Below are 54,486 nucleotides of genomic sequence, written 5' to 3' on the forward strand. Positions count from 1 at the left end.
CCCACCCTTCTCACTGTGGCGCGTCGTCTCCCTGTTCACCTCCTAGTGTGTGGTGGGTCGTTTTTGTGGCTGCGGTGTGCCTCCTCCAACCGCCCTGACCACTCACGACGGCTCGGTCAGGGGGCCGCGTTCATCAGGTCCAGCGCGGTCTGCTGGCGGGCCGCGTCGGCCTGGTCGAACGGGCCCGCCCACAGCAGGCCGTACGCCTCCGCGCTGTTCCGGTCGTTCGCATACGCCGAGTTCGCCTGGCGCTGCAGGTAACCCGTGTACGGGTGGTCCGAGAGGGCCGCGTTCAGCACCGCCAGATCCCGCACGTACACGCCCTTGAACGTCGGGCCGTCGGCACCGCCGCCGCCCGCCGACTCGCCCGGGTCGCGGAGGATGCCGCCGGGGTTCAGCGTTCCGCTCGTCGTCGACGCGTTCGCCATCGCGCGGGCCTTCGTCAGCAGGCTCGCGTCGTTCGTCGCGCGGTACAGCTCGGTCAGCGCCGCCAGCGGCACGCCTTGGTTGTACGTCCACGTCGTCTGGCCGTTGTTGGCGCACGTCGAGGAGTTCAGTCCGTCGTTGACCAGGTTCGAGCCGTTGATCATCCCGCTGCCGGCGAACCAGGTCCAGCCCGCGCGCGCCCGGGCGAGGTACGCCGTGTCGCCCGCGATGCGGTTGTGCAGGGCGGCGTTCAGCTGGATGTAGAGCGAGTTCGGGATCGCGTTCTTGTAGGTGCGGCTCGTGCTCCACCAGACCCCGCCGCCGCAGACGCCGTCCCAGTACGCGTACATGTGGTCGGCGTCCGCGCGGGCCGTGGTCAGGTAGCGGCTGTCGCCGGTCAGGTCGTACGCGTCGACCCACGCCAGGCCCCACCAGCCGGTGTCGTCGAGGTAGTCGTTGCGGAAGTTCCCGCCCTGGGCGGCGAGGTTCTTCGTGTACGTCGTGTCGATCGCGTACCGGTAGCTGCCCATGCCGCTGATCCGGGCGTTGTCGACGATCGCGGTCAGCGCGTTCGCCGAGTTCCACCAGCCGGTGGTGTCGAACAGGCCGGTGCCCTGGTCGTACCGCTCCATCAGCGCCGTGGCGGCCGCGGTGCGGCGGTCCCAGGCGTTCCAGGTCGTGCGGGCCCCGCCGGTGCAGGCGATCGTGGCCGAACCGGCGGGCTGACCGCAGGCGCGCAGCAGACCGACGCCCCGGTTGTTCCAGTCGTCGACGTTGTACATCAGGGTCCGCCAGCCGGTCTGCCCCGACGGCGTCGCGGTGTCGCCGAGCTTGCTGCCCGACGCCCAGGTGCGCCCGGCGTCGAACGAGCGGTCCAGCCAGACGTGGTCACCCGGCGCGCCGCCGGTGATCGCCGCCCAGCCCATGTCGTCGCCGTCGTCGAGGTGCAGGGAGAGCCGTCGTCCGCTGACGCCGGCCGTAGCGCCTTCGCGATCGCCGGGGGAGAGGGCGGGATCCCTTGCGTCGCAGTACTTGTCGCAGATCGCCGCCAGTGGCGCGGCGGCAGGGCTCGGGGACGGACTCGGAGTGGGGGTGGCCGCCAGGACGACCGTGAGCAGGGGAACGAGGAGGTTCATCGCACAGCTGCCTTCCACGCTGAAGGGGCGATACCTCCATTTTTCCGAGCTAATATTATTGGTCCAGTCCTTTGGCGGGACAGGTTTCGGACAGGAATTCCCGCGGTAACCGCGGTTCACGGCGGATCTCGACGGGCGACGTTCCGCCGGATCCGGCGCAGACTTACCCGAGCGGCGAACGGCGCGGAGGGAGCGGACATGGCCGGCCGGCAGGGAGTTTCACGGGTCTTCGCCGACCGCGAAGACGGTGGTCGCAGGCTCGCCGACGAGCTGGGGCGGCGCACCTGGGTCGCCCCGCTCGTGCTCGGACTCGCCCGCGGCGGGGTGCCGGTGGCCGCCGTCGTCGCCCGGCGGCTCGGGGCCGAACTGGACGTTGCGGTCGCGCGCAAGATCGGCGCCCCCGGGCGGCGCGAGTTCGGCGTCGGCGCGGTGACCGCGGACGGCGCCGCCATCTACGACGAAGCGAGCCTGCGCGCCCTGAAGCTGACGGCAGGCCGGATGGGCCGGGCGGAGGAGCGTGAGCGCGCGGAGGCCCGCCGCCGGCTCGAGCGCTACCGGGCGGGCCGGCCGGACGTCGTCCTCGCCGATCGCGACGTCCTCCTCGTCGACGACGGGCTCGCCACCGGCGTCACCGCGACCGCGGCCCTGCGCGACCTGCGGGCCGGCCACCCGCGGACCCTGGTGTTCGCCGCCCCCGTGGGCGCCCCGGCCGCGGCGGCGGAACTGCTGCACGAAGCCGACGACGTCGTGTGCGTCACCGAGCCGCCGGAGTTCCGCGCGGTCGGCCAGTGGTACGGGGATTTCCGTCAGACGAGTGACGAAGACGTCCTGGACCTGCTCGCCCGGCGACCCCCGGCGAACCGGCCGTGACCTGCTGCTCCATCCGGGGGACGGCCCCGGTTGACCCGTCGGGTGCCGGGGTATCACCCGGCGGGGCACCGACCGGGATGGGCAGGCGCGAGATGATCGAACGGGACGGGCTCGGCGCCGCGGCGCGCGGGCTGCGGCAGTACATGCTGGCTGTCGCGGGCAAGCTCGACGCGCCCGCGTGGTTCTGCGAAGTCGACGCGCCGGCCACGGCGTACATCGCGCTGGAACGACGGCTCACGCGCTTCCCCGACCACGAAGTCGCACTCCTGTGGGACGAACGCGACGGCTGGGCCGCCGCGGTGGAGTCGGCGAGCGGCGAGGACGTGGTCATCCTGGCCTACCTCGGCGAAGACGTGCTGCCCGCGCCGGACAAGGTCGTGGCGTTCGTGGACGGCCTCTACTCGAACGGCTACCCCGGCCGGCCCGACCCGCCGGACTTCCGCAACCCCGGCGCGTCCGACGGCTTCGACGAACGCCTCACGGCCTGCGCGGGCGACACCGTCTGCCTGCCGGAAGGCCAAGCCTGAGTCACCGCGGCGGAAGCACGCAGAACTCGTTGCCCTCCGGGTCGGCGAGCACGATCCACGGGTCGTCGGGCGGGTCCTCGAGGACCTTCGCGCCCAGCATCACCAGGCGTTCCACCTCGGCGCGCTGGTCGCCCTCCGCCGGGGCGAGGTCGAGGTGCAGCCGGTTCTTCACGGACTTGTCTTCGGGCACGGGCTGGAAGAGCAGCGCGGGTCCGCCGGCGAAGTCGAGCTGGCGGTAGGTCAGGCCGCGGGAGTCGGTCCAGGTGCGGGTCCTGCCCGGGGTCCTGAGCGCCTTCGCCCAGAACTCGGCGAGCAGGTCCGGTTGCCGGCAGTCGACGGCCACGGCCAGGATCCTCGTCACGCCGCCACCGCCCGGTCGATCGCCTCGGCGACCAGTTCGGGCTCCGAAACCGTCACGGTCAACCCGGGGTGGCGGACCAGCCCCCAGGGGTCGAGCCCGCGGACCGGCTCGTGGAACCGCAGGCACACGCCGCGGTCGGTCGTGGTGCCGAACGTCAGGCCTCGATCGGCCAGGGACAGCCGGACGCCGAGGCCACGCAGCGGGCTGGACGGCCCGCTCACCTCGGCACCGGCGATGTTGCTCAGAGGGGTCGTGACCACCCACGGCCCGAGCCGCACGCGCAGCCCGCCGGCGTCCAGCTCGAGCCCGCTGCGCGGACCCAGGACGCGGCGCAGGCGAACGGACTTCACGGCGAACTCCGCGTGCAAGCGGTAGTGCACGGCGACCCGTTCCCTCGACGCCGTCACGCTCCACCACCCACCGGCGGGACATCCGGGTCGTCGTCGGCCGGGCCCTCGGGGTCGCGCCACTCCTCGGCGCGGGACGGGCCGTTGCCCTGCAGGGTGCCGCGGAGCTCGGCCTTCAGCTCGTCGTCTTCGCGCGGCGAATGACTGTCGCTTTCGCGGTGCATCGGAACCTCCTCGATCACGTCGCGGCTCGCGTGGCCGCGCGGGTGGCGGCGATCCCGAGCACCAGCCCGGCCACGGCGGTCAGCCCGTGCAGGCAGTTGTCGGCCCAGTTCAGGTTGATCGGGTCCTCCGGTGGGCCGAACGCCGTGGCCAGGACGCCGTAGGCGGTCATGCCGAGGAACCCGACGAAGATCAGCCAGCAGTAGATGATCGAGCCGGTGCGCCGGGTCGCGGCGAGGAGCCCGAGCACGCCGACCAGCGTGTGGACGAGGTTCAGGAGGACGCTCACGCTGAACAGCCACACCACGTGGGTCGTCGCGTGGCCGACGGCCGCCGTCTCCGGTGTCAGCCAGCCCGCGATGCCCAGCGCGAGGTAGCACAGCCCGATCACGGCGACGACCGGGCGGATCACGGTGGTCATCGGTGCCTCCTTTGCCCGTTCGTGCCCGGATACCCGGCGCACCGGGCGGGAAACGGGGGAATGGAACGGGCCGGACGGCGGGCTGGGGGATCCGCCGTCCGGCCCGTGGCCGGGACCCGCGCCGGTCCCTGCAGCCACGACGCGGGCCCCTGGACTGGGGGTGAACAGATCGGCTACCACCTCCACCGGGGACTAAACACCGGGAGCGCGGAGCCGGGCAGCTAGGCCGCCGGGTACCGCCGTGCCCGCAGCAGGTCCGCGAGGTGGACGGCGTTGCGCACCAGGGTCGCGTTCGTCGACGCCACGGCTTCGGGCGTCTCGGCGAGGTCCTGGTAGTCGCCGCCCTTCATGGCTTCGCCGTTCCAGTACGTGCCACCCTGCGCGGGCACCGTGAAGCCGGTGTCGTTGAGCGCCTGGAAGAGGTCCGCGACGATCTTGTGGGCGCCGTCCTCGTTGCCGACCACAGCGGCCACCGCGACCTTGCCGAACATCGCCGGCCGGCCCTCGGCGTCCGTTTCGGACAGTTCCGCGTCCAGCCGTTCGAGCACCCGCTGCGCGACGCTGGACAGGTGACCCACCCACGTCGGGGTGGCGACCAGCAGAACGTCCGCGTCGGCGATCTTCCGCCGGATCCCGGGCCATTCGTCGCCGTCGCCCAGATCGGCCTCGACGCCCGGCCGGACGTCGAAGTCGACCACCCGCACCAGCTCGCCGGTGGCGCCCCGCTCGGCGAACAGGTCGAGGAGCTGGCGTGCGATGAGGTCGCTGCTGGACTTCGCCGGCGACGGCTTGAGCGTGCAGACGAGCGCGAGAACGCGCAGGGTCATGTCGGCCTCCGTCGATGGGTTGAACGGGCCGGGTTTCCCGGAGATCGCCGGTTAAACGGGCCGGCCCGCGGGAAGCCGGTGAGCCAGTCCCGTTCGCGGAAAGGAGAGCCATGAAGGCAGTGACCTGGCACGGCAAGCGCGACGTCCGCGTCGACGAGGTGCCGGATCCGAAGATCGAGGAGTCCACCGACGCGGTCATCCGCGTCACCTCCACCGGGATCTGCGGCTCCGATCTTCACCTGTACGAGGTCCTCGGCGCGTTCATGACCGAAGGCGACATCCTCGGGCACGAGCCGATGGGCGTCGTCGAGGAGGTGGGCGACGCGGTCAGCGGCCTCAAACCCGGCGACCGCGTCGTCATCCCCTTCAACATTTCCTGCGGCCATTGCTGGATGTGCGAACGCGGCCTGCAGTCGCAGTGCGAGACCACCCAGGTGAAGGACCAGGGCAAGGGCGCGGCCCTGCTCGGCTACACCAAGCTGTACGGCCAGGTCCCGGGTGGCCAGGCCGAATACCTGCGCGTCCCGCAGGCGCAGTACGGTCCGATCAAGGTCCCCGAGGGGCCGCCGGACGAGCGGTTCGTCTACCTCTCCGACGTCGTGCCCACGGCGTGGCAGGCCGTCGAGTACGCCGACATCCCCCGGGACGGCACGGTCGTCGTGTTCGGCCTCGGCCCGATCGGGCAGATGAGCTGCCGGATCGCGCGGCACCGCGGCGCGAACGTCATCGGGGTCGACCTGGTGCCCGAGCGGCTCGCGCGGGCCCGCGAGCACGGCGTCACCGCGCTCGACACCCGTGACCACAAGGACATCGGCGACGCCGTCCGGCAGCTGACGAGCGGCCGCGGCGCGGACTCGGTGATCGACGCCGTCGGCATGGAGGCCCACGGCGCGCCGGTCGGCAAGCTCGCGCACGACCTCGTCACCCTGCTCCCGCAGCCGATCGCCGCGAAGATCACCGAGAAGGCCGGGATCGACCGCTTGAGCGTGCTGTACGCGGCCATCGACGCCGTCCGCCGCGGCGGCACAATCTCCCTGTCCGGCGTGTACGGCGGCATGGTCGACCCGATCCCGATGATGGAACTGTTCGACAAGCAGGTCCAGCTGCGGATGGGGCAGGCCAACGTCCGGCGCTGGATCGACGACATCATGCCGGTGCTCACCGCCGACGGCGACCCGCTCGGCGTCGAGGGCTTCGCCACGCACAAGCTCCCGCTGGCCGACGCGCCCCGCGCGTACGAAATGTTCCAGAAGAAGCTGGAGGGCGCCCAGAAGATCCTGCTGCAGCCCGCCGTCTGAGCGATCCGGCAGCCGGCGCCGGTTCCGCTGTCCGTCCACAACGGACACCGCGGGCCGGGCTGCCGGTGACCTCCGGCGAACCCGCGCGACCTGGCCCGGGTTTCGGCTTCGCGGCACGGGGTAAGCGTGGCGGGTGCGGATCGTGATCACCGGGGCCACCGGCAACGTCGGAACAGCGCTGCTGGCCGCCCTCGACCCCGAACACGACGTCGTCGGCCTCGCGCGGCGGCTGCCCGACACCACGGCCGAGCCGTACCGCCGGGCGGGCTGGCGGGCCGTCGACATCGGCGTGCCGGGCGCCGAGGCGGAACTGACGCAGCTGTTCGAAGACGCCGACGCCGTCGTCCACCTCGCGTGGGCCATCTCGCCGGAGCGCGGTGACCCGCCCATGTGGCGCACCAACGACCACGGCACCCGGCACGTCCTGTCCGCGGTCGCGGCCGCCGGCGTGCCGCACCTGGTCGTCGCGTCGTCCGCGGCCGCGTACGGCCCGGCGCCGCGCTGGGTGCCGGTGCCCGAAGCCCGGCCGTGCACCGGGATCCCGCACAGCGCCTACAGCCGCGGCAAGGCCGCGCTCGAGACGCTGCTCGACCGGTTCGGGGAGCGCCACCCCGAAGTCCGGGTGGCCCGGCTGCGGCCGTGCGCGATCCTGCACCGCCGCGCGGCCGGCGAGTTCGCGCGCTGGCTCCTCGGCCCGGCCGTTCCCGCGCGGCTCGTCGGCGGCCGGGCGCTGCCGCTTCCGCTGTGGACGGACCTGCGCGCGCAGGCCGTGCACACCGCCGACGTCGCCGACGCGATCCGGCTGATCCTCGACGCCGGGCACCGCGGGCCGGTCAACCTCGCCGCGCCGGGCGTGCTCGACGCCCACGCGCTCGCCGAGGTGCTCGGCGGCGTGCGCGTCCCGGTGCCGAAGCCGTTGGTGCAGGTCACGGCCCGGGCGGCCTGGTGGGCCGGTGCGCTGCCGGTGCACCCCGGCTGGCTCGAGCTCGCCGACCGGGCGGCGCTCGTGGACGCGACGCTGGCGGAGACCGCGCTGGGCTGGCAACCTCGGTACGACGCCGCGTCCGCGCTCGCCGAGCTGGTCAACGGGCTCCGGGCGGGCGCGGGGGCGGCGAGCCCGCCCCTGGCCCCGCCGCGCCGCGACGGGGTGCTGTCCCGGCTCCGCTCGCTCGCGCGGGTCGGGCCGAGCCACCAGTCGCAAGGCTGACGATCCTGAGCCCCAGGAGGCCCGAGTGAGTACGGAAGCCGCCGACGCGGTCGTGATCGGCGCCGGCCACAACGGACTGGTGGCGGCGAACCTCCTGGCCGACGCGGGCTGGTCCGTGCTCGTGCTGGAGGCGACCGACCACCCGGGTGGCGCGGTGCGCACCGCCGAGGTCACCGAGCCGGGCTTCCGCAACGACCTGTTCAGCGCCTTCTACCCGATGACGGCGGTGTCACCGGTGCTGCGGGGCCTGCGGCTGGAAGAGCACGGCCTGCGCTGGCGGCACGCGCCCGACGTCCTCGCGCACGTGCTGCCGGACGACCGCTGCGCGGTGCTTTCGCGTGACCTCGACCGGACGGCGGCGTCGGTCGACGAGTTCGCACCCGGCGACGGTGATGCGTGGCGGCGGCTGGCCGAGCAGTGGCAGGAGCTGCGCGATCCGTTGCTGGACGCGCTGTTCACGCCGTTCCCGCCGGTGCGCCCGGCCCTGAAGCTGCTGCGCCGCACCGGGACGCCCGACGCGCTGCGCCTGGCCCGGATGCTGACGCTGCCCGCGCGCCGGTTCGCCGATGAGGTGTTCACCGGCGAGGGCGCGAAGCTGCTGGTGGCCGGGAACGCCGCGCACAGTGACCTTTCGGTGGACAACGCGGGCAGCGCGGTGTTCGGCTGGCTGCTCGCGATGATCGGGCAGGACAAGGGTTTCCCGGTGCCGGCGGGCGGCGCGGGCGAGCTGATCACGGCGCTGGTGCGGCGCCTGGAGTCGCGCGGCGGGAAAGTCCACTGTGGACGTCCGGTGCGCGAGGTGCTGGTCGGCGGCGGGCGGGCGCTGGGGGTGCGCGACGGCTCGGGCGACCCGGTACGGGCGCGCAAGGCCGTGCTCGCCGACGTGCCGGCGCCGGTGCTGTACACCGAGCTGGTCGGCACGGAGTGGCTGCCTTCGCGGCTGGTCGAGGACCTCGGCCGGTTCGAGTGGGACAGCGCGACGGTGAAAGTGGACTGGGCGCTGTCCGGGCCGGTGCCGTGGACGGCCGAAGGCGCCCGCGGCGCGGGCACCGTCCACCTCGGCACGGACCTGGACGGCCTCGCGGCGTTCGGCGGCGAGCTGACCCGCGGCCGGACGCCGCGGAAGCCGTTCCTGCTGTTCGGCCAGATGACGACGACCGACCCGGACCGCTCGCCCGCGGGCACGGAGGCGGCGTGGGCGTACACGCACGTCCCGCGCGGCACGATGGAGAGCCGGGCGGCGCTGGAGCGGCGGGCGAAGCGGATCGAGGAGGTCGTCGAGGCGAACGCGCCCGGGTTCGGCGGCCTGATCAAGGCCCGGTACGTCCAGGGGCCCGTCGAGCTGGCGGGCCACAACCCGGGCCTGGTCGGCGGCGCGATCAACGGCGGCACGACGGCGATCCACCAGCAGCTGTTCTTCCGCCCGGTGCCGGGCACGGGCCGGTCGGACACCCCGGTCGACCGGCTGTTCCTGGCCGGCGCCTCGGCCCACCCGGGCGGCGCGGTCCACGGCGGCCCGGGGGCCAACGCGGCCCGCGCGGCCCTGGCCCGGGCGGGCGCGCTGGGCGGCGGCTACGCGGCGGTCATCCGTGCGGCCCACCGCGCGATCTACGGCTGAGCCGGTCCCGCGCCGGTCAGGGGTGGCCGTGGCGGGTGCGGGCGTACTTGCCCGTCGCCAGGTCGGCCAGGCGGGCCAGGGACTCCGTGTTGCGGGGCTTGATCACCAGGGCCTGCAGGGCCGCCGGCAGGACTTTGGCCGGGCCGCTGACGACGTGCTCGGTCATCCGGACCAGCGTCCGGCCCTCGCCGTGCGGGACCAGCGTCAGCCCCACCGCCGCAGCGCCCAGGGGCCAGCCGTGGGCCTCCAGTGAGAGGGAGACGCCGGGCTCGGCCGCCGTCACCACCGTCTCGTCCTGGATGTGCAGCGGCCACGGGCCCACGCTGTGGTGGATCCGCGCGCCCACCGCGGGCCAGTCGTCGTCGACGTCGCGGATGTGCGAGCTGCCGACCACCCAGCCGGCGTAGAGCCAGCCGTCGGCCAGCACGTCGTACAGGGCGCCGGGCGGTACGTCGATGACGCGGCTGACCTCGGTCACGGTTTCCTCCTGTGGTTCGGCTCGAAGGCCGGATACCCGGTCACGGGCCGCGCATTCCTTGTATCGTGGCCGATCTCGAACGTCGCCGGACCCCGAACGGAGCTGAGGGATGGCCTGCCGGATCACCGAGCTCGTGCTGGAGTGCCGGGACCCGCAGCGGCTCGCGGAGTTCTGGTGCGCCGTGCTCGGCTACGAGGTCATCGGCCCCGAACCGGACGGCCTCGCGCTGGGCCCGCCCGGCACGCCCTTCGGCGAAGGGCCGCCGACGCTGATCCTGGCCCGTAGCGGCGACCCGCGCCGCGGCAAGCTGCCCCTGCACCTGGACGTGAGCCCGGCGGGAACCGACCAGGAAACGGAGCTGGCTCGCCTGCTGGCCCTCGGTGCGCGGCCGGCGGACGTCGGCCAGGACGGCACCGAGTCGTGGGAAGTGCTGCAGGACCCGGAGGGCAACGAGTTCTGCCTGCTGCGCACGGACGTCGGCTGACGGCCTAGCGTTCGTCGGGCCCGGCCGCGCAGCGGCGCCAGTGCACCCGGTCGCCGGCGCGGTCCGCGTGCCACACCGTCGTGCCCTCGGACTCCCAGGTCGGCAGCAGCCGGTCCGTCAGGACGCGGCCGCAGGCCACTTCGCCGAACAGTTCGACCCCCGCGGCCTGCCGCGCCGCCGGGATCCACGCCGGGAAGCGGGTGCGCGGCAGCTTCCGTTCGACCCACTCGCGGGCGGAGCCCTCGCTGACGTGGTCGGACTCGACGATGCTCGACACCGGGCCGTCGCCGCCGACGGCGAGGCCGATCGACGCGCGCCAGCGGACGGGGGAGGCTTCGGGATTCATCGCATTCAGGTTCCCGGACGACCGCGTCGGCGGGCCAGTACACGTCCGGGTGGATCGACGCTCACTCACCGTGCCTCCTCGCCGCGATCCGGCCGCCTGTGTTCCCGGGTTTCCCCGCCCGGGTGACGTTCAATCCCACACAGCTCGGGATTCACGGTGGCGGGTCCACAGTGGACCACACCGGCCCCGGACCGGGTACGACAACGGGACATTCGCCGTCGCACGCCGAGCTGGTCGAATTCGTGGGGGCGCCGGCCACGAGATCGTGGTGCGCCTCGGCTGGGGCCAGGATCCGGGCCGCCGGCCGCGGAAGGGGAATTACCAGATTGCCGGGAAGCGGACAGCGACGGTTTCGAGCCGTGCAGTTGGTCGCTGCCCACGCCGAGCAGGAAATGGTGCAGAAGTACCGCGCCCGCGTCGAAGCCCTGCCGTTCGGGTTCGCTTCCGGGTAACCATCGGGTTTCAGCCCGCCACGGGTGGGCTACCCGAGGTGCGGACTTGAGGACTACCTTGGTAGGCGGAGGTGGTGACCGTGCCCGCATTCCGGCGGGACGTCGTGGTCGTCGGCGCGTCGGCAGGCGGGGTCGAGGCCCTCCGAGCGCTGGCCCGGTCACTCCCGGCGGACTTCCCCGCGGCCGTCCTCGTCGTCATGCACCTCTCCCCGGGCGCGCGCAGCGCGCTCCCCCTGATCCTCGACCGCGCCGGCCCGCTGCCCGCCCGGCCCGCCACCCACGGCGCGCGGCTGCGGCCGGGCGTCATCCACGTCGGGCCGCCGGACCACCACCTCCTGACCGACGACGGCGCGGTCGTGCTCACCCACGGCCCCACCGAAAACGGGCACCGGCCGGCGATCAACGCCACCTTCCGCTCCGCCGCCGTGACGGCCGGGCCGAAGGCGATCGGCGTGATCCTGTCGGGCACCCTCGACGACGGGTCGCAGGGACTGCGCTCGATCGTCGACCGGTGCGGTCAGGCCGTGGTGCAGGACCCGGCCGACGCGCTGTACGCGGGCATGCCGCAGAAGGCGCTGGCCGCGGTCGACGCGGAGTACGTCCTGCCGGCGCACGAGATCGGCCCGGCCCTGGACAAGCTCGCCCGGACGCCGGTGGAGGTGGGGGACGTGCCGCCGCCGTCCGCCGCGCTGCTGCTGGAAGACCGGATCGCGCGGGACGACGTGCGGCTCGGGGCCGTCGTCCCCGGCGCCGGGCTCCCGGCCTCCGGCTTCACCTGCCCGGACTGCCACGGGGCGCTGATGGAGGTCGACGCGGCCGACCAGTTCCGCTGCCGGATCGGGCACGCGTGGTCGGCGGAGGCCCTGCTGGGGGCCCACGACATCGAGTTCCAGCGGGCCCTGTGGACCGCGCTGCGCTCGCTCGACGAGAAGGCCGCGCTGGCCAAGCGCCTGCGAGCGGAGTCGAAGCGCCGCAACCGCGGGCTGCTCGAGGACCGGTACGCGCGGTCGGCCGAGGAGTGCGCCGCGGCCGCGGAGACGCTGCGCAAGTTCCTGCTCTCCCTGCCGCCGGACCGACCGGTGGCGGAGACTGCGCCGTGAGCACCGCGGCCGGCCAGGTCCACCTGGAGCCCCAGTACCGGGCCGCGGCGACGACCGCCGTGGTCACCGGCGTCCTCGACCTGGAGTCCTACCCCGAGCTGCGCGACGGCCTGCTGAAGATCGCCGCGGAGGCGCCGGACGGGCTCATCGCGGACATCGACGGGCTGGCCATCCGCGACCCGGCGCTGGTCAGCTTGTTCTCCCTGGTCGCCATGCGGATCGGGGACTGGCCGGGCGTCCCCTTCACCGTGGTCACGGGCCAGTCCGACCACCGGGCGATGTTCGCGGCGCGGACCGTCGACAAGTTCGTCCCGGTGCACGACGACCGTGAGACCGCCGAAAGCCGGCTCGCCCGGCCTCCGCGCCGCCGGGCCGCGCAGCTGCTGGCGCGGTCGGCGAACTCGTCGGCCCTCGCCCGGGACTTCGTGCGGCGGGTGTGCGCCGAGTGGCGGGTCCCGGAGTTCGCCGACGACGCGCTGCTCGTCGCCACGGAGCTCGTCGAGAACGCGATCCGGCACACCGACTCGGTGCCGCGGTTGCGCCTCGAACTGCGGCGTGGCCTCCTGAGCGTCGCGGTGACCGACGACGACCCGCGCCCGGCCGTCCTGCGCGAGCGGCTCGGCGCCCTCGAACCGGGCCTCGGCCTCCGCATGGTCGCCCAGGTCGCCAAGGTCTGGGGCTGCAGCCGCTCGTGGTCGGACGGCAAGATCGTCTGGGCCGTGCTCACCAGGCGTGCCGTCGGAACCGGCGGGCGCGACGGCAGGTAGCGTGTCCGACCGTGACCGAGCCCAAGGAACCCAACGGCGAATTCGAGTCGGTGCTGGCCTACCTGAAGGAGTCGCGGGGCTTCGACTTCACCGGCTACAAGCGCAGCAGCCTGATGCGGCGCGTTCGCCGGCGGATGAGCCAGATCGGCATCGACAGCTACACGGAGTACATCGACCAGCTGCAGGTGAACTCCGAGGAGTTCGTGTCGCTGTTCAACACGATCCTGATCAACGTCACCGGGTTCTTCCGCGACCCCGAGGCCTGGGAGTACCTGCGTGAGCACGTGCTGCCCGCCCTGCTGGCCGAGCGCAGCCCCGAGGAGCCGATCCGGGTGTGGAGCGCCGGCTGCGCGGGCGGCCAGGAGGCCTACAGCCTCGCGATGCTCTTCGCCGACACCATCGGCATCGACGCGTTCCGCCAGCGGGTCAAGATCTACGCCACCGACGTCGACGACGAGGCCCTGGTCCAGGCCCGGCACGCGGCCTACACCCCGGCCGAGGTCGAGGGGCTCAGCGAAGGACAGCTGGAGCAGTACTTCGAGCTGCAGGGAAGCCGGTACTGCTTCCGGAAGGACCTGCGCCGCTCGGTGATCTTCGGCCGCAACGACCTCGTGCAGGACGCGCCGATCTCGCGCATCGACCTGCTGGTCTGCCGCAACACGCTGATGTACTTCAACGCCGAGACGCAGACGAAGATCCTCGAGCGGTTCCACTTCGCGCTGGCGCCCAAGGGCATGCTCTTCCTCGGCAAGGCGGAGATGCTCCTTTCCCACGCCCGGATCTTCGAGCCGCTCGACCTCAAGCGCCGCGTGTTCCGCAAGGCCGTCAACGCGCCGGTCAGCTACAACCACTTCGTGTCGCCGGGCTTCCCGCAGCGGCGCACCCACGACATCTCCGGGCTCGACGAGCTGCGCGAGCACGCCTTCTCGGCGAGCCCGGTGGCCCAGATAGTCGTGACCGAGGAAGAGGTCACCGCGCTGATCAACTCGCAGGCGGAGGTCGCGTTCGGACTGTCCGAACGCGACATCGGCCGGCCGCTGCGCGACCTCGACGTGTCGTACCGCCCGGTGGCGTTGCGCGCGTACGTCGAGCAGGCGCGCCTGGAGCGGCGGTCGCTGCGGATCAAGGACGTCGAATGGCGCCGGGCGGGGGAGACCGTCTGGTACGAGGTGCACGTCAACCCGTTGGTGGGCAAGGAGAAGAAGCTCCTCGGCGTGTCCGTGGTGTTCCACGACGTGAGCTGGGCGCGGCAGCTGCTGACCGAGCTGGAGCACACGAACCGCCAGCTCGAGTCGGCCTACGAAGAGCTCCAGTCGACGAACGAAGAGCTTGAGACCACCAACGAAGAGCTCCAGTCGACGGTGGAGGAACTGGAGACGACCAACGAAGAGCTCCAGTCCACCAACGAAGAGCTGGAGACGATGAACGAGGAGCTCCAGTCGACGAACGACGAGCTCCAGACGATCAACGACGCGCTGCGCGAGCGCAGCCTCGACCTCGACGAGGTCAACGAGTTCCTCGAGTCGGTGCTGACGTCGGTCCGGGCCGGCATCGTGGTCGTCGACCGCGAGATGCGAGTCAAGGCCTGGAACCGCGGCGCGGAGGACCTGTGGGGCGTCCGCCGCGAAGAGGCCGAAGGGACGCACCTGCTCAACCTGGACATCGGCCTGCCCCTCACGGAGCTGCGCCCGGCGGTGCGTGACGCGCTCTCGGACGCCACGTACCACTCGGAGATCGTGCTGGAGGCGATCAACCGCCGTGGCCGGGCGACGGTGGTCCACCTGCAGTGCAGCGCGCTGCGAGGGGCCAACGGGGAGAGCCAGGGGGCGCTCCTGATGATGGAGGAGAGCCCGACGGCGGCCTGAACCCGCGTCTGGCCAGGCGGTGTTTGGCCGTCGGGGCGACCGGGGTAGTTCCCTGGTCATGACGGCTTACCCCCAGCCGGGGGCAGCGGTTCTGGCCCCGGCCCATCACATGCCCTCGCCGCGCGCGCCGCCGACCTGCGGAGCGAGGTCCATTGGCGCAGTTCCGACGCGGTCGTCGTCGAGGTCGCCGGCGAAATCGACGGCTGCACCGCCGCACGCCTGCAGGACACGGTGTGCGCCCAGGTGCTCACGCGGCCCGCGGCCGTGCGGGTGGACCTGGGCGGGGTCGCGTTCCTCGGCGCGGCGGGCCTGCGCGCCCTGCAACGGGCGCAGCTGCTGGCCGACGACGCGGGTGTCCACCTGGTCGTCGATCCCGGCGCCTCACGCGCCGTGCGGCGGGCGTTCGCCGTGCTCGACCGCCTGGGCGCCGAACCCTTCACGACGGCCTAACCCTCGCCGGCCAGGAGGTCGACGACGGCTTCCGCCCGGTTCTCGACCGCGAAGGCGCGTCGCTGCCGGTCGGCGCCACCGCCTTCGGCGACCAGCCGGGCGATCCCCTCGCGAGCGAAGTCCAGGTCTCCCGCGGCTTCCAGCGCGGGCGCGGTGAGCGCGACCAGGTCGTCGAGCACCGCCTTGGCCGGCTGCGGGTCACCCGTTCGCGGATGCGGGCAGGAGCCCGTGACGCCCTCGCGCGACGCCCGCCACAGGCGGCCGCGCAGCACTTCGTTCGACAGCTCCGGCGCGGGCGCGTCGTCGGCCAGCGCGGTCGCGACGAGGCCGCGCGCCAGCACACCGAGCAACACCGCTTCCGACGGCGTCGCGGCGACGTCGGAGCAGCGGAACTCGATAGTGGGCTGCTTCTCCGACAGCCGGACGTCCCAGTAGATCATCCCGCGGTCCAGGATCGCCCCCGCGCGCAGCCAGCCGTCCACGACGCTCTCGTACTCGTCGAGGGAGGCGAACCGCGGCGGCGGCCCGGCCGAGGGCCACCGGCTCCACTGGTGGTACCGCCAGCTGGCGTAGCCGGTGTCGTAGCCGTCGCAGATCGCGGAGTTCGCGGTGACGGCGAGCAGGACGGGCAGCCACGGGCGGACGTGGCCCAGCACCCGGATCCCGCTCTCCCGGTCGGGGATCGCGACGTGCACGTGGCAGCCGCAGGTGAGCGAAGTCCACGCGGTGGCCCCGAAGTGCTCGGCCATCCGCTCGTAGCGCGGGTTCGGCGTGATGCGCGGCGGGTCCACTTCGGACAGCGGGGCCGCACCGGCGGGCAGCAGCCGGTAGCCGCGGGCGCGGGCGGCGCGGGCGAGGTTCTCGCGCAGCCCGCTCAGCTGGCGCACCGCTTCCCCGTGCGTGCGGCAGACGCCGGTGGCGGTCTCGGCCTGTGACAGGTTCAGCTCGTGCTGCAGCTCGCCCTGCACGTCGACGGCCGCTTCCGCGGCGTCGACGACGTCGTCGCCTGCCTGCGACAGGTGACCACGCCGGTCGACGACGAAGAACTCCTCTTCGACGCCGAAGGTCAGCACGTCTGGGTTCACCGGGGCACTCCTGGGGGTTCGGGAGCCCCGGAAATACCCGGACCGCTCGGCGCGCAAACCCGCCCTCGGTGGCGTGACGGTGGCCGGACAGGGTATGCCGGTACGCATGGAGTGGCACGAAGAGCTGCACGAGCGCGCCGACGAACGGATCCGGCACCTGGACGACCGGCTGTGGGCCGTCGCCACCGCGCTGCACGAGCGGCCGGAGCTGTCCTATGCGGAACACGCGGCCGCCGAACGCCTGACGAGCGAGCTGGCGGCGGACGGTTTCGAGGTGGAGACCGGGATCGCCGGGTTGCCCACCGCGTTCGCCGCCCGGGCGGGCAGCGGACGGCCGAGCGTCGCACTGCTGCTCGAGTACGACGCCCTGCCCGGCCTGGGGCACGCGTGCGGCCACAACCTCATCGCCGCGGCCGGGCTCGGCGCCGCTCTCGCCGCGAAGGACGTCCTGGGGGACAGCCCGGGATCGCTGCTCGCCCTGGGCACCCCGGCCGAGGAGCGCGGCGGCGGCAAGGTGGCGCTGGCCGAGGCCGGCGTGTTCGACGACGTCGACGCGGCCCTGGTGGTCCACCCCGGTGTCCACTCCTGGTCCTGGGCGCCGCTGACCGCGCACGTGGAGGTCAAGGTGACCTTCCACGGTCGCGCGGCCCACCCGACGGGCGATCCGGAGGCCGGCATCGACGCGCTCGCCGCGCTGATCCAGCTGTTCGGCGCGCTCTCGGCCCTGCGCCAGCGGCTGCCGCTCGGCTCGCACGTCCAGGGCATCATCACCGAGGGCGGCGAGGCGACGAACATCGTCCCGCACCGGGCCGAAGGCCGGTTCGGGCTGCGCGCGCTCACGACCGGCGCGCTGGACCGCCTGGTCGAGGACGTGACGACGGCCGCGCAGGGCACGGCGCTGGCGACGGGCGCGAAGGCCGACGTCGAACGCCTCGGCCGCGGCCACGCGCACTTCCGGGACAACCCGGTGCTGTCCGAGCGCTTCACCGAACACCTGGCGGCGTGCGGTATCCACGCGACCCCGCCCGAGCCCGGGGTGTTCCCGGGTTCGTCGGACATCGGCGACGTCAGCGTCCGCGTCCCGGCGATCCACCCGTTCGTGGCGATCGCGGCGGAGGAGTACTCGGACCACACCCCGGAGTTCGCCGAGGCGGCGGCGAGCCCGCGCGGGCGGGCGGCGATGCTGGCTTCGGCGGCGGCGCTGGCCCGCACCGCGATCGACCTGCGCACCCACCCGGCGCTGGTCAGCCGCGCCTGGGACTGCTTCCGCGACGCGGAGCGGAACGGGCGCTGAGCGCACCCGTTCCGCACCCGGTCACGCCACCGGGGTGTAGTGCGAGGCGTCGCCTTCGAGGGACTCGCTGGCCCGGCCGTCGATGCCCACCGGGACGTCGCCGGCCACCGTGACGCGGTTGAGGCGCCGCGGCAGGCCGTCGTAGTTGTCGATCGCGTAGTGCTGGGTGATCCGGTTGTCGAACAGCACCAGCTGGTTCGGCTCCCACACCACGCGCACGACGTTCTCCGGCCGCGTCACGTAGGACTGCAGCAGCCGCAGCAGGTCCCGCGACTCGTTCACCGACAGGCCTTCGATCCGCTGGGCGAAGCCGCCGATGAACAGGCCGCGCTCGCCGGTCACCGGGTGCACCCGCACCACCGGGTGGACGGTCCGGTACTTGCGCGAAACGAACTGGGCCCGTCGCGCCTGCTCCTTCTCGTCCACCGTCTCCGGCGGCTGGACGTAGTCGTAGTCGTTGGTGTGCACCGCCCGCAGCGTGTCGGCGAACGCCCGCAGCGGCCCCGGCAGATCGCGGTAGGCCGCTGCCGCGTTCGCGATCAGCGTCTCCCCGCCGTAGGGCGGCACCACCAGGCTGCGCAGCGTGCTGGCCTTCGGCGGGTTGAGCACGAACGTGACGTCGGTGTGCCAGTGGTTGGCCCGGCCCAGCTCGCTGTCGACGGGCAGGATCGTCGGCGCGCCGTCGACGGCGGGCACCGTCGGGTGGGCCTTGGTCAGCTCGCCGAAGCGCGCGGCGAACCGCTGCTGGCCTTCGTCGTCGAGCTCGGTGTTCCGGAACACCAGCGCCTTGTGCTCGTGCAGGGCGTCGGCGAGGAACGCCACCTGGGACGCGTCGAGCTCCCCGGCGGGGTCGAGGCCGACGATCTCGGCGCCGATGTTCCCGGTGATCTTGCGGACGTCGGTGCTGATCGCGGTCATGCGGGCTCCTTCACTCGGTTGCGGTTGACGGGACGCGCGAGGCCGTAGTGCTCGCGCAGGGTGGTGCCGGCGTACTCGGTGCGGAACAGGCCGCGCCGCCGCAGCTCGGGGACGACGAGGTCGACGAAGTCGTCGAGCCCGCCGGGCAGGGTGGGCGGCATGACGTTGAAGCCGTCGGCCGCGCCCCCGGTGAACCAGGCCTCCAGCTCGTCGGCGACCTGGACCGGCGTCCCGGCGAAGACGCGGTGCCCGCGCCCGCCCGCCAGCCGCTCGAGGAGCTGCCGGATCGTCAGGTCCTCGCGCCGGGCCAGGCCGACGACCAGTTCGAACCGGCTCTGGCCGCCTTCGGTGAAACTGCCGACGTCGGGCAGCGGGCCGTCGAGCGGGTAGCCGGTGACGTCGTGGTCGAGCATCTTCGACAGCTGCCGCAGCCCGTAGTCCGGCGTGATCAGCGCGTTCAGCTCGGCCTCGCGCTCGCGTGCCTCGGCTTCGGTGCGGCCGAGGATCGGCGAGATGCCGGGGAGGATCTTGATCTCGTCCGGCGTGCGGCCGTACTTGGCCAGGCGGCCCTTGACGTCGTCGTAGAACGCCTTGCCCTCGGCGAACGTCTGCTGCGCGGTGAACACGGCCTCGGCGTGCCGGGCGGCGTACTCCTTGCCGGTCTCCGACGACCCCGCCTGCACCAGCAGCGGGTGGCCCTGCGGTGGCCGCTCGATGTTCAGCGGGCCGCGCACCTGGAAGTGCTCGCCGTCGTGGGCGATCGGCCGGATCCGGTCGGTGTCGGCGTAGACGCCGGAGGCGCGGTCGACGAGCGCGGCGTCGTCGTCCCAGCTGTCCCACAGCTGCTTGACGACCTCGACGAACTCCTCGGCCCGGTCGTAGCGCGCGTCGTGCGACGGCCGCTTGGCCAGGTTGAAGTTGCGGGCCTCGTCGATGCCCGCCGACGTCACGATGTTCCAGCCCGCGCGGCCGCCGGAGAGGTGGTCGAGCGAGGCGAACTTGCGCGCCAGGTGGTAGGGCTCGTTGTACGTCGTCGACGCCGTCGCGATGAGTCCGATGTGGACCGTGGACGCCGCGAGCGCGGAAAGCAGCGTCAGCGGTTCGAAGTGGCTGTGGGAGTTGTGCTTCACGTTGCCCCACAACGCCACGCCGTCGGCGAGGAAGAGCGAGTCGAGCTTGCCGCGCTCGGCCGTGCGGGCGATGTCGACGTAGTGCTGCAGTGTCCGGGCCCGGTGCGGGTCGGTCGACGGGTGCCGCCAGGCGGCTTCGTGGTGACCGTTCGGCATCACGAACGCGTTGAGGTGCATCATGGTTTCTCCTTGGGACGCCAGGTCGAGAACCGCCGTTCGAGGACGACGAAGCCGGAGTTGACGAGCACGCCGAGCACCGAGACCGCGATGATCCCGGCGTACATCTGCTGGATCTGGAAGTTCACCTGGCTGGTGTTGATGAGGTAGCCGAGCCCGGCCTTCGCGCCGACCATCTCCGCGGCCACCAGCACCAGGATCGAGTAGGACGCCGCCATCCGGATGCCGGTGAACACCGTCGGCACGGCCGAGGGCAGGATCACCTTCCGGAACAGCCGCGGGCTGGACAGCCCCAGCGAGCGGGCCGCCTTCACGAGCAGCGGGTCGACGGTGTTGACGCCGGCGATCGTGTTGAGCAGCACCGGCCAGACGCAGGCGTACACCACGAGCGTGACCTTCGACAGCTCGCCGATGCCCAGCAGCAGGGTGAACACCGGCAGCAGCGCGAGCGCGGCGGTGTTGCGGGCGAGCTCCAGCAGCGGCTGCAGGAACCGCGCCACCGGCCGGTACCAGCCGATCAGCAGCCCGAGCGGCACGGCCACCGCGACGGCGATCGCGAACCCGGCGGCGGAGCGCCCGACGCTGGCGAGGAGGTGGTCGGCGAGCTGGCCGTCGAGGGTGAGCTCCCACAGCGCCCGCAGGTCTTCCGACAGCGGCGGCAGGAACGTCCGGGTGCTCTCGTCGAGGACGAACCGCGGGACGAACTCCCACAGCAGCACGAACAGGACGACCGCCGCGGACGCGTGGACCGCGCGGGTGAGCTTCGTGCGCAACCACCGCGGCTTCGGCGGCGAGAGCGCGGGGCCGATGGGGACCGGCGGCTTCGCGAGGGTGGTGGTCATCCGACCGCGCTCCGTTCGTGTTCGGCCGCCTTGCGGACCTCGTCGTGCAGCAGCTCCCACAGCCGGTGCCGCTGCCGGCCGAACGCCGGGTCGGAGCGGACGTCCCCGCCGCGGTCGCCGAGTTCGACGTCGACGACCGCCTTGAGCCGTCCAGGCCGCGACGTCAGCACGGCGACCTGCTGCCCGAGGTAGACGGCCTCGTCGATGCCGTGGGTGATGAACACGATCGTCTTGCCCGTGCGGGCCCAGATCCGCAGCAGCTCGTCCTGCAGCTGTTCGCGGGTCTGCGCGTCGAGGGCGGCGAACGGCTCGTCCATCAGCAGCACGGCCGGGTCGTAGGCGAGGCTGCGGGCGATCGCGACCCGCTGCTTCATGCCGCCGGACAGCTCGTGCGGGTAGCGGTCCTCGAAGCCGGAAAGCCCGACCAGGTCGAGGTATTCGCGGGCCCGCTCGGCCCGCCGCCGCTTGCCGAGCGGCCCGCCCTCCAGCCCGAACTCGACGTTGGCGCGGGCGGTGCGCCACGGGAACAGCGCGTACTGCTGGAAGACGATCCCGCGGTCGAGGCCCGGGCCGCGCACCGGCTCGCCGTCGATGAGGACCTCGCCGGACGTCGGCGCGGTGAGCCCGCCGAGCAGGTCGAGCAGGGTCGACTTGCCCGAGCCGCTCGGCCCGACCAGGGAGAGGAACGTGCCGTCGGCGACGTCGAGGGAAACGTCGTCCAGCACGGTGAGGGCGCCGAACGTCTTGGTGACCGACCGGATGCTGATCACGGGGTCACCGCCGGGGCGCCGTCGCGGTAGGGGTTGAACTCGTTGGTGTAGAGCTTCGAGGTGTCGATCTGCTCGCCCTTGATGTAGCCCTGCTGCTTCAGCCAGGGCTCCCAGAGCGTGTAGTCCTTGTCCGAGATCAGGCCGCCGTGGGTGATGCCGACGCTCTTCCAGTACTTCAGGGTGTCGGTGTTCTCGTTGCGGCCGCGGCTTTGGATGATCTTCGTGAAGCGGGCGATCACCTGGTCCCGCGGGGTGGTGCGCTCCCACTCGATCGCCTTCGCCACCCCGGAAACGAAGATCTTCGTGGTCTCCGGGTACTTCTTGATGAAGTCGGTGCGCAGCACGTACGGGCCGCCGTTGTAGGGGCCGAACGCGCCGACGTCGCTGAAGAGCCGGCGGACGCCCCCGGTCGCGACGGCGTGGTCCTGCAGGATGCCCTGCAGCGCGACGACGTCGAGCTGGCCGTTGCGCAGCGCCTGCTCGGCGTTCACCGGCGGGATGACGACGAGCTGCACCTGCTTGATCTCGTCGTCGGACAGGCCCTGGCCCTTCAGCCAGGTGTCGAGCGCGGCCTCCAGGTTGGCCCCGGCCGTGTTGATGCCGACCTTCTTGCCGATCAGGTCGCGGGCGGTCCGGATCGGACTGTCCTCTTTGGTGTAGTAGCCGATGAACGCCTTGTCGTCGGAGCCGTAGTAGTTGACGACGGCCTTGACCGGCGCGCCGGCCTCGACGAGCTTGACGACCGCGCCGGTGAAGGCGCCGCCGAAGTCGGTCTGGTCGGTGGCGGCGGACTGGATGTCCTGCGGGCCGCTGATCGTGTTGCCGACCCACTTCAGCTTGACCGGGCCGAAGTAGCCCAGGTCCTCGGCGATTTCGGGCAGGGTCACGGCGTTCGCGCTGCCCTGGTAGCGCAGCTCGAGCAGTTCCGGCTGCCCGGGGGCGCCGGTGGCCGTCGCCGACGCGCAGCCGGCCAGCAGCACCGCGGCGGCGGCGAGGAGAGGCAGGGTTTTCTTCACGGTTTCGTCCGTTCCGGGAGTCGGCGGGGATGCTCCGATTGTTCGGGGACGCCGAGCGGACGGTCAATTTTGCGAGTTCGTGAAATAACTCCGCCGATTCACGAAGCGCGCGACAACCCGGTGAGAAGCGGACCGAGCGGGTCGTCGTAGAGGACGTCGAGGAGCACCGCGCCGCCCGCCGTCGCCAGCTCGGTGCCCGGGAAGCTCGTCGGCACAACGGTTTCCGCCGCGTCGAGGCAGCGGGACCGCTCGCGGACCTCGTCCCGGATGGCGGGAAGGCAGCCGGGGACCTGGGCTACACTCCGGTCGACCACCACGAGCACCGCGGGGTTCAGCACGTCGAGCAGCAATGCCGCGGCCTGCCCGAGGAGCCGGGCGCGGTCGTGGAACAACCGCACCGCGGCGGAATCGCCCGCCGTGGCGAGCGCCAGCAGTTCCGGGAAATCGGGGCGCGCGAGCATTCCGTTTTCCACCGCTTTCCGCGCGAGCGTCGCTTCGGAAACGGTGGCCTCGAGACAGCCGGTGCGCCCGCAGCGGCACGCTTCGGCGCTGTCGTCCACGGGCAGGTGCGCCACGGCTCCCGCGGCCGAGCGCGGCCCGTGGTGCACGGTGCCGCCGGTGGCGAACGCGGCGTCGACGACGTTGCCGGCGAACAGCTGCACGACGCTCTCGCGAGCGCGCGGGTGCCCGAAGAGCCGTTCGGCGTGGGCCAGCGCCCGCGCGTGACCGTCCACTTCGACGGCCAGCCCGGTGCTGCCGGCCAGCAGCTCGCGCACCGGGACGTTCCGCCAGCCCAGCAGCGGGTGTTCCACCACCGTGCCGGACTCGCGGTCGACCCAGCCGCCGGTGGCGACGCCCAGGCCGAGCGGCTCGCGGTCGGGGGCGTGCCCGAGCAGGAGGTCGTCGAGGATCTCGGCGGCGCGGGCGAGCAGGTCTTCGGCGGCGAGCCCGTCGTGCGGTTCTTCGTGCTGCGCCAGGACTTTCCCGCGCAGGTCGAGCAGCGCGACGGTCGCGTGGTGCACGGCCAGGTGCAGCGCGCCGGCGACGTGCCGCCCGGTGTCGAGGTCGACCGGCACGTGCGGCCGTCCGACGCCACGACGCGGTTCGGCCTCCGGCAGCTCGTGCAGCAGCCCGCGCTCGATGAGCTCCGCGGTGTGCCCGGTGACGGCGGCCGCGGACAGCCCGGTCCGGCGCGCGACGGTGCTGCGCGCGATCGGCCCCTCGTCGAGGACGGCCCGCAGCACGGCACTCGCGCTGGCGCTCCGCCTCACCGTCCTCTGTGGACCGCCGGCCCGCGACGTCATGGCCCGATCGTGGCAGACGCGGGGGCGGGGGCCCAGCGTGCCCAGGATGTGGGTATTGACGCATACCCATATGGGCATATGATGGCGGCGTGGCACGAGCAGCGACGACGGCCGACACGTTCAACGCGGTCGCCGAACCCCGGCGGCGGCAGATCCTCGACGTCCTCATGGCGGGCGAGCGGTCGGTCGGCGATCTCGTCGGCGCGCTCGGCCTGGCCCAGCCGCAGGTGTCCAAGCACCTGCGGGTCCTGCGGGAGGTGGGGGCGGTGGACGTGCGCGGCGACGGCCGGCAGCGGCTCTACCGGCTCAACGGCGAGGCGCTCAAGCCCATCCACGACTGGGTGAAGCGCTACGAACGGACGTGGTCGGAGCGGTTCGAGCTGCTGGACGACGTCCTCGGCGAACTCAAGGAACAGGAGCGGTGACATGGAGATCACGACCCCGGCGGACGACCGGATCCTCATCACGCGCGAGTTCGACGCGCCCCGGCACCTCGTCTACCGCGCGTGGACCACCCCGGAGCTGGTGAAGCGCTGGTGGGCCGGACACCGCGGGACGACGACGAAGGTCGAGATGGACCTGCGGCCCGGCGGCCGCTGGCGCTTCGTGCTGGAGACGAACGACGGTGCCGAGGTCGGCTTCCACGGCGAGTACCGGGAAGTCGTGCCGGAGGAGAAGGTCGTCTACACCGAGGTCTTCGAGATGCCGGGCGTGGACCTCGACTCCGTGGACGGACCGCTCACCACCGCCACCTTCACCGCCCTCGGGGACCGCACGCGCCTCGAGCTGCTGACCGTGACCGGCAGCAAGGAGCTGCGGGACGTGATCCTCGGGTCCGGCATGGAGGTCGGCGTGCGGGAGCAGATGGTCCTCATCGAGGAGATCGCGAACTCCCTGCGCTAGCCCGCAGGAACCGCTCGCCCGTCTTCGCCAGCTCGGCGGCCAGCTCCGGCGCGTCGAGCACCTCGAAGTCCACTTCGAGCATCCCCAGGTACAGCGCGAGCATCTGCGCGTTGTCGGAGCCGACCTCCGCGACGCAGCGGTCCGGCCCGTCGGGCGTCACCCCGACCGCGAGCGGGAGCCGGGACCGCACGTGCTCCGCCGGGGCCTGCAGCCGCACCCTCGCGTGGAACCGCCACGTCGCCGCGCCCGCAGTGCGCTGGACGAACTGCGCGACGTCGCCCTCGGGCGGTTCGCGCGGGGTGAACCGCGGCCCGTTCGGCACCTTCGGCGTCATCCGGTCGACGCGGAACGTGCGCCAGTCGTCGCGGGCGGGATCCCACGCGACGAGGTACCAGCGCCGGTTCCAGCCGACCAGCCGGTGCGGCTCGACTTCACGGCGGCTCGCCGTCCGCTCGTGGCTGGTGTAGTCGAACCGCAGCCGCTCGCTCGCCCGGATCGCCGCCGCGATGGCCGTGAGCACGTCGGCGTCGACGGCCGGGCCGGTGCCGGGCACCGCGACGGTCGCGGCCTGCAGCGCGTGCACCCGGTGCCGCAGCCGCGACGGCAGCACCTGCTCCAGCTTGGCGAGCGCGCGCACCGACGTCTCGCCGATCCCGGCGACGCCCGTGGCGGTCCGCAGCCCGACCGCGACCGCCACGGCTTCGTCGTCGTCCAGCAGCAGCGGCGGGAGCTGCGCGCCCGCGCCGAGCCGGTAGCCGCCCCGGACGCCGGGCGACGCCTCGACCGGGTAGCCGAGCTCGCGCAGCTTCCCGATGTCGCTGCGGACGGTGCGCGCGGTGACGCCCAGCCGGGTGGCCAGGTCGGTGCCGGTCCAGTCGCGGTGCGTCTCGAGCAGGGAGAGCAGCCGCAGCAGCCGGGCGGAGGTCTGCAACATTTCCCGAGGGTCGCACGAAACGCGGAAGGAAGTCTTCCGCAATGGTCCATAGCGTGCTGCTCATGACGAACTCCTTCCGCATCGAGATCCCGCAAGCCGACCTCGACGACCTGCACCGGCGCCTCACCGAAGCCCGGTTCGCCGACCCCGTGCCCGGCGACGAGCCGGACTGGTCGCGCGGCATCCCCGCCGCCGTAGTCCGCGAGCTGGCCGAGTACTGGCGCGACGGCTACGACTGGCGGGCGCAGGAAGCCGCGCTCAACGCGTTCCCGCAGTACACGACGGTGATCGACGGCCAGACCATCCACTACCTGCTCGTCCGTTCGGCCGACCCGGACGCGGTCCCGCTGCTGCTCACCCACGGCTATCCCAGCACCTTCGCCGAGTTCCTCGACGTGATCGGGCCGCTGACCGAGCCGGGACCGGACGCGTTCCACGTCGTCATCCCGTCGCTGCCCGGCTTCGGGTTCTCGACGCCGCTGAGCGGGCCCGGCTGGGAGCTCGCCCGGACGACGGACGCCTTCGCCGAGCTGATGACCCGTCTCGGCTACGCCCGCTTCGCCGCACAGGGCGGCGACATCGGCTCCGGCGTCACCGGACGGCTCGCCGCGCTGTACCCGGACCGCGTCCTCGGCACGCACGTCACCAGCGACCGCGGCACGATCGCGCTGGCCGGCGAGCAGCTGCCGCTGCCCCCGGACCTCACCCCCGGCGAGCAGGCCGAACTGGACGCGGCCCGCGAGGCCTGGAAGGCCGGGCGCGGCTACCTCGACCTCCAGTCGCACACGCCGGAGACGATCGCGGCCGCGCTCACCGACTCCCCGGTCGGGCAGCTGGCCTGGATCGCCGAGAAGTTCCAGGCCTGGACGAACCCGGACGGCGCCATCGACCGCGACCGCCTCCTGACGACGGTCAGCCTGTACTGGTTCACCCGCACGGGCGCAACGGCGGCCCGGTTCCTGTACGAGGCCGCCCATTCGGGCCACGGCTGGCTGTCACCCTCGGCCGTACCGGCGGGCTGGGCGGTGTTCAACGCGTCCCCGCTGGTGCGCCGCATCATGGACCCGGACGAGAAGATCGCGCACTGGTCGGAGTTCGCCTCGGGTGGCCACTTCGCGGCGATGGAGGAGCCGGAACTGCTGGTGACCGACATCCGGACGTTCTTCCGCACCCTGCGGCCGTGACGTTGCCGGGCGGCGCGGTGCCGGGCAGCGCGCTCGAGGTGTAGCTCTACTCGAGCGTAGCCGTCAGCGGTCGGCCGCCGTTCTCGGCCTCCGCCATTCGCCGGCTGGACCGCCATTCTTGGGCTTCCGGTTCCTGCACGTAGTCGACGAGGTTGTCCCGCAGCCCCATCTGTTCGAGGATCTCGAGAATCTCGTCTGGAGCCGCGTAGAAGAACTCACGCCGAAGGTTGATCCGGTTGACCCGGCGGGCTGCCAGCCGCTGGTGCAGCCGGGTCTCCAGGCTGACCGCGTCGGCGTCGAAGATCTTGGCGTGGACGTCGAACCTGAACGGGACGGACGCATCGCCCAGCTCTCGCACGCGTTCGAGTGGGTCGAGACGTCTCGTCAGGCCGACCTTGACGACTCCGTCGCCGAAGGAGCCCACGTTGGAGATCACGTACACCCAACCGGTCCTGATGTTGGCTTCGCGTTCTTCCACGCCTCTGATCGCCTCGTCGAGTTCGCTGAGCTTGGCCTGGGCTGCGGCGGTCTTGGCTTGGTCGCCGGACTCGGCCCACTTGAGCATGGCGGTCTGCCAGTGTGCTTGTTCCTTGGCCAGGCGGGCCTTCTCGCGTTCGAACTCCCGCTGGGCCTGCTGTTCGTCTCGTTGGCGTTCCCGTTCCGCTCTGACCCGTTCCTTCTCTTCTTCGACCTTCGCCAAGTGGTCGGCGGTGAGGTCGAGTTCTTCCAACCGCAATCGGTGGTAGCTCGGGGCGATGTTGATGTTCATGGTCTTGCCCAGCCGGGAGATGACGTCCCGGGTCTTGGTGAGACGGTCCTTCGCCGAACCCAGCCGGTAGGGTCGCATCGATCGCACGCAGTTGTCCGCTTCGGCGTTGTACGCCCGCAGCATCAGCTTCGAGAAATCCCGAACCATCCGCTGCCCTTCGGCGGTCGAGCCGTTCACGGTCCAGTCGGTCGCGGCCGTGATAGCGTGGTTGTTCTTGGCGGACACCTTGATCGAGTCCCTCAATCGCTGCAGCGCGGCCTTGTACGCCACTGCGTCGTCGAGCCGATGGCGGAACTCGTAGATGCCCGCTTCCTGGAGCAGGGTGATTTCCTGGGTCTCGACGATCTCGGTGCGGATCTTCCTCAGCTTGTCGCCGGACTCTTCGATCTTGCCGCGGACCGTCGCGAGTTCGGTCTCGGCCGTCTTCAAGGCGCGCTCATGAGCGTCCCGCTGCGCCTGTGCGTCGAGTGCCAGCTGGGCGACCGTCCGGCGCATCTCGGTGATTTCCCGTTCGAGAGCCACTGCGTCCTTGCCCCGGAGGTCGTCGTACCGGGTCGTGAGTGTCTGCAGCTCACCGGCGAGCTTCCCGGCCCTGGCTTTTTCGGTGTGCAGGGACGCTGCCGTTTCCTGCGCCAACGCGCGTGCTGCGGCGAGTTCCGCTTCGGTCGCTCGGAGCTGTTTCCGCGCGCCGAACAGCCCGACACGCTTAGGTGCGGGCCGGCCGGTTTGCGGACCGGACTGGACCGGGAGAGCCTTCGGCATCTGCTCCTCGGGCGTCCACAACTGCCAGAACTTCGGAGGTGCCGGCCAGTCGGCCGGCGGCTGCCAGCCCGGTGGCGGGCTCCAGCCGGCAGGAAGGGCGGGCCAGTTCGGCGGGGGATTGAACCGGTAGCCCATGGTGCTTCCTCCTGCTCGTGATCACGGCGGACGTCTTCGTCGGCCTTGGTCGATCACGCGTCGACGCCTGTTACGACGGTGACGCCAATCGTTATCGGAACCGGGCCGTGATCGGCGCGGATCGGGGTAGCCGCCGGGGCATGGGCAACGATTTCCGCAAGGGCGACCGCGTCCGCTGGGACGCGGGCAACGAAAGTTCCGTCGGCACCGTCGAAGAGAAGATCACCGAGGACACCCGGGCCGGCAAGCGGGCGGTCAAGGCGTCGCCCGACGAACCGCAGTACCTGGTCCGGAGCGAGAAGTCCGGGAAGACCGCGGTGCACCACCCGGACAAGCTGCACAAGGCCTAGCGGGCCGCGCGGACCTTCGCCGTCGTCCGCGTGGCGGGGGATCACGTGCGGGTGGACGTGGGCGGCCGGCCGTGTCGGGTTCAGCCCGGCGTGGTGAGCCAGTGGTGCAGCGCCCACCACGACCGGACGGCGTCGAGCACCCGGCCGCCCGTGTTTTCCGCCAGGGCCAGCGGGGTCAGCTCGGCGAGCCGGTCCAGGCGGTACCGGACCGTGTTGGGGTGCAGGTGCAGGGTTTCGGCCGTGGAGCGCAGGCGCTGGCCGTGGTCGAGGTAGGCGAGCGCCGTGGCGGCCAGCTCGCGGTGGAACGGGTTCGCGGGGTCCAGTTCGCCCAGCAGCGCCGTGGTGAGCAGGTCGCCCAGCAACGGCTGGCCCGCCAGGGCGATCTCGCCCGCCAACGCCGTGAGGTCGTGGCGGCCGGGGCCGGCGATGCGCGCCGCCGCCGTGCAGAGCCGGTGGACCTCCCGCAGCTCGGGCAAGCCGGCCGGGGGAGCGACGACCAGCACGACGTCGCCGTCGAGCGGGACGCCGTCGGGCGGGCGCGCCGCCAAGCCGGTGAGGCGGCCCTCGACCAGCCCGTACACCCCGCCGGACTCCAGGAGCGCCTGCTCCAGCGTGCGTGCCCGGGCCGGGTCGCTGACGTCGGAGACCACGCAGGAGTACCGGCCGTCGGGTCGCAGCCCCGCCTGCCGGAGTTCCTCGGGCGTCGGCGGGTGCCCGGTGAGCAGCACCGTGCGCAGCAGCTGGGTCCGCGCGTCGCGCACCGTGCGCGAAAGCTGGATTTCGGCGGCGTGGTAGCCCTTGACGACGTGGTGCTCCAGCGCGCCCGTGTAGCGGTCGGCGTCGAGGACGGTTTCGAGGATGACGTCGTCGGGCACGCCCGCCGCCCGGCAGCGCTCGACCGCGACGCGCGCCGCGTGCGTCCGGCCGGCCTGGACCCCGCGCAGCAGGTCGGTGAGCGGGACACCCTGTGCGGCGCGGTCGGCACCCAGCGCCTCGGCCGTGGTGTAGTCCTCGCGCACGGCGCCGTCGGGGCTCGTCGTCGCCCGCAGCGCCGCACTCAGCAGGACCTGGATGTGCCGCCGGTTCTCCGCTTCCGGCAGCCGCGCGACACCGGGTGACTCGCTTCGCGCCACCTTGACCAGCTCGTCGAGCACCGACTCGTCCGCGGCCAGCTCGTCGAGGATCCGCCGGAGCAGCGGTGTCACCGGCACCTCCCGGACCCGTTGTGGCACGGCCACAACCGGCCGCCCGCGACGTTGGGCGATCGGGCCTACCGGACCCGCTCCGGTGGCCGGTTATCGTGGCATACCGGACAGTAACGTCTCTCTCCCGCGAAAACCATCCGCCGCCGCACCTGTTCAGCGTCGAAAGGTGTCTTCCGTGCGCACTTCCCCGAGTCCCCGCCGACGGCGGTCGTACCTCTCGCGCCTGGCGTACCTGACCTCGGCCGTCGCCCTGCTCGCGACCGGCGCGGCCGTGCCGGCCGCCGGCGCGCCCGCGGCCCTGCGGGAGGTGATGTTCGTCGGCAACAACTGGGACGGGACCGCCGACGTCATCCAGTCCCGCGGTTCGTTCGCGAAGATCGGGCGCGTCGACATCATCCCGGACAAGGACGACCGGCTGCGCGAGATCTACCTCAACCCGATCAAGCTGGCGTTCTTCCTCGGCATCCGCAACGGGCCCGGCGAGGGGCACGACCAGTTCGTCGACGACATGTACACCACCCCGGACGGCTCGGCGGTGGTGGCTTCGCGGCCGAGCTTCGCCGACGTCGTGTCGATCAGCCTGGCCACCGGCCGGATCAACTGGCGCTTCCCGGTTTCGGGCTTCCGCGCCGACCACATGGCGGTCTCGCCGGACGGGCTCCGCGTCGCCGTCTCCGCGTCGACGTCCAACACCGTGCACGTGCTGGACATCCGCACCGGGCAGCAGCTCGGCTCCTTCGCCACCGGCGACAAGCCGCACGAGAACGTGTTCACCGACGGCGGCCGGTACCTGTGGAACATGTCGATCGGCAACGTCGACACGAACCTCGACGACCCCGGCTGGGACTTCACCAAGGGGGACCGGCACATCACGGTCGTCGACGCCACGACCTTCCGCCAGGTCAAGGTGATCGACATGCGCCAGCGGCTCGACGCCTTCGGCCGCCACGACCTTTCCAACGCCGTCCGGCCGGTCGCGTTCACGCCCGACGAGTCCAAACTCTACTTCCAGGTGTCGTTCTTCAACGGCTTCCTGGAGTACGACGTCGCGGCCGACAAGATCACGCGGCTCAAGGAGCTGCCGAAGAACCCGGCCACGAGCAACGACCGCACCACCTTCGTCAACGACTCCCGCCACCACGGCATGTCGATGAACCCGGCCGGCACCAAGCTGTGCATCGCCGGCACCATGGACGACTACGCCACGGTCGTCGACCGCGCGACGCTGCAGCAGGGCGCGCTGGTGCCCGCGGTGAAGCCGTACTGGGCCACGGTGAGCGGCGACGGCAACGCCTGCGTGATCTCCGAAGCCGGCGCGGACCAGGTGACGGCGATCGACTTCGCGACGGGGCAGAAGCTGGCCTCGGTGCCGGTGGGCGACCACCCGCAGCGCGTCCGCATCGGCCACGTGCCGGACGGCTGGACCGGCCCGGGCGCCTGAGCGGTCAGGAAGCGTCGAAGGCGATCGTGAGCCACTCGCGGACGTCCTCGTCCACATCGGACACTTCGCGCAGCGTAAGCCGGTGGCCCACCCGCGGCCCGCTCGCCCAGCTGGCCGGGGCGATGCGGGCCGTCTCGATCGGGTACGGCAGGAACAGGTACACCAGGACGTCCCGCGACCGCGGGCGCAGCTCCGCCAGCTTCAGGTTCCGCTTGAGGAACACCCCGACCTTGACGGCGTCCTCGTGGACGTCGCCGAGGGTGCGCAGGTGCTCGACGACGGCGTCGTAGATCGCGCGGAACCGCGGGTCGTGCCCGGCGAACGTCTCGTCCACCGTGCAGCCGGGCACGCACGTGTGCGCTTGGCCGGCGCGCGCGAACTCGCGGTCGCACTGCGGGCACGTCCACCGGGTCGCCATGCCGTCCAGCATGGCAGGCCCCGCCCGGTCCGCGGACGGGTCAGCGGTTCGGGGCGACGATCCCGTACTCGTGGATCTTGCGGTAGATGGTCGCCCGGGAGATGCCCAGCAGCTTGGCCGCGCGGACCTTGTTGCCGTCCGCGTCCTCGAGGCAGCGCACGATCGCGTCGCGCTCGATGGACTCGAACCGGTTCAGCGGGCGCCGCGTCACGGCGTGGAACTCCGCGGGGAGGTCGGTCGGGCGGATGGTGCCCGCCCGGCGGCGCTGGGCCACCTTGCGCAGCACCTGGTAGAGCTGCCCGGTGTTGCCCGGCCACTCGGCCCGCATCAGCAGGTGCAGCGCCGCCGCCGAACAGGTGAGCCGGCCGCCGTAGCCGAGCTTGCTCAGGGCCAGGGGGACCAGTTCCGCCAGGTCCTCGACGTGGTGGCGCAGCGGCGGCACGCGCACCGTGCGCGGGAACGACTTCAGCAGCTCGGCCAGCGCCGGTTTCGTCTCGGCCTCCGGTACGAGCGTGACGACCACCCACGGCGCGTCGGGCCGGTCCCGCAGCTCGCGCAGGGTCGCCCCCAGCGCGTTCGCCGCCGACGTCGTCAGGCGGTCGGCGTGGCGGATCACCAGCGTGCGGACCGGGGCCTCGGCGTGTTCGCGCAGCAGCGCGCCGGCCCATTCGGTGCCGGACGCGACCGCCGAGTCGACGGTGAGCAGCCGGTCGGCCGGGTGGTGGCGCTGGTGCAGGCCCTTCGCCAGGGTCAGCTTGCCGGTGCCGGTCTCGCCCTCCAGCGCGACCCACTCGCCGCGCTGGTGTCCCGTGTCGAGGTCGTGCCCGCAGCGCAGCCACAGCGGCGCCGAGCCGACCACGCCCGGCAGGTACATCGGCAGCATCGGCGTCGACACGGCGAGCGTCTCTTCGGCCTCGATCAGCTTCACCGACAGGACACCACCGGCGATGTCGGTCTCGCGCTGCCCCGGGACGCGGCGGCAGAACACGCGCACGCGCAGGCCGCTGGAGAGCGCGAGCGTGGCCGGCGTCCGCCGGCCGTCGGCCAGTGCCTCGGTCGCGTGGCCGAGCAGCACCGACTGGTCGGCCGGGTCGAGCAGCTGCCGCGCCCGGTCGTTCATCATCACGATGTCTTCGTTGAACGCCAGCACGATGCCGGTCCACCGGCGGCACGTCTGCAGGTAGGCCTGGAAGAGGATCATCTCGCGCAGGTCGCTGTGGCGCAGCAGCGCCTGGCGGATCTGCTCGGCCGTCGAGCGGGCCAGCGCGATGAGCAGGCCGCCGGCGTCCTTGTACCAGCAGGTGAGGTCGACGGCCCCGATCTTCTTGCCCGAGATCGGGTGGTGGATCGGCACGCCCGCGCACGCCAGGTTCTCCAGGTGCTCGGCGTAGTGCTCGTGCCCGAACACGGTCGTCGCGCGGCCGTCCTCCAGCGCGGTGCCGATGCCGTTGGTGCCGACGGACTGCTCGCCGTAGCTGAACCCGGGCACGAGCTCCACGCGCTCGAGGTGCCGGCGCAGGTCGGCGTCCCCCGTGCGCTGCGTCAGCACGACGCCGCTGGGGTCGGTGAGGATCAGGCTGATCGGCTGGCCGTCGAACTGCTCGCCCAGCTTGTGCAGCACCGGTTCCGCGCCGCGCATGAGCGGGATGTCGAGGTTCTGGTCGCCGAGGTAGAGGGGGTCGATCCGGTCGGCTTCGACCTGGAGCTCCTGCGACCGCCGCCACGAGGCCAGGATCGTCTGCCGGACCGTGCCCGGTGGCACCGGTTCGGCCGTCAGGAAACGCACCCGGGTGCGGGCGAGCTCGTCGTCGGCGAGCAGCGTTCCGGGCGCCATCTCTTCCACGTGACCTCCAGCTTCCCGCGGCCCACGTGGGTGCGGGCACACCCGTTGTGCCGCCCGTTCAGCCTAGATGCGCCGCGCGGGGAACGGTGTCTCAAATTGAGACGGCCGGGCCGCGCCCCCGGCGGTCCGATGGAGGGGCAACCGACCCCTGACCAGGAGGAGGACCGATGGCCGCCGAGGCCGCGGAGACCTACAACCCGTGGACGATCGTCAACCTGGTTTTCACGCATCTGGCCGAACAGGGGCTGCACCCGACGCTCGGCGGGGACGGCCACCCCGGCGATCCGGCGGCGGCCCTGCTGCGCACCTTCGGGATCGTGCCCACCGTCGAGGGCGACGCGCGGGTGCAGGCCGGCGTCCACGACGAGCTCGCCGAGCTGCGGGCCCGGATGCTCGGCGGGGACGAAACGCCCTGAGCAGCGGTTCTGTCTCAGATTGAGACCCGCGTCACTCGGCGCCGCCCCTTCAATGGTCAACGCAGGACGTGCGCCCCGACGGCGAGCGACGGACAAGGAGTTGATCCATGAGTCGCCAGAGTGTGGCGAAAGCCCACCAGAAGATCCAGGAACTGTCGTGGGAGCCGGCGTACCACACCCCGGTTTCGCACTACGGGACGGATTACACCTTCCAGAAGGCCAAGAAGAAGGACCCGTTGAAGCAGGTCCTCCGCTCGTACTTCCCGATGCAGGAGGAAAAGGACCACCGGGTCTACGGCGCCGAGGACGGCGCGATCCGCGGCAACATGTTCCGCCAGGTGCAGGAGCGCTGGCTGGAGTGGCAGAAGCTGTTCCTGTCGATCATCCCGCTGCCGGAGATCTCGGCCGCGCGGGCGATGCCGCTGCTGTTCCGCACGGTGCCGAACCCGGAGCTGCACAACGGCCAGGCGATCCAGATGATCGACGAGGTCCGCCACTCGACGATCCAGCAGAACCTCAAGCGCCTGTACATGCAGAACTACATCGACCCGGCGGGCTTCAACTCGAGCCTGCGCAACTTCCAGAACGACTACTGCGGCACCATCGGCCGCCAGTTCGCCGAAGGGTTCATCACCGGTGACGCCATCACCGCGGCGAGCATCTACCTGACCATCGTGGCGGAGACGGCGTTCACGAACACGCTGTTCGTCGCCATGCCCGCCGAAGCCGCCGCCAACGGCGACTACCTGCTGCCGACGGTGTTCCACTCGGTGCAGTCCGACGAGTCCCGCCACATCAGCAACGGCTACGCGACGCTGCTGATGGCGCTGTCGGACGAGAGCAACCACCAGCTGCTCGAGCGCGACCTCCGCTACGCGTGGTGGAACAACCACGCCGTCGTCGACGCCGCGATCGGCACGTTCATCGAGTACGGCACCAAGGACCGCCGCAAGGACCGCGAGTCCTACGCGGAGATGTGGCGCCGCTGGATCTACGACGACTACTACCGCTCATACCTGGTGCCACTCGAGAAGTACGGCCTCGTCATCCCGCACGACCTCATCGAAGAAGCCTGGAACCGGATCTGGAACAAGGGCTACGTCCACGAGGTCGCGCAGTTCTTCGCCACCGGGTGGCTCGCCAACTACTGGCGCATCGACCCGATGACGGACGAGGACTTCGAGTGGTTCGAGTACAAGTACCCGGGCTGGTACGACAAGTACGGCAAGTGGTGGGAGAACTACGCCCGCCTCTCGACGCCGAACGGGCACCACCCGATCGTCGCCGAGGACGTCGACTACGTGTACCCGCACCGCTGCTGGACCTGCATGGTGCCGTGCCTCATCCGCGAGGACATGGTCACCGACCAGGTCGACGGCCAGTGGCGCACGTACTGCTCGGAGACCTGCCGCTGGACCGACGCCGAGGCGTTCCGGCCCACCTACCAGGGCCGCAACACCCCGAACATGGGCCAGCTGGTCGGCGCCCGCGAGTGGGAGACGCTCTACCACGGCTGGAACTGGGCCGACGTCGTCTCCGACATGGGCTTCGTGCGCGACGACGGCAAGACCATGGTCGCGCAGCCGCACCTGAACCTGGACGACCCGAAGAAGCTGTGGACGCTCGACCACCTGCGCCGGATGCCCGAGGTGCAGTCGCCGAACGTGCTGCTCAACCAGATGTCCGACGCGGAACGGGCCGCTTTCCAGGCCGACTACAACCGCCAGGGCCCGGCCGGCCGCCCGGCCCCGCAGAAGGCCTGACACGCACCGGTCGTGCGTGGTCGTGGCGGCCGGAACCGCCCTGACCACGCACGACCCCGCACCGAGACGGGGCTGGGATGGCAGAGAAACACCGCGTCCGGTTCGAGCCGGTCGGGATCGAGATCGACGTCGCCGAGGACCAGACGATCCTGCGCGCCGCCGCCGAGCAGGGCGTGATGCTCATGCACGGCTGCAAGGAAGGGCAGTGCGCGTCCTGCAAGTCCTTCCTCCTCGACGGCGACGACGTCGAGCACGACCGCTACTCCACCTTCGCGCTCCCGGACTTCGAAAAGGAGGAAGGCTTCACCCTGCTGTGCCGGGCCCACGCCTACGAGGACGTCACCATCGAGCTGCTCAACTACGACGAGGAGATGATCCACTCCGGGCTGCCGATCCAGGAGACCACCGCCGTGGTCGTCGCCAACGACGACGTCACGCACGACCTGCGGCACCTGGTGGTGCGGCTGGACGAGGAACTGAAGTTCTTCCCCGGCCAGTACCTGGACTTCGCGGTTCCGGACACCGACGAGACGCGGTCGTTCTCCATGGCCAACACCTCCGCGCGCGACGGCACGCTGGAGTTCGTCATCAAGATCTACCCCGACGGCCTGTTCTCCCGGTTCCTGGCCGACGACGTCGCGGTCGGCGACCGGCTCCGGGTCACCGGTCCGTTCGGGGTGTTCACGTTGCGGGACAACCCGGGCGCGGAGCTGGTCTTCGTCGGCGGCGGGGCCGGAATGGCGCCGATCTTGTCGCTGCTGCGGTCCATGGCCGAGCGCGGCATCGACCGGAAGGCGACGTTCTACTACGGGGCCCGTCGCCGCCGGGACCTCTGCTTCACCGACGAGCTGCGGGCGCTGGAGGAGAAGCTGCCGGACTTCCGGTACGTGCCGGCGTTGTCCGAACCGGGTGACGAGGACTGGACCGGCGAAACCGGCTTCGTCACCGACGTGCTCCGGCGGGCGGGCCACGACCTCGCCGGCGCCGACGCCTACGTCTGCGGGCCCCCGCCGATGGTGGAGGCCGCGCTCGAACTGCTGCCCGCGCTCGGCGTCGCCGAAAAGCGCGTCTTCTACGACAAGTTCACCACCACCGGCGAATCCGACGCCTGAGAGGGACGGATCCATGACAGCCACGCAAGAACGAAGCGTGCCCAAGCCGACGTTCACCGACGCCGAGGCGGGGGCCAAGGTCTTCCCGGACTCCACCGCCCGCCAGTACAACTACTTCACCCCGGCCAAGCGCAAGCAGAGCCACTACGAAGACGTCACCGTCGAGGTCCAGCCCGACCCGCGGCACTACCTGTCCCAGGGCTGGCTCTACGCCTTCGCCGACGGCCAGGGCGGCTACCCGCTGGAGTGGACCGCGCTGAAGGCGTGGGGCTCGGACCGGCCGGTGCCCGAGCGGAGCCCGGGATCCGGCGGCAAGGGCTACGACTGGCCGGCCCACGGCTGGCACGAGTTCCGCGACCCGAACGAGGAGTGGGAGCTCACCCTCTACCGCTACAACGCGAACGTGGTGCGCCAGCTCAACCAGAACATCGACGCCGCGCGCCAGGCCAAGGCGTTCGAGCAGTGGAACCGCAACTGGGTCGAGTTCGTGGCCAAGCACGTCGGCGCGTGGATGCACGTCGACCACGGCCTCGGCCTCTACCTGTACGCCAACGCCAACCGCCGCGCGCCGACGAACATGCACAACAACGCGATCTCGGTGAACAGCATGCACCGGATCCGTGCGGCGCAGGACCTGGCGCTGTACAACCTGACCCTGACCGAAGAGGTCGAGGGCTTCGACGGCACCGCGCACCTGGCGACCTGGGCCGAGGACCCGGCGTGGCAGGGCGTGCGGGAGACCGCCGAGCAGCTGACCGGGATCTGGGACTGGTGCGAGGCGATCTTCGCCGCGAACATCGTCTTCGAGCCGCTCGTCGGTGAGCTGTTCCGCAGCAACCTGGTGCAGCAGGCCGCTCCAGCCAACGGCGACTTCGTCACGCCGACGCTGATCGGGGCCGAGGAGTTCGACTTCTCCGAACGCGACCTCCGCTACACCAAGGCGATGTTCCACCTCCTGATCAACGACAAGGAGTTCGCCGGGCACAACCAGGCCCTGCTGCAGAAGTGGCTCGAGGACTGGGTCCCGAAGAGCATCGCCGCCGCCCGCGCGCTGCAGCCGCTGTGGTCGCAGCCCGACGCCAAGCCGATCCGGTTCGAGGACGGTCTCGACCGGGCGAAGAGCCGGTTCGCCGGAATCCTGTCCGAATTGGGCCTCAAGGCACCCGAGGAGCTGGGCCAGTGACCATCTTCAAGACGGCGGAAAGCCCGTACAAGGTCAACAACACCGCGTCCAACATGTGCGGTTTCACCCTGATGAACAACCAGGTCGGCGCGATCGTCGCCGAGGTGATGGGCGCCAAGGACAACGTCACCATCACGCCGCTGCCCTCGATGATCCGGGTCGACGCGGTCGGCCGCATGGACGTCGTCTACGCCGAGGTCGACGAGGCCGCCGGCGAGGAAGAGGGCTGGTTCAACGCGGCCGAGTTCGAGGAGAGCATGTCCACCCACTACGGGCGCATGATCCACGAAGACGACCGCACGATCATGTTCGCCAACCCGGAGGACGCGGCCGAGTACCTCGACTTCGACCTCAAGCCGCTCAAGTAATCCCGGGAAGCACTCGATCCCGCTCAGGAGGATCAACCATGTACGAAAAAGACGGCGAAAAGTATTTCGTGGTGGACGCCCACACCCACTTCTGGGACGCGAGCCCGGACAACTGGGTGGAGGGCCAGGAGGAATACGCCAAGGGCTGGATCGAGTGCTTCCACGCCTACCAGGGACTCGGCCCGAAGGAGACGCACTGGCCGATCGACCGGTTCCAGAAGTACTCCGAGGAACTGATGATGCACGACCTGTTCGAGGTCGGGCACGTCGACAAGGCCGTCTTCCAGCCGACGAACCTGCGGCAGTGGTACAAGACGGGCTTCAACACCACCGAGACCGACGGCGCGCTGGCCGCGAAGCACCCGGACAAGTTCCTGGTGAACACCACCTTCGACCCGCGTGAAGGCGACGCGGGGATGAAGGCCTTCGAAGAGCGCGTCAAGAAGTACGGCTGCAAGGGCGTCAAGCTCTACACGGCCGAGTGGCGCGGGGACTCGCGGGGCTGGAGTCTCAAGGACCCCGAAGCCGCGCGGTACCTCGAGAAGTGCGAGGAACTGGGCGTCACCAACATCCACATCCACAAGGGCCCGACGATCTGGCCGCTGGACAAGGACGCGTTCGACGTGTCCGATGTGGACTACGTGGCGACGAACTTCCAGGGCCTCAACTTCATCGTCGAGCACGTCGGCCTGCCGCGCATCGAGGACTTCTGCTTCATGGCCACCCAGGAGCGGAACGTCTACGCGGGGCTCGCCGTGGTGATCGGCGGCCTGATGCACGCCCGGCCGAAGTTCTTCGCGAAGGTCATGGGCGAGCTGATGTTCTGGCTCGGCGAGGACAAGCTGATCTTCGGCGCGGACTACGCCATCTGGGAACCCAAGTGGCAGGTCGAGGGCTTCGTCGACTGGAACATGCCCGCCGACGACGAGCTGTCGGACTTCCCGCCGCTGACGGTCGACCAGAAGAGGAAGATCCTCGGCCTGAACGCCGCGCGGCTGTACGGCATCGACGTGCCGAAGGAGCTGCAGATCGCGACGGAGTCGGTCGAACCCGTCGGCGTGCCGAACTCATGACGGCACTCGACGACCGGATCGTCCGCGCCGACCACGCCGCGGTGTGGTCGGCGCTGGGCACGGTCCGGGACCCCGAACTGGACGAGCCGCTCACCGACCTCGGGTTCGTGGCCCGCTGCGAGGTGAGCGCGGCGGGCCACGCCGTCATCCGGCTGCGGCTGCCGACCTACTTCTGCGCGCCCAACTTCGCGTTCCTGATGGTCGCGGACGCCTACGACGCCGTCGCCGGGGTGGCGGGCCTGACCGGGCTCGACATCAGGCTGGACGACCACTTCGCGTCCGACGCCATCAACCGCGGGGTGGCGGCGCGGCAGGGGTTCGTCGCGTCGTTCGACGGCGAGGCCGTCGACGAGCTCGACACGCTGCGCCACGACTTCGTGCGCAAGGCCGTGCTGGCCGGCACCGACCGCGTCTGCCGGTCGCTGGACGGCCGCGACCCGACGGCGCTGACCCTCGGGGACGTCCCGCCGAGTCCCGACCTGGACCGGCTGCGCGCCCGCCGTCACGAGCTCGGCCTGCCCGCCGGCGACGGCGACCCGCTGCTGCTCGACCCGGCGACCGGGCAGCCGGTCGCCCCCGCCGACGCGAAGCGTCACCTGGCCTTCGCGCGGCTGACCCGCACGAGCATGGAGGCCAACTCCGGGGTGTGCCGCGGCATGCTGCGCGCGCGGTACGCCCTGACCGCAGAAGAGGAGGGCACGGGATGAAGGCCGTGCGGCTGCAGAAGTACCACCGGCAACCGGTGATCGAAGAAGTGCCGGAGCCGCGCGCGACCGGGCCCTTCGACGTCGTGGTCAAGATCGGCGGCGCCGGCGTGTGCCGCACCGACCTGCACATCATCGAAGAGCAGTGGGCCGAGAAGTCCGGTGTCGCCCTGCCTTACACGATCGGGCACGAGAACGCGGGCTGGGTGCACGAGGTCGGCCCGGCGGTGTCCAATGTGGAGGTCGGCGACACGGTCATCCTGCACCCGACGCCGACGTGCGGGCTCTGCCACGCCTGCCGCGCGGGCGACGACATGCACTGCCCGAACGGGAGCTTCCCGGGCATCGACTCCGACGGCGGCATGGCCGAGTACCTGCTGACCTCGGCGCGGGCGTGCATCAAGCTCGACCCGTCGACCCAGCCGGAAGACGTCGCCGCCCTGGCCGACGCGGGCATCACCGCCTACCACGCGGTGCGCAAGGCCGTCCCGCTGCTGTACCCGGGCACCACCTGCGTCGTCAACGGCGCCGGCGGCCTCGGGCACATCGGCATCCAGTCGCTCAAGGCGCTGACCGCGACCCGCGTGATCGTGGTGGACCGCAACGGCGACGCGCTGAAGCTGGCGGCCGAGCTGGGTGCCGACGAGACCGTGCTGGGCGACGGCAAGCAGGTCGACGCGGTGCTCGACCTGACCGGCGGCAACGGCGCGGAGGTCGTGCTCGACTTCGTCGCCGAGCAGGGCGCCCAGCAGGACGCCTTCGCGATGACGCGCCGGGCCGGCTCGCACTTCGTCATCGGCTACGGCAGCAACATCGACATCCCGACCATCGACATCATCTCCACCGAGCGCAACGTCATCGGCAACCTGGTCGGCACCTACAACGACCTGGTGGAGCTGATGGTGCTCGCCCAGGCCGGGAAGGTCACCCTGCACACGAAGAAGTACCCGCTGGACGCGGCTCTCGACGCACTGGCCGACCTCGACGCCGGTCGCGTGCGCGGTCGGGCCATCCTCACCCCCTAGGAGCAGGAACATGGCGAAGGAACTGCGGTTCGGCTCGGACGCCCGCGACCTGCTGCTGGCGGGTGTGGACAAGCTGGCCGAAGCGGTCAAGTCCACGTTGGGGCCGAAGGGCCGCAACGTGATCATCGAGAAGATCACCGGTTCGCCGGTGGTCACCAACGACGGCGTCACGATCGCCCGCGAGATCCACCTGAAGAACCAGTTCGAGAACATGGGCGCGCAGCTGGTCAAGGAAGCGGCGATCAAGACCAACGACGTCGTCGGCGACGGCACCACCACGGCCACCGTGCTGGCCCAGGCGATCGTCCGCGAAGGTATGCGGGCCATCGAGCGCGGCGGCAACCCGGTGCTCGTCAAGCGCGGCATCGACCACGCGGTCGGGCTGCTCGTGGCACACCTGGAGAAGCAGGCGCACCCGGTGGTGTCCGAACAGGACTACGCGCGGGTCGCGGCGATCTCGGCCAACGACGACGACGCGGTCGGCGCCGTCATCGCGAAGGCCCTGCACACCGTCGGCGACGGCGGGGTGGTGACGGTCGAGGAGTCGCCGTCGATCGGGATGAGCGTCGACTTCGTCGAGGGCTTCGAGTTCGACAACGGCTACCTCTCGCCGTACCTGGTCACCGACCCGGGCCGGCTGGAGGCCGTGCTCGACGACCCGTACATCCTGATGTGCGCGGAGAAGATCACCAAGGTGCAGCAGCTGATGCCGTTGCTGGACAAGGTGATGCGGGCGCCGCGGCCGCTCGTCGTGATCGGGGAGACGGTCGAGGGCACGGCGTTGTCCATGCTGGTGCACAACCACATGAACGGCACGTTCCAGTCGGTCGCCGTCCGCGCGCCCGGCTTCGGCGACCGGCGGCTGCACAAGCTGGAGGACCTCGCCGCGATCGTCGGCGGCTCGGTGCTCTCGCGGCAGTCCGGGTTCACCATGGAGACGATGACGCTGGAGCACCTCGGCCGGGCCAAGCAGGTGCGCGTCACGGAGAACACCACGACCGTCGTGGGCGGCGCCGGCTCGGCCGACGCCGTCGAGTTCCGGGTGGGGCAGCTGCGCGCGGAGCTGGAGCGCGCGCAGTTCGGCGTCGACGAGGACGTGCTCACCGAGCGGATCGGCGCCCTGACCGGCAAGGTCGCGGTGGTGCGCGTCGGCGCGGCCACCCCGGCCGAGCTCAAGGAACTGCAGCACCGCGTCGAGGACGCCCTGTCCGCGACCCGGGCGGCGATGGCCGAAGGCATCGTGGCCGGCGGGGGAGCGGCGCTCCTGCACGCCGAGAAGGCCCTGGAAGGCCTGGGGCTGGACGGTGACCAGGCGATCGGGGTCGAGATCGTCCGGCGCGCGCTGCCGGAGCCGGCGTTCCTCATCGCCCACAACGCGGGCCACCCGGCGCACGAGATCGTCGCGCGCACCCGCGAGCTGGGCGACGACGAAGGCTTCGACGCCCTGCACGACCGCTACGGCGACATGATCGCGCTCGGCGTCGTGGACCCGCTGCGGGTGTGCCGCTCGGCGGTGCAGAACGGCGCGTCGGTCGCGGGCCTGCTGCTCACCACGAACTCGCTGATCGCCGAGGAACAGACCCCGTGGGGTGGCAGCCCGGCGCTGATGACCGAGTTCGGCCCGCTGGACGAAGGCCTGCACCAGCCGTCGCCGGACGCGAGCACGCCGCAGTCCCTCGGGATGGGCCCCTCCGTGGGCTGAGCACTCGTCCGCCCGGCCCCGCGGAGAACCGGAGGTCCCCTCACCGGCGTCCTGAGCCCCGGTGGGGGGACCTTCGCGTCGCGTGCGGCCGCGTTCGGTGCCACCCTGGAGATCATGACGCACTACGTTCTCGCGCAGACGCTGGCGACTGTCGGGGAGTTCGAGGCGAAGGGCTTCCTCGGCACGGTGGGCAAGATCGCCGCGGCGACGGTGATCTTCTTCATCGCGATCGGCCTGGTCGTCGGCTTGCTCCTGGGGTTCTTCATCGGCCGCTCGGTGGGACGGCGGCAAGGCCCGCGCTGACCACTCACGACGGGGTCAGGCCGTGGCGCGCCAGTTCGTGGCCCGCCAGGGTCTCGATGGTGTCCCGGTCGCGCTGCCGCCAGCCGGTCGCGATCTCGCCGGCGTTCGCCAGGCGGCGCAACGGCTGGGTCGCCAACGCGCGCAGCGCCAGCAGGTCCATCCCCTCGTCGCCCAGGGCTCGCAGCCGCGCGGCCGCCGTGGCGCGGCGGGTGAAGTGCCAGCGCAACGGCAGCCACGTGACGACGAGCGTCAGCACCGGCAGCGCGATGATGATCGCCGCCATCCACCACGCGATGCTCTCCACCGCTTCGATCTGCCACCGGCCCGAGTCGACGAGCTTGGTGCCGACGTCCGATCCGCCGTGCAGGGCCTTCGCGAGCGCGTCCCCGACGAGCGGGATGCCGCCCGCGGTGGTGGCCGCGTTGTCGAACGTGCCGCGCAGCCCGGTTCCGGCGTCGACGAGCCCGTCGCCGGGCGCCCGCAGCTTCATCACCTCGTCGTGGACCGAAGTCGCCAGCCACACCGCGAAGACCACGAGCAGCAGGGCGAGCAGGTCGCTGACGAGCTGGGCGGTACGGCGGATCGGCCGTTCGGCGTAGAGCTGCATCGGGACGCCTTTCGCGGTGGGGAAGCGCGGGCGCCCGCAACGTACCCGCGCTCCCGCCCGGCGAACCGTGCCTACTGCCGGACCACCTCCGCGAGCCCGTGCAGCGCGGCCCGCAGCGGGCCTTCGTGCAGCACGCCGAGCCGCTGGGTGGCCCGGGTGAGCGCGACGTAGAGGTCCGCCGCGCTTTCGGCGAGGATCGCGGCCGGGTCCACCACCAGGACGGCGTCGAACTCCAGGCCCTTCGTCTCCGACGCCGGCACCGTGCCCGGCACCCCGGGCGGCCCGATCACGATGCTCGTGCCCTCCCGGCCGGCTTCGTCCGCGGTGAACTCCTCGATGGCCGGCTCGAGTTCGTCCCCGGTGACCAGCCGGGACCACGGCCGGACCCCGCACGCGCGCACCGACTCCGGCGGCGTGACGTCCGGCGCGAACTCGGCGAGCACCGCGGCGGCGACCGCCATGATCTCCGCCGGGGTGCGGTAGTTGACCGTCAGCTTGCGGTACACCCACCGGTCCGCGACGTACGGCTTCAGCATCGTGTCCCACGCCCGCGCCCCGGCCTCGGACCGGCGCTGGGCGAGGTCGCCCACCACCGTGAACGACCGGCCGGGACAGCGCCGCATCAGCACCCGCCAGTCCATTTCGGACAGTTCCTGGGCCTCGTCGACCACGACGTGCCGGTAGGTCCAGTCGCGGTCCGCCGACGCCCGCTCGACCAGCGTCCGGGTGTCGGCCTCGACGAACCGCTCGGCCAGGTCCTCGGCGTAGAGCAGGTTTTCGGCCGAGAGCATGACGTCCTCGTCCATCTCCTCGCGGTCGAGCTTCATCGTCTGGAAGACGCCCTCGGCGTACTCCGCCTCGGCCTTGCGCACCCGGGCTTCGGCCCGCTCGGCGGCCTTGTCCGCCGTCTTGTCGTGACCCAGGAGGTCGACCAGCTCGTCGAGCAGCGGCACGTCCGACACCGTCCACGCGGCACCGTCGGCCCGGAACAACGCCGAATCCTTCGGCGCGGCCGAGTAGAACGACGCCAGCAGCTCCTCCGGCGTCAGGAGCGGCCACAGCTCGTCGATCGTGGCCGTGAACTTCTCGTCGCCGGCGAGGTCGGCGAGCAGGCCCTTGCGCATGCTCTCCCACTCGTCCTTGTCGTCGCGGCTGAGCCAGCCCTTCCCGATCCGGCCGATCGCGCGTTCGGTGAGCACGTACGTGACGATCTCGGTGAACACCGCGCGCGCCTCGTTGTGCGGCAGACCGCTGTCGCGCGCTTCCTGCCGCGCCCACTCCGCCGTCTCGGCGTCGATCCGCACGGTGACGTCCTTGAGCACGACCGGCACCGGCTCGGCCGGCAGCCGCTGCCGGTCGGCGACCGCCGCCTTGAGCACGTCGAGGACCTTCAGCGACCCCTTGAGCCGCGCGGCTTCCGGGGTGTCCTCGGTGGTGACGTGCAGGCCCGGGACGAGGTCGCCGGTGGTCGTGAACACGACGTCGGTCTCGCCCAGCGACGGCAGGACGCGCCCGATGTGGTTCAGGAACGCCGGGTTCGGCCCGACGACGAGCGCGCCGTGCCGCTCCATCCGCTCTCGCTGGGTGTAGAGCAGGTACGCGACGCGGTGCAGCGCCACGACCGTCTTCCCGGTGCCCGGGCCGCCCTCGATCACCAGCACGCCCGGGTGGTCGAGCCGGATGATCTCGTCCTGCTCCGCCTGGATCGTGGCGACGATGTCCCGCATGCCCTCGCCGCGAGGCGCGTTGACGGCCGCGAGCAGCGCCGCGTCACCCTGCGCGTCGCCGCCCGGCCGGCCCAGGTCCTCGTCGGTGAAGCCCAGCACGCTCCGCCCGCGCGTGTGGAACTGGCGACGCCGGCGCATGTCCTCCGGGTTCGCGCCGGTCGCGGTGTAGAACGGGCGCGCCGCCGGTGCCCGCCAGTCGAGCAGCACCGGCCGGTACTCGTCGTCGGTGTCGAACAGGCCGATGCGCCCGATGTAGGACCGCTCGCCCGAGACGGCGTCCAGCCGCCCGAAGCACAGCCCGTTGTCGACGACGTCCAGCCGCTTCACCTGCCGGCCGAGCGCGCGCACGCCGACGTCGCGTTCCATGGCGCCGACGCCCTTGCCGCCCAGCGCCGCCTCGTATTCGCCCTTGACCCGCGCGCGCTCGGCGTCGAGCCGCGCGTACAGCCCGGCGACGTAGTCGCGTTCGGACTCCAGTTCCGCTTCGTACCCCTGTGTCACATTCCCTCTTCGTTGTCCCGCAACAGTTTCCTCAGGCAGTGGGTGCCCCGAACCACTTCCGCAGCGCGCCCGGCAGCCCCGCCGCGTCCTCGCCGGTCCACACGACGTGGCCGTCGGGCCGCAGCAATGCCGCCGGCACGTCCAGTTCCTCGCTGACGTCGACGACGTGGTCGACGCGGTCCTCCCAGCCCGCGGCCGAAAGCGAGCCGGTCTGGTCGAGCAGCAGCCCGCGGCCCGCGTGCATCAGCCCGTAGAGCCGGCCCTGCTTCAGCTCGACGTCCCGCAGCCGGCGGCCCAGCAGCGGGTGGCCCTCGCCGAAGTCGTAGCGGATCCCGATCGCGATGATCTTCTCGGTCAGGTAGCGGTTGACCTCGTCGAACTCCATCAGCTCGGCGATGAGCCGCCGGGTGGCCCGCGGGCCGGGCTCCACCTGCATCAGCTGCATCTGCGCCCGGGTGTTGTTCAGGACGTCCTCGGCCACCGGGTGGCGTTCGGCTTCGTAGGTGTCCAGCAGGCCCTCCGGTGCCCAGCCGGTGACCTCGGCCGCCAGCTTCCAGCCGAGGTTGAACGCGTCCTGGACGCCGAGGTTGAGCCCCTGCCCGCCGGTGGGCGGGTGGATGTGCGCCGCGTCCCCGGCGAGCAGCACGCGGCCGGCCCGGTACCGCTCGGCCTGCCGGGTGGCGTCGCCGAAGCGCGACAGCCAGCGCGGCGAGTGCACGCCGAAGTCGGTGCCCGCGACCTTCCGCAACTGCACCTTGACCTCGTCGAGGGTCGGCGCGGTCCGCCGGTCCTCGGCGACGCCCTCGGCGGGCACGCCGACGCGGTAGGTGCCGTCGGGCAGCGGCATGAAGCCGAACCGCTTCTGGGTCTTGCGGACCTCGATGTTCGCGGCCTCGATCTCCTCCCGCGAGGCGGTCACCTCCACCTCGCCCAGCAGCGACTCGATCCGGCTGGGCTCGCCGGGGAAGCCGACGCCGAGCAGCTTCCGCACGGTGCTGCGGCCGCCGTCGCAGCCGACGAGGAACCGGGCCCGCTCGGTCGTGCCGTCGGCCAGTTCGACCGTGACGCCCTCGTCGTCCTGGCTCAGCCCGGTCACCTCGCCACCGCGCCGGATTTCGGCGCCGGCCTCGACCGCGTGCTCGGTCAGCAGCCGGTCGATGACGGGCTGGTGGATGCCGAGGGTGTACCCGTGCGCGGTGTCGAGCCGCTCGGGCGACGGCTTCGGAATCCCGGCGAAGAAACCCCCGACCGGGTACTTCGTGCCCAGCTCCAGGAACCGCTCCAGCAGCCCCCGCTGGTCCATGACCTCGATGCTGCGCGCGTGCAGCCCGAGCGCGCGGACGACCTTCGTCGGCTCCGCGTCCCGTTCCAGCACGAGCACGCCCACGCCGTGCAGCCGCAGCTCGGCCGCCAGCATCACGCCCGTCGGACCGCCACCGGCGATGATCACGTCGAACAAGAAGACCCCCTTGAATCACCCGCGTTTGCGCAGGTAGTGGCTACGGCCGAGAATTGTGCGGCATCACGGGGGTCTTGCCGCAAGCCCGGGGGTGCGCTATACGTTAGACATGGAGGGGAGTGGTTTTCCTCCCTCCGGCCTCCGGGACGTTCTCCCAGATCCAGCCCTCGATACCACGCTCCGCCTCTTGCCGTGCCCGCGATCTATGACAGCCGTCATAGTGTGCTTCGCGTCGCACTGTGCTGTCATGGGAGTCATGACAGCTGTCATAGAAATCCGGGAGCTGGGTGCCCGCCCGGCCGACCGGGAGTGCGTCGCCGCGCTGGTCGCGGCCTGCTCGCCGGAGAGCCTCCGGCTGCGGTTCCTGATGGGCGGCCCGGCCGAGCCGGGCGAGATCTTCCGGCGCTACGAGCGGTTCCTGCTCGCCGGATCGCCCGCCCTGCTGGCCACCCGGAACGGCGTGCCCGTGGGGTTGCTCAACTTCGCCGCCCCGGCTCCGGGGGAAGCCGAGATCGGCATCCTCGTCGCCGATCCCTGGCAGCGGCAGGGGATCGGCAGTGCGCTGACGCGGTGGCTGTGGGCGTCGGGCCGGTTCCCGGGCTGGACGGTCCGCGCCACCGTGCGCGCCGGCAACACCGGCGCCGAAGCGCTGCTGCGGCGCCAGGGGTTCCGGCCGGTCCCGGCGTACGAACGCGGCGAGCGCGACTTCGCGCTGGTCGTCCCCGACTGGGCTACCATGACGGACGTCATGAAGGAGGCAGCCGATGACCCGGACGCCGCGCGAGCGGATGGTGCTGAGCGCCGCGCAGCTGGTGCGGATCCACGGTGTCGGGGCGACCGGCATGCGGGACGTGGTCGCGCACGCCGAAGCCCCGCGGGGGTCCCTGCAGCACTACTTCCCGGGCGGTAAGGACCAGCTGATCGCCGAAGCGGTGGCGTGGGCCGGGGACTACGCGGCCCGCCGTGTCGCGCGGATGGCGGCGAAGCTCGAGGACCCGACGCCGGGGAAGCTGTTCGAGGCGATGGCCGCGCAGTGGCGCGACGAGTTCACGGCGCAGGGTTTCGACGCGGGCTGCCCCCTGGTGGCGACGGTCGCGGACACGGCGGCGACGAGCGAGAGCCTGCGTGAAGCGGTCGGCAAGGCTTTCGAGGGCTGGCAGCGTCCGGTGGCTTCGACACTGGAGGAGCTGGGCGTGCCGGCTGCGCGGAGCATGTCGTTGGCGGTGCTCATGCTGAGCGCGTTGGAAGGCGCGATCGTCCTGGCGCGGGCCCACCAGGACGTCGCACCACTGGACACGGTGGTCACCGAGCTGCGGCCGTTGCTCGACGGTGCCGTGGTCCCGAACTAGGTGTGCGTGCCGCCGTCGATGCGGATTTCCGTGCCGGTGATGAACTTGCCGTCGTCGGAGGCCAGCATCGCCACCACGCCCGCCACCGTCTCCGGGCCGGCCACCGGGTTGCCGACCTCCGTCGTGTGGTCGGTCGGCAGGATCGGCAGCAGGCGGCCGAACAGCGAGACGTCGATGTCCTGCGGCAGCCAGCTCAGCGCCGAGTCCGTGATGCCGCTCTTCACGCTGCCCGGCGCGATGCTCACCGCGCGCAGGCCCTGCTTGCTGTACTCCAGCGCCAGCGAGTGCGTGAACGCCTGGATGCCGCCCTTGCTCGCGCAGTAGGCCGCCATGTACGGGTGGGCGAACGACGCCGACGTCGAGCTGAAGTTGACCACCACGCCGTTCTCGGAGGCGAGCAGGGCCGGCAGCGCCGCGCGCGTCACCAGGAACGTGCCCGTCAGGTTGACCGCCAGCACCCGGTTCCACAACTCCAGCGACGTCTCGTGCGTGTGCGACGCCAGCAGGATCCCCGCCGCGTTGACCACCACGTCGAGCCCGCCGAGGACCTCGGCCGCCGAGGCCACTCCGGCCGCCACGGACTCCTCGTCGGCCACGTCCATGGCGAACGAAACCAGGCCCGGGGGACCGGCGGCCGCCTGGGTGTCCTCGAGGCCCGCTTCCGAGACGTCGGTCGCGACGACGCGCGCCCCTTCGTCCAGCAGGCGCAGGGTGGTGGCCCGGCCGATGCCGGAACCGGCACCGGTGACCAGGATTCGGCGATCGCGCAGGCGGTCCATGGCGATCACCGTAGCCAAGAACCTACAGCGCGGGCACCCGCTCTTCGGCGGGCGGCGGGCCCGGCGGGGTGCCGTCGCCGAACGGGCGGCCGCCCAGCTCCTCCCGGTGGTGCGGGGTCAGCCAGCCCGAAACGTCCGGTCCCAGCGGCACGATCCCCGTCGGGTTCACGTTCTTGTGCACCACGTAGTAGTGCTCCTTGATCTGCGGGAAGTCGATCGTGTCGCCGAACCCGGGCGTCTGGAACAGGTCGCGCGTGTAGGCCCACAGCACCGGCAGCTCGGTGAGCTTCTGCCGGTTGCACTTGAAGTGGCCGTGGTAGACCGCGTCGAAGCGGACGAGCGTGGTGAACAGCCGGACGTCGGCCTCGGTGATCGTGTCGCCGACGAGGTACCGCTGGTCCGCGAGCCGCTCCGAAAGCCAGTCCAAGCGCGCGAACAGCTTCCGGTAGGAGTGCTCGTACGCTTCCTGTGAGCGTGCGAAGCCGCACTGGTACACCGCGTTGTTGACGTCGGTGAACACCTTCTGCGCGACGTCGTCGATCTCGTCGCGCAGCTTCTCCGGGTACAGCTCGGGCGCGCCCTCGCGGTGGTAGGCCGTCCACTCGGTGGACATGTCCAGCGTCATCTGCGCGAAGTCGTTGGTGACGACCTTCCCGCTGGGGACGTCGACGAACGCCGGCACCGTGATGCCGCGCGGGTACTCCGGGTCGCGCTTGAAGAACGCCTCCTGAAGCCGCTCGATGCCCAGCACCGGGTCACGGCCGTCCGGGTCGAGGTCGAAGCTCCAGCTCCGCTCGTCGTGCACCGGCCCGGCGATGCCCATCGACAGCACCGGCTCCAGGCCGAGCAGCCGCCGGACGATCACCGCGCGGTTCGCCCACGGGCAGGCCCGCGCCACGATCAGCCGGTACCGGCCCGGCTCGACCGGCCAGCCGTCGCGGCCGTCGGCGGTGATGCGGTCCGGGATGTAGTTCAGGTCGCGCTCGTATTCGCCCTTGTCGCTCATCGGCGTCCTCAGCAGTCGTCGGTCGGGGGAGTGGCGTCCAGCGCCGCGGCCAGCTTGGCCAGCACCGGCCCGGCCGTGCGGATGTCTTCGGTGCTCAGGTGGTCGAACACCGAAGCCCGCGCACGGGCGAGGTGGCCCGGGTAGGCCGCCTCCAGTCTGGCCAATCCCGCGGCGGTCAGCACGGCGTTGGACGCGCGGCCGTCTTCGGGGCACTTGCGCTTCTCGACCAGGCCGCGACGGGTGAGGTCGTCGACGACCCGGCTGATCCGGCTCAGGGACAGCCCGGTCGTCGCCGCCAGCGCCGAGATGCGCAGCAGGTTGTCCGGCGCCTCGGACAGCGCGACGAGCACCCCGTAGTCGGTGATCCCCAGGCCCGTCTCGGCCAGGAACTGGTCCTCGAGCGCGCGCGGCAGCGCGGTCGTGACGCGCATCAGCGCTCGCCAGAACGGAGCCTCGTCGCGATCAAGCGCGTACCGTTCACCCATACAGGCGAGTCTAGCGAAAGCTTGCTTGCGCAACCAGTGAAAGTGAGTACAGTGTCGTTGAACCCTCAATTACTTGGGGGCGCCACCACGAGGAGATGACGTAGAGCCATGACCAGCGCGACCACCTACCCCCAGCTGACCGGTGAGTACACCCTGGACGCCGCCCACTCGCGGATCGGGTTCGTCGCCCGGCACGCCATGGTGACCAAGGTGCGCGGCAGCTTCAACGAGTTCACCGGCACCGCCAAGATCGACGGCGAGGCGCCGGAGAAGTCGTCCGCTCAGGTGACCATCCAGGCCAACAGCATCGACACCCGCAACGCCGACCGCGACGGTCACCTGAAGAGCAACGACTTCCTGTCGATGGACGAGTACCCGCAGATCACCTTCACCTCGACCGAGATCAAGCAGACCGGCGAGACGAGCTTCGACGTGACCGGCGACCTGACGATCAAGGACGTCACCCGCTCGATCACCATCCCGTTCGAGTTCGAGGGCTCGGCCAAGGACCCGTTCGGCAACGACCGGATCGGCTTCGAGGGCTCGACCGTGATCAACCGCAAGGACTACGGCGTGACCTGGAACGCCGCGCTCGAGACCGGCGGCGTGCTGGTCAGCGACAAGGTCACCCTCGAGTTCGAGATCTCCGCGATCAAGAACGCCTGACTTCGGGAGCGGGAGCCGGGCTCAGCGCCGGCTCCCGCTCGCCCGCAGGTTCTCGATCCCGACGTCGAGCGCCGCTTCGAGGTGCTCGATGCCGCCCGTCGAGAGCATCACCACCACGCCGCCCTGCAGACCCGCCAGCAGGGCGGCCGCTGTGCGTCCGGCGTCCAGTCCGGGGCTCACCTCGCCCTTGTCCTGCAGCCGGCGGATCCCGGCTTCGAGCTCGTTCTGCCAGCTGCGCAAGAGCTCCGTCACCACGGCCTGCGCACCCGGCGTCGCGCGCCCCAGCTGGGAAATCAGGACGTTGAGCGGGCAGTACTGCCCGCGCTCGCGGTAGTGCGAGACGACCGTGTCCCGCCAGCGCCGCCAAGCCGCCCACGAGTTCAGCTCGCCCAGCTGCGGCTGCTGGGCCGCCATCACCTGGGTCGCCTCGAACCGCGCCACCGCCAGCAGGAGCTCTTCCTTGCCTTCGGGGAAGTAGTGGAACAGCTGGCTCTTGCTGGTGCCGGTGCGCGCCCGGACGTCGTCGAGCGTCGTGACGGCCACGCCGTGCTCGCGGATCCGGGCCGCCGCGCCTTCGATGATCCGCTGCCGCGTCGCGGCGCCCTTCGGGGTCAGCTTTGGACTCACAGGTCCACTTTAATTCAGCGTCGCCGCGGTGCGCCCGGACGCGACAACCCCGGCATGTCCCCTTCACGCCGTTCCCGGCCCTCGCGCTCATGTGCAGCAGCTCGGCTGCCGGTGGAACGACCGGCGAGCGTGGCAGGCCGAGCTGTGGGGACTCCTGCTGAAGCCCGTACGGACGTCTACGCGGTGCGCCCTTGGCCGCCGGGCTGGGCGCTCGGCCCTTCGCGGCCGCTTGCGCCAGGCGAGTGGGCCGATCTCATTCCGGAGCGGTGATCGGCAGATTCGCGCCGTCACGGAGGAACACCGGGATCCGCTCGGCTGGGGCGGGCGCGTCGACCCACGTTCCGCCTTCGTGGCGCGAGCCGGTCACCGCGTCCGTCCACACGGCACCGGAGGGCAGGTGGACGCGGCGGGCAGTGACCCCCGGCGCGAGCACCGGCGCCACCAGCAGGTCCGGCCCGAGCAGGAACTGGTCGGAGACCTCCCACGCCCCGGCGTCCGCGGGGAAGTCGACGAACAGCGGCCGCATCGGGGGCACGCCCTGCTCGTGCGCCACCCGCATCTGGGTCATCAGGTACGGCCGCAGCCGCTCCCGCAGCCGCAGGGAGGCCGAAATCGCGGCGTACGCGGACGCCCCGAAGGACCAGACTTCGTTGGGCCCGCCCGTCATCGACGGCCCGAACGGCGGCCGCGGGTCGCGGAAGCCGTGCAGGCGGAACAGCGGGCAGAACACGCCGTACTGGAACCACCGGACCAGCAGCTCCCGGAACTCCGGCGAGTCCGGATCGCCGCCGTGGAAGCCGCCGATGTCCGTGGTCCACCAGGGGATCCCGGCCACCGCCACGTTCAGCCCGGCCCGGACCTGCGCCCGCAGCGACGCCCACGTCGCCGGGATGTCGCCCGACCAGAGCGCCGCGCCGTACCGCTGGCTCCCGGCCCACGCCGAGCGCGAAAGCAGCACCACTTCGTCGTCGCCTTCGGCGCGGATGCCGTCGTGGAACGTCTGGGCGTTGGCCTGGGGGTAGAGGTTGACCACCTCCGCGCCCGGGCCGGCGTGGAAGCCGAGGTTGTGCGGGTGGCCGGGCTGGATCTCCGGCTCGTCGCCGTCGAGCCACCACGCGCGGACGCCCAGGTCGTAGTAGTTCTCCTTGACCTTCGCCCAGACGAACTGCCGTGCGGCGGGGTTCGTCGGGTCGTAGAACGCGACGGGCATCTCGACGTCGAAGCCCTTGTCCCGCCACGGCGCGTGGGCCGGGACGCCGCTCTCGGCGGCGACCAGCAGGCCCCGCTCGTGCAGCTCGCGGTAGTTCGACGACAGCGGGCTCACCGACGGCCACACCGACACCATCAGCTTGACGCCCAGCTCGTCCAGCTCCCGCACCAGCGCCGCCGGGTCCGGCCATTCGGCGGGGTCGAACCGCCAGTCGCCGAGGTGCGTCCAGTGGAAGAAGTCCGCGACGATCACCGACAGCGGCAGCCCGCGCGCGTGGTACTCGCGGGCGACCGCGAGCAGCTCGTCTTGGGTGCGGTACCGCAGCTTCGACTGCCAGAACCCGGCCGCCCACTCCGGCAACATCGGGGCGTACCCCGTCGCGTCGGCGTAGTGGCCGAGGATCTCGCGCGGGCCGTCGCCGGTGGTGACCCAATAGTCGAGCTGACGCGCGTCGTCGGCGACCCAGCGGGTGCCGTTGGCGGCCAGCTCGACCCGGCCGACCGCGGGGTTGTTCCAGAGGAACCCGTAGCCGCGGCTGGAGAGCAGGAACGGCACCGACACCTCGGCGTTGCGCTGTACCAGGTCGAGGACCAGGCCCTTCTGGTCGAGCCGGCCGTGCGTGTGCTGGCCGAGGCCGTAGAACCGCTCGTCGTCGTAGGCGGTGAACCGCTGTTCGAGCCGGCCGTAGCCGTTGCGCGAAGGCATGAACAGCCGCGCGCCGGGCCACCAGAAGTGCGCG

The 54,486-nt window shown here is 71.6% G+C and carries 57 protein-coding genes (1 of these 57 only partly in view); 29 read left to right on the forward strand and 28 right to left on the reverse strand.

Translation table 11 applies throughout. The features are described 5' to 3' along the window. Positions 1–116: 116 nt before the first annotated feature. On the reverse strand, positions 117–1,562 hold the full coding sequence (locus ACWEN0_RS28275) for a glycoside hydrolase family 76 protein (protein ID WP_451979839.1): 1,446 nt from the start codon (positions 1,560–1,562) through the stop codon (positions 117–119). Between the two features lie 198 nt (positions 1,563–1,760). On the opposite strand from ACWEN0_RS28275, the gene ACWEN0_RS28280 reads away from it, so the two are divergent. Together ACWEN0_RS28280 and ACWEN0_RS28285 are read left to right on the forward strand one after the other, a co-directional pair. Further along, a complete protein-coding gene (locus tag ACWEN0_RS28280) occupies positions 1,761–2,432 on the forward strand; it encodes a phosphoribosyltransferase (protein ID WP_451979842.1) in 672 nt (223 codons plus the stop codon). Between the two features lie 92 nt (positions 2,433–2,524). Next, the gene (locus ACWEN0_RS28285; RefSeq protein ID WP_451979845.1) at positions 2,525–2,959 is read left to right on the forward strand and encodes a DUF6292 family protein; all 435 of its coding nucleotides are present in this window, start codon (positions 2,525–2,527) and stop codon (positions 2,957–2,959) included. Between the two features lies 1 nt (position 2,960). Here ACWEN0_RS28285 and ACWEN0_RS28290 read toward each other — a convergent pair whose 3' ends face one another. The 5 genes from ACWEN0_RS28290 to ACWEN0_RS28310 form a co-directional block, all read right to left on the reverse strand. Further along, positions 2,961–3,320: a VOC family protein gene (locus ACWEN0_RS28290; RefSeq protein WP_451979848.1), complete on the reverse strand. Its 360-nt coding sequence runs from the start codon at positions 3,318–3,320 to the stop codon at positions 2,961–2,963. Continuing rightward, positions 3,317–3,727, reverse strand: a complete 411-nt coding sequence (locus ACWEN0_RS28295) for a hypothetical protein (RefSeq protein ID WP_451979851.1) — start codon at positions 3,725–3,727, stop codon at positions 3,317–3,319. Before ACWEN0_RS28295 ends, ACWEN0_RS28290 begins: the two co-directional genes overlap by 4 nt. Further along, positions 3,724–3,891, reverse strand: a complete 168-nt coding sequence (locus tag ACWEN0_RS28300; RefSeq protein ID WP_451979854.1) for a hypothetical protein — start codon at positions 3,889–3,891, stop codon at positions 3,724–3,726. The genes ACWEN0_RS28295 and ACWEN0_RS28300 overlap by 4 nt, the downstream gene beginning before the upstream one ends. 14 nt (positions 3,892–3,905) lie before the next feature. Then, a complete protein-coding gene (locus ACWEN0_RS28305) occupies positions 3,906–4,310 on the reverse strand; it encodes a DUF4383 domain-containing protein (protein WP_451979857.1) in 405 nt (134 codons plus the stop codon). Positions 4,311–4,531: 221 nt separating this feature from the next. Next, a complete protein-coding gene (locus ACWEN0_RS28310; RefSeq protein WP_451979859.1) occupies positions 4,532–5,137 on the reverse strand; it encodes a flavodoxin family protein in 606 nt (201 codons plus the stop codon). Positions 5,138–5,247: 110 nt separating this feature from the next. Here ACWEN0_RS28310 and ACWEN0_RS28315 point away from each other — a divergent pair, with 110 nt between their 5' ends. The 3 genes from ACWEN0_RS28315 (at position 5,248) to ACWEN0_RS28325 (ending at position 9,260) form a co-directional block, all read left to right on the forward strand. Further along, positions 5,248–6,435 carry a zinc-dependent alcohol dehydrogenase gene (locus tag ACWEN0_RS28315; protein WP_451979862.1) on the forward strand — a complete coding sequence of 396 codons (1,188 nt, stop codon included), beginning with the start codon at positions 5,248–5,250 and terminating at the stop codon, positions 6,433–6,435. 133 nt (positions 6,436–6,568) lie between these two features. Beyond that, positions 6,569–7,642, forward strand: coding sequence for an NAD-dependent epimerase/dehydratase family protein (locus tag ACWEN0_RS28320; protein ID WP_451979865.1), 1,074 nt, complete (start codon positions 6,569–6,571; stop codon positions 7,640–7,642). A gap of 25 nt (positions 7,643–7,667) precedes the next feature. Then, positions 7,668–9,260, forward strand: coding sequence for a phytoene desaturase family protein (locus ACWEN0_RS28325; RefSeq protein ID WP_451979868.1), 1,593 nt, complete (start codon positions 7,668–7,670; stop codon positions 9,258–9,260). A gap of 16 nt (positions 9,261–9,276) precedes the next feature. On the opposite strand, the gene ACWEN0_RS28330 is transcribed toward ACWEN0_RS28325, so the two are convergent. Continuing rightward, entirely contained in the window at positions 9,277–9,738 is a 462-nt protein-coding gene (locus ACWEN0_RS28330) for an SRPBCC family protein (RefSeq protein ID WP_451979871.1), read from the reverse strand. Between the two features lie 109 nt (positions 9,739–9,847). Between ACWEN0_RS28330 and ACWEN0_RS28335 the strand changes: the two genes are divergently transcribed. Next, complete coding sequence (locus ACWEN0_RS28335) at positions 9,848–10,222, forward strand: VOC family protein (RefSeq protein ID WP_451979874.1); 375 nt, start codon at positions 9,848–9,850, stop codon at positions 10,220–10,222. A gap of 4 nt (positions 10,223–10,226) precedes the next feature. Here ACWEN0_RS28335 and ACWEN0_RS28340 read toward each other — a convergent pair whose 3' ends face one another. After that, entirely contained in the window at positions 10,227–10,568 is a 342-nt protein-coding gene (locus ACWEN0_RS28340) for a hypothetical protein (protein ID WP_451979877.1), read from the reverse strand. 532 nt (positions 10,569–11,100) lie between these two features. Here ACWEN0_RS28340 and ACWEN0_RS28345 point away from each other — a divergent pair. The 4 genes from ACWEN0_RS28345 to ACWEN0_RS28360 all read left to right on the forward strand — a co-directional run bounded on the left by ACWEN0_RS28345 (position 11,101) and on the right by ACWEN0_RS28360 (position 15,202). After that, entirely contained in the window at positions 11,101–12,120 is a 1,020-nt protein-coding gene (locus ACWEN0_RS28345) for a chemotaxis protein CheB (RefSeq protein WP_451979880.1), read from the forward strand. Further along, positions 12,117–12,887, forward strand: coding sequence for an ATP-binding protein (locus tag ACWEN0_RS28350; RefSeq protein ID WP_451979883.1), 771 nt, complete (start codon positions 12,117–12,119; stop codon positions 12,885–12,887). Before ACWEN0_RS28345 ends, ACWEN0_RS28350 begins: the two co-directional genes overlap by 4 nt. Positions 12,888–12,898: 11 nt before the next feature. Beyond that, entirely contained in the window at positions 12,899–14,752 is a 1,854-nt protein-coding gene (locus tag ACWEN0_RS28355; RefSeq protein WP_451979886.1) for a CheR family methyltransferase, read from the forward strand. A 219-nt stretch (positions 14,753–14,971) separates the two neighbouring features. Next, positions 14,972–15,202 carry an STAS domain-containing protein gene (locus tag ACWEN0_RS28360; protein WP_451980714.1) on the forward strand — a complete coding sequence of 77 codons (231 nt, stop codon included), beginning with the start codon at positions 14,972–14,974 and terminating at the stop codon, positions 15,200–15,202. Here the strand turns inward: ACWEN0_RS28360 and ACWEN0_RS28365 are convergent. Next, positions 15,199–16,287 (reverse strand): carboxylate-amine ligase, encoded by a 1,089-nt coding sequence (locus ACWEN0_RS28365; RefSeq protein ID WP_451979889.1) that lies wholly within the window; start codon positions 16,285–16,287, stop codon positions 15,199–15,201. The genes ACWEN0_RS28360 and ACWEN0_RS28365 overlap by 4 nt on opposite strands. A gap of 106 nt (positions 16,288–16,393) precedes the next feature. On the opposite strand from ACWEN0_RS28365, the gene ACWEN0_RS28370 reads away from it, so the two are divergent. Beyond that, positions 16,394–17,581, forward strand: a complete 1,188-nt coding sequence (locus ACWEN0_RS28370; RefSeq protein WP_451979892.1) for an amidohydrolase — start codon at positions 16,394–16,396, stop codon at positions 17,579–17,581. A 21-nt stretch (positions 17,582–17,602) separates the two neighbouring features. Here the strand turns inward: ACWEN0_RS28370 and ACWEN0_RS28375 are convergent, their stop codons facing one another. From ACWEN0_RS28375 to ACWEN0_RS28400, 6 genes are all read right to left on the reverse strand, one after another. Beyond that, positions 17,603–18,499: a TauD/TfdA dioxygenase family protein gene (locus tag ACWEN0_RS28375; RefSeq protein ID WP_451979895.1), complete on the reverse strand. Its 897-nt coding sequence runs from the start codon at positions 18,497–18,499 to the stop codon at positions 17,603–17,605. Beyond that, positions 18,496–19,809, reverse strand: coding sequence for an LLM class flavin-dependent oxidoreductase (locus ACWEN0_RS28380; protein WP_451979898.1), 1,314 nt, complete (start codon positions 19,807–19,809; stop codon positions 18,496–18,498). The genes ACWEN0_RS28375 and ACWEN0_RS28380 overlap by 4 nt, the downstream gene beginning before the upstream one ends. After that, positions 19,806–20,648 (reverse strand): ABC transporter permease, encoded by an 843-nt coding sequence (locus ACWEN0_RS28385; protein WP_451979901.1) that lies wholly within the window; start codon positions 20,646–20,648, stop codon positions 19,806–19,808. The genes ACWEN0_RS28380 and ACWEN0_RS28385 overlap by 4 nt, the downstream gene beginning before the upstream one ends. Beyond that, a complete protein-coding gene (locus tag ACWEN0_RS28390) occupies positions 20,645–21,418 on the reverse strand; it encodes an ABC transporter ATP-binding protein (RefSeq protein ID WP_451979904.1) in 774 nt (257 codons plus the stop codon). Before ACWEN0_RS28390 ends, ACWEN0_RS28385 begins: the two co-directional genes overlap by 4 nt. Next, a complete protein-coding gene (locus ACWEN0_RS28395) occupies positions 21,415–22,434 on the reverse strand; it encodes an ABC transporter substrate-binding protein (RefSeq protein WP_451979907.1) in 1,020 nt (339 codons plus the stop codon). Before ACWEN0_RS28395 ends, ACWEN0_RS28390 begins: the two co-directional genes overlap by 4 nt. Before the next feature lie 98 nt (positions 22,435–22,532). Then, positions 22,533–23,738 carry an ROK family protein gene (locus ACWEN0_RS28400; RefSeq protein ID WP_451979910.1) on the reverse strand — a complete coding sequence of 402 codons (1,206 nt, stop codon included), beginning with the start codon at positions 23,736–23,738 and terminating at the stop codon, positions 22,533–22,535. Between the two features lie 89 nt (positions 23,739–23,827). Here ACWEN0_RS28400 and ACWEN0_RS28405 point away from each other — a divergent pair, with 89 nt between their 5' ends. Both ACWEN0_RS28405 and ACWEN0_RS28410 read left to right on the forward strand, forming a co-directional pair. Beyond that, positions 23,828–24,163 (forward strand): ArsR/SmtB family transcription factor, encoded by a 336-nt coding sequence (locus ACWEN0_RS28405; protein WP_451979913.1) that lies wholly within the window; start codon positions 23,828–23,830, stop codon positions 24,161–24,163. 1 nt (position 24,164) lies between these two features. After that, positions 24,165–24,641, forward strand: coding sequence for an SRPBCC family protein (locus tag ACWEN0_RS28410; RefSeq protein WP_451979916.1), 477 nt, complete (start codon positions 24,165–24,167; stop codon positions 24,639–24,641). Here the strand turns inward: ACWEN0_RS28410 and ACWEN0_RS28415 are convergent. Next, positions 24,610–25,575, reverse strand: a complete 966-nt coding sequence (locus ACWEN0_RS28415; RefSeq protein WP_451979919.1) for a helix-turn-helix transcriptional regulator — start codon at positions 25,573–25,575, stop codon at positions 24,610–24,612. The genes ACWEN0_RS28410 and ACWEN0_RS28415 overlap by 32 nt on opposite strands. Before the next feature lie 53 nt (positions 25,576–25,628). On the opposite strand from ACWEN0_RS28415, the gene ACWEN0_RS28420 reads away from it, so the two are divergent. Then, positions 25,629–26,759, forward strand: a complete 1,131-nt coding sequence (locus ACWEN0_RS28420) for an epoxide hydrolase family protein (RefSeq protein WP_451979922.1) — start codon at positions 25,629–25,631, stop codon at positions 26,757–26,759. A 46-nt stretch (positions 26,760–26,805) separates the two neighbouring features. On the opposite strand, the gene ACWEN0_RS28425 is transcribed toward ACWEN0_RS28420, so the two are convergent. Continuing rightward, complete coding sequence (locus tag ACWEN0_RS28425) at positions 26,806–28,425, reverse strand: DUF4041 domain-containing protein (protein WP_451979925.1); 1,620 nt, start codon at positions 28,423–28,425, stop codon at positions 26,806–26,808. 140 nt (positions 28,426–28,565) lie between these two features. Here ACWEN0_RS28425 and ACWEN0_RS28430 point away from each other — a divergent pair, with 140 nt between their 5' ends. Next, positions 28,566–28,775 carry a DUF2945 domain-containing protein gene (locus ACWEN0_RS28430; RefSeq protein WP_451979928.1) on the forward strand — a complete coding sequence of 70 codons (210 nt, stop codon included), beginning with the start codon at positions 28,566–28,568 and terminating at the stop codon, positions 28,773–28,775. An 80-nt stretch (positions 28,776–28,855) separates the two neighbouring features. Here ACWEN0_RS28430 and ACWEN0_RS28435 read toward each other — a convergent pair whose 3' ends face one another. Continuing rightward, positions 28,856–29,980, reverse strand: coding sequence for a helix-turn-helix domain-containing protein (locus ACWEN0_RS28435; RefSeq protein ID WP_451979931.1), 1,125 nt, complete (start codon positions 29,978–29,980; stop codon positions 28,856–28,858). Between the two features lie 175 nt (positions 29,981–30,155). On the opposite strand from ACWEN0_RS28435, the gene ACWEN0_RS28440 reads away from it, so the two are divergent. Continuing rightward, a complete protein-coding gene (locus ACWEN0_RS28440) occupies positions 30,156–31,421 on the forward strand; it encodes a YncE family protein (RefSeq protein WP_451979934.1) in 1,266 nt (421 codons plus the stop codon). 4 nt (positions 31,422–31,425) lie between these two features. Here the strand turns inward: ACWEN0_RS28440 and ACWEN0_RS28445 are convergent, their stop codons facing one another. Both ACWEN0_RS28445 and ACWEN0_RS28450 read right to left on the reverse strand, forming a co-directional pair. Then, a complete protein-coding gene (locus tag ACWEN0_RS28445) occupies positions 31,426–31,839 on the reverse strand; it encodes a DUF5655 domain-containing protein (RefSeq protein WP_451979937.1) in 414 nt (137 codons plus the stop codon). A gap of 40 nt (positions 31,840–31,879) precedes the next feature. Further along, positions 31,880–33,682 carry a sigma-54-dependent Fis family transcriptional regulator gene (locus tag ACWEN0_RS28450; RefSeq protein ID WP_451979940.1) on the reverse strand — a complete coding sequence of 601 codons (1,803 nt, stop codon included), beginning with the start codon at positions 33,680–33,682 and terminating at the stop codon, positions 31,880–31,882. 167 nt (positions 33,683–33,849) lie between these two features. Here ACWEN0_RS28450 and ACWEN0_RS28455 point away from each other — a divergent pair, with 167 nt between their 5' ends. From ACWEN0_RS28455 to ACWEN0_RS28500, 10 genes are all read left to right on the forward strand, one after another. Next, positions 33,850–34,098, forward strand: coding sequence for a hypothetical protein (locus ACWEN0_RS28455; RefSeq protein WP_451979943.1), 249 nt, complete (start codon positions 33,850–33,852; stop codon positions 34,096–34,098). 107 nt (positions 34,099–34,205) lie between these two features. Continuing rightward, entirely contained in the window at positions 34,206–35,861 is a 1,656-nt protein-coding gene (locus ACWEN0_RS28460; RefSeq protein ID WP_451979946.1) for a methane monooxygenase, read from the forward strand. 77 nt (positions 35,862–35,938) lie between these two features. After that, the gene (locus ACWEN0_RS28465; RefSeq protein ID WP_451979948.1) at positions 35,939–36,973 is read left to right on the forward strand and encodes an FAD-binding oxidoreductase; all 1,035 of its coding nucleotides are present in this window, start codon (positions 35,939–35,941) and stop codon (positions 36,971–36,973) included. 13 nt (positions 36,974–36,986) lie between these two features. Continuing rightward, positions 36,987–38,156 carry a toluene hydroxylase gene (locus tag ACWEN0_RS28470; RefSeq protein ID WP_451979950.1) on the forward strand — a complete coding sequence of 390 codons (1,170 nt, stop codon included), beginning with the start codon at positions 36,987–36,989 and terminating at the stop codon, positions 38,154–38,156. Beyond that, positions 38,153–38,524, forward strand: coding sequence for a propane 2-monooxygenase effector subunit MimD (mimD, locus tag ACWEN0_RS28475; RefSeq protein WP_451979953.1), 372 nt, complete (start codon positions 38,153–38,155; stop codon positions 38,522–38,524). The genes ACWEN0_RS28470 and mimD overlap by 4 nt, the downstream gene beginning before the upstream one ends. 38 nt (positions 38,525–38,562) lie before the next feature. After that, positions 38,563–39,597, forward strand: a complete 1,035-nt coding sequence (locus ACWEN0_RS28480) for an amidohydrolase family protein (RefSeq protein WP_451979956.1) — start codon at positions 38,563–38,565, stop codon at positions 39,595–39,597. Then, on the forward strand, positions 39,594–40,304 hold the full coding sequence (locus ACWEN0_RS28485; protein ID WP_451979959.1) for an iron-sulfur cluster assembly protein: 711 nt from the start codon (positions 39,594–39,596) through the stop codon (positions 40,302–40,304). The genes ACWEN0_RS28480 and ACWEN0_RS28485 overlap by 4 nt, the downstream gene beginning before the upstream one ends. Further along, positions 40,301–41,326: an NAD(P)-dependent alcohol dehydrogenase gene (locus tag ACWEN0_RS28490; protein ID WP_451979962.1), complete on the forward strand. Its 1,026-nt coding sequence runs from the start codon at positions 40,301–40,303 to the stop codon at positions 41,324–41,326. The genes ACWEN0_RS28485 and ACWEN0_RS28490 overlap by 4 nt, the downstream gene beginning before the upstream one ends. A gap of 10 nt (positions 41,327–41,336) precedes the next feature. Continuing rightward, on the forward strand, positions 41,337–43,028 hold the full coding sequence (groL, locus tag ACWEN0_RS28495) for a chaperonin GroEL (RefSeq protein ID WP_451979964.1): 1,692 nt from the start codon (positions 41,337–41,339) through the stop codon (positions 43,026–43,028). Between the two features lie 114 nt (positions 43,029–43,142). Next, complete coding sequence (locus tag ACWEN0_RS28500) at positions 43,143–43,331, forward strand: hypothetical protein (protein WP_257920466.1); 189 nt, start codon at positions 43,143–43,145, stop codon at positions 43,329–43,331. Between the two features lie 4 nt (positions 43,332–43,335). On the opposite strand, the gene ACWEN0_RS28505 is transcribed toward ACWEN0_RS28500, so the two are convergent. The 3 genes from ACWEN0_RS28505 to rox all read right to left on the reverse strand — a co-directional run bounded on the left by ACWEN0_RS28505 (position 43,336) and on the right by rox (position 47,625). Beyond that, positions 43,336–43,938, reverse strand: coding sequence for a hypothetical protein (locus ACWEN0_RS28505; protein ID WP_451979967.1), 603 nt, complete (start codon positions 43,936–43,938; stop codon positions 43,336–43,338). A gap of 71 nt (positions 43,939–44,009) precedes the next feature. Further along, on the reverse strand, positions 44,010–46,166 hold the full coding sequence (gene helR, locus ACWEN0_RS28510; protein WP_451979970.1) for an RNA polymerase recycling motor ATPase HelR: 2,157 nt from the start codon (positions 46,164–46,166) through the stop codon (positions 44,010–44,012). A gap of 31 nt (positions 46,167–46,197) precedes the next feature. Further along, positions 46,198–47,625, reverse strand: coding sequence for a rifampin monooxygenase (gene rox, locus ACWEN0_RS28515; RefSeq protein ID WP_451979973.1), 1,428 nt, complete (start codon positions 47,623–47,625; stop codon positions 46,198–46,200). A gap of 256 nt (positions 47,626–47,881) precedes the next feature. Here rox and ACWEN0_RS28520 point away from each other — a divergent pair, with 256 nt between their 5' ends. Then, positions 47,882–48,535, forward strand: a complete 654-nt coding sequence (locus ACWEN0_RS28520; RefSeq protein WP_451979976.1) for an N-acetyltransferase family protein — start codon at positions 47,882–47,884, stop codon at positions 48,533–48,535. After that, a complete protein-coding gene (locus ACWEN0_RS28525) occupies positions 48,468–48,974 on the forward strand; it encodes an LmrA/YxaF family transcription factor (RefSeq protein WP_451979979.1) in 507 nt (168 codons plus the stop codon). The genes ACWEN0_RS28520 and ACWEN0_RS28525 overlap by 68 nt, the downstream gene beginning before the upstream one ends. Here ACWEN0_RS28525 and ACWEN0_RS28530 read toward each other — a convergent pair. The 3 genes from ACWEN0_RS28530 to ACWEN0_RS28540 are packed head-to-tail and all read right to left on the reverse strand — an operon-like array spanning position 48,971 to position 51,244. Next, positions 48,971–49,753: an SDR family NAD(P)-dependent oxidoreductase gene (locus ACWEN0_RS28530; RefSeq protein WP_451979982.1), complete on the reverse strand. Its 783-nt coding sequence runs from the start codon at positions 49,751–49,753 to the stop codon at positions 48,971–48,973. The two genes, ACWEN0_RS28525 and ACWEN0_RS28530, sit on opposite strands and share 4 nt — an antisense overlap. Positions 49,754–49,775: 22 nt before the next feature. After that, positions 49,776–50,759, reverse strand: a complete 984-nt coding sequence (locus ACWEN0_RS28535; protein ID WP_451979985.1) for a glutathione S-transferase family protein — start codon at positions 50,757–50,759, stop codon at positions 49,776–49,778. Between the two features lie 8 nt (positions 50,760–50,767). After that, entirely contained in the window at positions 50,768–51,244 is a 477-nt protein-coding gene (locus ACWEN0_RS28540; protein ID WP_451979988.1) for a MarR family winged helix-turn-helix transcriptional regulator, read from the reverse strand. A gap of 108 nt (positions 51,245–51,352) precedes the next feature. On the opposite strand from ACWEN0_RS28540, the gene ACWEN0_RS28545 reads away from it, so the two are divergent. After that, positions 51,353–51,910, forward strand: coding sequence for a YceI family protein (locus ACWEN0_RS28545; RefSeq protein WP_451979991.1), 558 nt, complete (start codon positions 51,353–51,355; stop codon positions 51,908–51,910). Between the two features lie 21 nt (positions 51,911–51,931). On the opposite strand, the gene ACWEN0_RS28550 is transcribed toward ACWEN0_RS28545, so the two are convergent. Both ACWEN0_RS28550 and ACWEN0_RS28555 read right to left on the reverse strand, forming a co-directional pair. Then, positions 51,932–52,537 carry a TetR/AcrR family transcriptional regulator gene (locus ACWEN0_RS28550; protein ID WP_451979993.1) on the reverse strand — a complete coding sequence of 202 codons (606 nt, stop codon included), beginning with the start codon at positions 52,535–52,537 and terminating at the stop codon, positions 51,932–51,934. 253 nt (positions 52,538–52,790) lie between these two features. After that, positions 52,791–54,486 carry the 3' portion of a TIM-barrel domain-containing protein gene (locus ACWEN0_RS28555; RefSeq protein ID WP_451979996.1) on the reverse strand. 311 nt of this gene lie beyond the right edge of the window, so 1,696 of the gene's 2,007 nt are visible here — the last part of the coding sequence; its start codon lies off the right edge, out of view — the gene reads right to left on this strand; it ends in the stop codon at positions 52,791–52,793.

This window comes from Amycolatopsis sp. NPDC004378 (genome assembly GCF_053602455.1).

What these genes read in the sequence shown, in the direction of transcription:
- ACWEN0_RS28275 (WP_451979839.1), bottom strand. Translation starts at nt 1,562, where the DNA reads ATGAACCTCCTCGTTCCCCTGCTCACGGTCGTCCTGGCGGCCACCCCC.
- ACWEN0_RS28280 (WP_451979842.1), top strand. Translation starts at nt 1,761, where the DNA reads ATGGCCGGCCGGCAGGGAGTTTCACGGGTCTTCGCCGACCGCGAAGAC.
- ACWEN0_RS28285 (WP_451979845.1), top strand. Translation starts at nt 2,525, where the DNA reads ATGATCGAACGGGACGGGCTCGGCGCCGCGGCGCGCGGGCTGCGGCAG.
- ACWEN0_RS28300 (WP_451979854.1), bottom strand. Translation starts at nt 3,891, where the DNA reads ATGCACCGCGAAAGCGACAGTCATTCGCCGCGCGAAGACGACGAGCTG.
- ACWEN0_RS28305 (WP_451979857.1), bottom strand. Translation starts at nt 4,310, where the DNA reads ATGACCACCGTGATCCGCCCGGTCGTCGCCGTGATCGGGCTGTGCTAC.
- ACWEN0_RS28310 (WP_451979859.1), bottom strand. Translation starts at nt 5,137, where the DNA reads ATGACCCTGCGCGTTCTCGCGCTCGTCTGCACGCTCAAGCCGTCGCCG.
- ACWEN0_RS28315 (WP_451979862.1), top strand. Translation starts at nt 5,248, where the DNA reads ATGAAGGCAGTGACCTGGCACGGCAAGCGCGACGTCCGCGTCGACGAG.
- ACWEN0_RS28335 (WP_451979874.1), top strand. Translation starts at nt 9,848, where the DNA reads ATGGCCTGCCGGATCACCGAGCTCGTGCTGGAGTGCCGGGACCCGCAG.
- ACWEN0_RS28340 (WP_451979877.1), bottom strand. Translation starts at nt 10,568, where the DNA reads ATGAATCCCGAAGCCTCCCCCGTCCGCTGGCGCGCGTCGATCGGCCTC.
- ACWEN0_RS28370 (WP_451979892.1), top strand. Translation starts at nt 16,394, where the DNA reads ATGGAGTGGCACGAAGAGCTGCACGAGCGCGCCGACGAACGGATCCGG.
- ACWEN0_RS28375 (WP_451979895.1), bottom strand. Translation starts at nt 18,499, where the DNA reads ATGACCGCGATCAGCACCGACGTCCGCAAGATCACCGGGAACATCGGC.
- ACWEN0_RS28380 (WP_451979898.1), bottom strand. Translation starts at nt 19,809, where the DNA reads ATGATGCACCTCAACGCGTTCGTGATGCCGAACGGTCACCACGAAGCC.
- ACWEN0_RS28385 (WP_451979901.1), bottom strand. Translation starts at nt 20,648, where the DNA reads ATGACCACCACCCTCGCGAAGCCGCCGGTCCCCATCGGCCCCGCGCTC.
- ACWEN0_RS28400 (WP_451979910.1), bottom strand. Translation starts at nt 23,738, where the DNA reads ATGACGTCGCGGGCCGGCGGTCCACAGAGGACGGTGAGGCGGAGCGCC.
- ACWEN0_RS28410 (WP_451979916.1), top strand. Translation starts at nt 24,165, where the DNA reads ATGGAGATCACGACCCCGGCGGACGACCGGATCCTCATCACGCGCGAG.
- ACWEN0_RS28415 (WP_451979919.1), bottom strand. Translation starts at nt 25,575, where the DNA reads ATGTTGCAGACCTCCGCCCGGCTGCTGCGGCTGCTCTCCCTGCTCGAG.
- ACWEN0_RS28425 (WP_451979925.1), bottom strand. Translation starts at nt 28,425, where the DNA reads ATGGGCTACCGGTTCAATCCCCCGCCGAACTGGCCCGCCCTTCCTGCC.
- ACWEN0_RS28430 (WP_451979928.1), top strand. Translation starts at nt 28,566, where the DNA reads ATGGGCAACGATTTCCGCAAGGGCGACCGCGTCCGCTGGGACGCGGGC.
- ACWEN0_RS28445 (WP_451979937.1), bottom strand. Translation starts at nt 31,839, where the DNA reads ATGGCGACCCGGTGGACGTGCCCGCAGTGCGACCGCGAGTTCGCGCGC.
- ACWEN0_RS28455 (WP_451979943.1), top strand. Translation starts at nt 33,850, where the DNA reads ATGGCCGCCGAGGCCGCGGAGACCTACAACCCGTGGACGATCGTCAAC.
- ACWEN0_RS28460 (WP_451979946.1), top strand. Translation starts at nt 34,206, where the DNA reads ATGAGTCGCCAGAGTGTGGCGAAAGCCCACCAGAAGATCCAGGAACTG.
- ACWEN0_RS28465 (WP_451979948.1), top strand. Translation starts at nt 35,939, where the DNA reads ATGGCAGAGAAACACCGCGTCCGGTTCGAGCCGGTCGGGATCGAGATC.
- ACWEN0_RS28470 (WP_451979950.1), top strand. Translation starts at nt 36,987, where the DNA reads ATGACAGCCACGCAAGAACGAAGCGTGCCCAAGCCGACGTTCACCGAC.
- ACWEN0_RS28480 (WP_451979956.1), top strand. Translation starts at nt 38,563, where the DNA reads ATGTACGAAAAAGACGGCGAAAAGTATTTCGTGGTGGACGCCCACACC.
- ACWEN0_RS28485 (WP_451979959.1), top strand. Translation starts at nt 39,594, where the DNA reads ATGACGGCACTCGACGACCGGATCGTCCGCGCCGACCACGCCGCGGTG.
- ACWEN0_RS28490 (WP_451979962.1), top strand. Translation starts at nt 40,301, where the DNA reads ATGAAGGCCGTGCGGCTGCAGAAGTACCACCGGCAACCGGTGATCGAA.
- groL (WP_451979964.1), top strand. Translation starts at nt 41,337, where the DNA reads ATGGCGAAGGAACTGCGGTTCGGCTCGGACGCCCGCGACCTGCTGCTG.
- ACWEN0_RS28500 (WP_257920466.1), top strand. Translation starts at nt 43,143, where the DNA reads ATGACGCACTACGTTCTCGCGCAGACGCTGGCGACTGTCGGGGAGTTC.
- ACWEN0_RS28505 (WP_451979967.1), bottom strand. Translation starts at nt 43,938, where the DNA reads ATGCAGCTCTACGCCGAACGGCCGATCCGCCGTACCGCCCAGCTCGTC.
- ACWEN0_RS28520 (WP_451979976.1), top strand. Translation starts at nt 47,882, where the DNA reads ATGACAGCTGTCATAGAAATCCGGGAGCTGGGTGCCCGCCCGGCCGAC.
- ACWEN0_RS28525 (WP_451979979.1), top strand. Translation starts at nt 48,468, where the DNA reads ATGCGGGACGTGGTCGCGCACGCCGAAGCCCCGCGGGGGTCCCTGCAG.
- ACWEN0_RS28530 (WP_451979982.1), bottom strand. Translation starts at nt 49,753, where the DNA reads ATGGACCGCCTGCGCGATCGCCGAATCCTGGTCACCGGTGCCGGTTCC.
- ACWEN0_RS28535 (WP_451979985.1), bottom strand. Translation starts at nt 50,759, where the DNA reads ATGAGCGACAAGGGCGAATACGAGCGCGACCTGAACTACATCCCGGAC.
- ACWEN0_RS28540 (WP_451979988.1), bottom strand. Translation starts at nt 51,244, where the DNA reads ATGGGTGAACGGTACGCGCTTGATCGCGACGAGGCTCCGTTCTGGCGA.
- ACWEN0_RS28545 (WP_451979991.1), top strand. Translation starts at nt 51,353, where the DNA reads ATGACCAGCGCGACCACCTACCCCCAGCTGACCGGTGAGTACACCCTG.